The organism is Kitasatospora sp. NPDC018058, from assembly GCF_044327205.1.
GTDB lineage: Bacteria > Actinomycetota > Actinomycetes > Streptomycetales > Streptomycetaceae > Kitasatospora.
Map to the genome: position 1 here is coordinate 171235 of NZ_JBIRFA010000014.1, position 55185 is coordinate 226419.

Here is a 55185-nt window from a genome sequence, read left to right on the forward strand (position 1 = left end):
GGAACGAAGGCCGCGGGAACGAAGGCCGCGGGAACGAAGGCCGGGGCAACGAAGGCCGCGGGAACGAAGGCCGGGGCGAGGAAGGCCGGGGCGAGGACCACAAGTCCCCGCACGGCGGCGTGCACACCGGCGGCGGCGGTACGGCGCTGTCCGGCGGCAGCCTGGCCTCCGGCGCTGTCCTGCTGCTCGGCGGCCTCGGGGCCGGCGCCGTCGCGCTGCGCCGCGGCCGCCGCTCGTCCGGCGCGGCCGCCGTCTGAGCCCGCCACTGCCGCCTCTGGGCGCCTCTCCCCGACCGGGGTGAGGCGCACGGGGGCGGCGAGCCGTTGCGGAACCGGCTCCAACGGTTCCGGCGGTTCAGCGCTTTCCGCGGTGCCAGCGGTTCCAGCGGAGGACTTCTAGCGGAGGACAGGAATGACGGGCGCTCCCGGCTCTGGAATGCCCCGGCTGCTGCGCGCGGGGATGGGCGCGGCAACGGTCGGGCTGCTGCTGCTCTACAACTCGATGGGCTCCCGGCCGAGCGGCGACTCGGTCGTCGGCCAGGCCGCTCCCCCGGCGGCCGTCGCACCCGCCGCCCCGGCTGCCGTCGCACCCGCCGTCCCGGGGCCGTCGGCATCCGCCGGCGCCACCGCGACGGCCTCCCGGGGGGCCGCACCGGGCGTGCCGGTGCTCAAGCCGTCCAAGCCGACCCGGCTGCGGATCCCGCAGATCGCGGTGGACGCACCGTTCACCGAGTTGACCCTCAACCCGGCCGGCCAGCTCAACGCCCCACCGCCGGACGAGAAGAACCTGGTCGGCTGGTACCGGGACGGCGTCACCCCGGGCGAGCGCGGCAGCGCGGTCGTCGCCGGGCACGTCGACACCACCAAGGGCCCGGCGGTGTTCCTGCTGCTGAGCATGCTGCGGCCGGGCAACAAGGTCGAGGTGAGCCGGGCGGACGGCATGGTCGCGGTGTTCACGGTCGACTCGGTGGAGACCTTCGCCAAAAAGGCCTTCCCGGACCAGAAGGTGTACGGGAAGACCCCGGACGCCCAGCTGCGGCTGATCACCTGTGGAGGCGCCTACGACAAGAAGCGGAAGGACTACATGGACAACGTGGTGGTCTTCGCCCACCTGGAGTCCTCGCACAAGGCCTGACCGACAACGCCAACGGCCGCTGCCACCCCGGAAGTCGGGGAGCAGCGGCCGTTCGGCGTGTCGGGTCAGCCGCGGACGACGGCCTCGAAGGCGTGCAGGTACGGGTTGACCGGGTGGACGGCGGTGACGTCCAGGCCGGCCCCTGCCATCAGGCCGACCATGCTCTCCTCGGAATGCTTGGCGCCGCCGACGTTGAGCATCAGCATCAGGTCCATCGCGGTGGTGAAACGCATCGACGGGCTGTTGTCGACCAGGTTCTCCACCACCACGACCCGGGCACCGGGGCGGGCCGCGGCGACCACGTTGGCGAGGGTGCGGCGGGTGCTCTCGTCGTCCCACTCCAGGATGTTCTTGATGATGTAGAGGTCGGCGTGGACCGGGATCTCCATCCGGCAGTCGCCGGGCACCAGGCGGGCGCGGGTGGAGAAGGAGCCGCCGTCCTGCAGCCGGGGGTCGGCGCCGGCCACCACCTTGGGCAGATCGAGCAGGGTGCCGTGCAGCGCCGGGTGCTTCTCCAGCAGGCTGGCCAGTACGTGGCCCTGGCCGCCGCCGATGTCGGCGACCGAGTCGATGCCGGTGAGGTCCAGGTACTCGGCGAAGTCCTGGGCGGACTGCCGGCTGGAGGTGGTCATCGCCTTGTCGAAGACCTTGGCCGAGTCGCCCGCGTCGCTGTGCAGGTAGTCGAAGAACTCCTTGCCGAACAGCTCGGGGAAGACGTTGCGGCCGGAGCGGACCGCCTCGTCCAGCTTCGGCCAGGCCTCCCAGGTCCACGGCTCGGTGCACCAGAGGGAGATGTAGCGCAGGGAGTTGGGGGCGTCCTCGCGCAGCAGGCGGGACATCTCGGTGTGCTCGAAACGGTCGTCGGACGTCTCGGCGAAGATCCCGTAGCAGGCGAGCGCGCGCAGCAGGCGGCGCAGCTGGCGGGGTTCGGTGTCGAGCTCGACCGCGAGTTCGGTGACGCCGGCCGGGGTGGCGCCGAGGACGTCCGCGACGCCGAGCCGGGCGGCCGCGCGGACGGCGGCGGCGCAGGCGGCGCCGAAGACGAGCTCGCGCAGGCGCATCTCGGCGTGGGAGACGGTGTTGGCGGGTGCAGTGGTCATGGGCGGTCCCTGTGGGTGTGTGGGGCTCGGGTCTGCGGGGGCTTCGGGTCTGCGGGGCTCAGCAGCGGCCGGACGGCTGGGAGACCGAGCAGGTGTTGCGGCTGTAGGCGTTGTCGGTGCCGGTGTCGCGGTCGGCGAGGTCGGCCGGGCCGTTGCCCCTCAGGTGGTTGTCGGCGATGGTCGCCCGGGTGTTGGGGATGCCGACGACGCTCTTGAAGAGGACGATGCCCCCGGAGAAGTCCGAGGTGCCGACGTTGTCGTGGACCTCGTTGTCGGTCACCCGGGTGTCCTCGGTGCCGGTGAGCACGATGCCGGCGCCCTGGACGGCACCCAGGCGCGGGCTGGCCGGGCAGAACTTGTTGTTGGCGACCACCCGGTTGTGCCGGACGTCCAGGTCCCCGGCGCGCGGCACGCCCTCGTCGCCGACCACGAAGACGCCCGCGCAGTTGCCGCTGATCTTGTTGCCCTCGACGGTCAGCACGCGCAGTCGGCGGACGGTGACGCCGACCCGGTTCCCGGTGAGCCGGTTGCCCGCGACGACGGTACCCCCGGTGTCGGGCGCGCCGCCCTCGCGGTAGGCGTAGTTGGCGAGGAAGACACCGGACTGGCCGTTGTCGGTCGAGCGGTTGCCGATGATGGTGGCCTTGGTGGACATCTCCTGGCTGATGCCCTGCTGGGCGTTGTCGTGGACGTAGGTGGCGCGGACGGTCAGGCCGGTGGTGCCGGCGGCGTCGATGCCGTTCTTGCGGAAGCCGGTGACGGCGAGGGCCTCGATCGTGACGTCGGACAGCGGGGCCTGCTCGGTGCCGACCACACAGACGCCGTGCCCGGCGGTGGCGCAGGCGTTCTCCGTACCGTCCCCGGGGGTGATCACGCTGTGGACGCCGGCGCCGCGCAGGGTGAGGCCGGGGGTGGCGATGCGGACGCTGCCGCGGTAGGTGCCGCGGAGCAGCTGGACGGTGTCGCCGGGCTTCGCGGCATCGACGGCCCGCTGAATCGATTCGCCCGGGTGAACGAGGTGCAGGGTGCCGCCGGCGGCGTGGGCCGCGGGGGCGGCGGCCAGCGTGACGAGGGCGGTGGTCAGAGCGGTGGCGGCGGCGGTGGCCGCGGCGAGGTGGTGGACCCGACGCGTGGGCATGAGTGGTGACCTGTCTTTCGGCGCGCTCGATGTGGCGGTGATCGGGGTGATCGGGGAGGTGGTCCGACGTGGTACGTCTGATGTGGCGTGTTCGGGTGGTGACGGTCGGTGGGTACGGCCGAGTCGACGGTATGGGCGCCCGGGTGACCCCGCCACCAGGGCTGGGCTGCGGGGCTGACGGGGCGTCGGCCGCCGGAGGGACGCCCCGGCGTGGCGTGCATGGCCGCCGGGACGTCGGGCCGCGCGCTGCCGGGGCGGACGGGCCGCGCACCGGCCCCGTCCGGGCCCGTGACATCCTCGGGGCATGAGCACCGCGTCCGTACCGCCCGTCGCCACCGTCCGCAACCCGATCGGCGCCCACGTTCCGGTCGCCGCCCGCGGCCTGGCCGGGACGGGCCTGGCGTACGCGCGGAAGGTCGGCGCGGAGACGGTGCAGGTGTTCGTGGCCAACCCGCGCGGCTGGGCCACTCCCCCGGGCAATCCGGCGCAGGACGAGGAGTTCCGGACCGCCTGTGCCGAGCAGGGCGTCCCGGCCTGGGTGCACGCGCCGTACCTGATCAACTTCGGATCGGACAATCCGACCACCCGTGAGCGCTCGGCGGACTCGCTACGGCACTCGCTGCACCGCGGCCACGCGATCGGCGCGCTGGGCGTCGTCCTGCACACCGGCTCGGCGGTCGGCACGGCGCCCGGCGGCGGGTCGCGCCGGGCCGAGGCGATGGCGCAGGTCCGGGCGGACGTCCGGCCACTGCTGGACGAGCTGGACACGCTCGGCGAGGACGCCCCCTGGCTGCTGCTGGAGCCCACCGCCGGGCAGGGCAGCTCGCTCTGCTCGCGGCTGGAGCAGCTGGCGGAGTACGTGGAGGCGCTGGACGGGCACCCCAAGGTGGGCGTCTGCCTGGACACCTGCCACGCCTTCGCGGCCGGGCACGACCTGGCGGCAACCGGCGGGGTGACGGCCGCGCTCGACGCGCTGGCCTCGGCCGCCGGTCCGGGCCGGCTGCGGCTGATCCACGCCAACGACTCGGAGGACGTGGTCGGCGCCCGCAAGGACCGGCACGCCAACATCGGCGCGGGGATGATCGGCGCGGAGCCGTTCCGGGAACTGTTCGAGCACCCTCAGACGGCTGGGGTGCCGCTGCTGGTGGAGACTCCTGACCGCAAACACGGCGGGGACGGCACGGGCCACGCGATGGACATCGCGGTGCTGAAGGAACTGCGCGAACGGGCGGCGGTCCGGGGCTGAAGCCGCCGGTCGGCCGGCCGGGCAGCGGTGAGCCCGGGGGCCGACGAACGGCCTCCGGGCTCGGCGTGCAGCGGATTCAGCAGTCGCAGTCGCTCTCGCTGTGCTCGTGGAGGTTGAACCAGTGGGCGTGCGGGCCGACCAGGCCGACGCCCGCGGAGCCAGCCTCCAGGCTCGCCGTGGACGACTGCATCGGTGCGTGGCCCCACGCCATCGCCGAGGTCGGCGCCGCCACGACGGCACCGGCCACGGCAGCGATCACGGCGAGCTTGCGGATGTTCCCACGAAGCGACATCTGATGTCCTTTTGGTTCGTCTCTGGTCCTCAACCCGAGCCCCCGAACGGTCAGTTCGACCGCCCGGCGGACCAGGCCGCGCCCCACCGGGGAGGCGCCGCGCCAAGGCTGGCACACGAACAGGCCGCCACGGGCGCGCGCCGCAACCGGGCTGGGGCATCCGGGTGACACATCTCCCCCGCGCGGCCGAACCACCGCATACCCGGTCGAACGGTCTCGCGAAGGGCGCCGGACGAGTGCCGGTCGGACCGGCGTTCGACCGCAAGTCTTGCGGTGCAACGGCGGGCTGCAAGAACAAATCCCATCGATTTGGTGCGAGGTGTCGCCTCATCCGAGCATGAACGGTCGCTCCACCGAGCGCGTGCAGGACCACGAAAGGCGCACCACCCTCATGCAGACCAGCCCCGCCGCACCCCGGCAGGCGACCCGACCGAGCGACCCGGAGACCCCGGACCAGGTCGATGCGAGACCCTCGAAGAACGGCCGCTTCGGGCTGCCGACCGCCACCGCCCTGGTGATGGGCAACATCATCGGCGGCGGCATCTTCATGATCCCGGCCGCCGTGGCACCGTTCGGAACGGTCAGCCTGCTCGCCTTCGTCGTCCTCACCGTGGGCGCGATCGCGCTGGCGCTGGTCTTCGGGCAGCTGGCCCGCCGCAACCCGCGCACCGGCGGGCCGTACGTCTACGCCCGTGAGGCCTTCGGGGACTTCGCCGGCTTCCTGTCGGCCTGGTCGTACTGGATCACCACCTGGGTCAGCAACGCCGCGCTCGCCGTGGCCGCCGTCGGCTACCTGGACGTGCTGGTGCCGATCAGCCACTCCACCGTGCTGAGCATCGCCGCCGCACTGGCCTTCCAGTGGCTGCCCGCGCTGGCCAACCTGGCTGGTACGAAGTACGTCGGCGCGGTCCAACTCGTCTCCACCGTGCTGAAGTTCATCCCGCTGGCGCTGGTCGCGGTGGGCGGGCTCTTCTTCTTCGACCCCAAGAACCTCGGGCCCTTCGACGCGAGCGGGCAGGGCTGGATGGGCGGCATGACGGCCGCTGCGGCGATCCTGCTGTTCAGCTACCTGGGTGTGGAGTCGGCCGCGATGAGCGCCGGTCAGGTCCGCGACCCGGAGCGCAACGTCGGCCGGGCCAGCGTGCTCGGCACCACCGGCGCGGCCGTGGTCTACCTGCTGGGCACCCTCGCGGTGTTCGGCACCGTCGCGCACGAGCAGCTGGTGCACTCCAGCGCGCCGTTCTCGGACGCCATGAACGGCATGTTCGGCGGCTCCTGGGGCGGCACGGCGATCGCCGTCGCGGCGCTGATCTCGATGACCGGCGCGCTCAACGGCTGGACTCTGCTGGCCGCCCAGGCGCCGTACGCGGCCGCCCAGGACGGCCTGTTCCCGGCCGCCTTCGGCAAGGAGAGGCGCGGCGTGCCGACCTTCGGCGTGATCGTCAGCGTGGCCCTGGCCTCGGTGCTGACCGTCGCCAACTTCGCCAGCGGCGCCAAGGGCGCGTTCGACATGCTGGTGCTGGTCACCACCTTCACCGCGGTCGTCCCGTACCTGCTCTCCACCGCCGCCCAGCTCTACTGGCTGGTCCGCGGCGCCACCGACAAGGTCGACGGCGCCCACCTGGTGCGCGACGCCGTCCTCGGCCTCGGAGCCTTCGCCTTCTCGCTCTGGCTGCTCGCCGGCGCCGGCTACGCCGCCGTCTACCAGGGCGTCCTCTTCCTCTTCGCCGGCATCCTCGTCTACGTCTGGCTCGCCGGCCGCCGCCGGAGCGTCAGTTCGGCGGGCGAGGCTTCCTGACCCGAACGGCTCGGCCGGGGGGCGGGGCGGTGGGACGGCGCATACGGTGCGGTGCCAGGGGGTCGATCGAGCGAAAGGCTGCAACTGGCATGGCCGGGAAATTCGAGCTGTACAGGGACTTCTGAACCGGGATTCATGCCCCTATTGGGAAGAACGCTCAAACAGGCCTTCTGACCTGGGAAAACGTATCTCGCCATTACGCGCTGGCACTCACCCCTCCTCGTCGCCTTGTGCACCCGATGTGCACCGCGAGCCACAACGCCTGACTGCCGGTCCGGTCCACGTACGGATCCTTGGGGCGCGCCTACTCCCGTCACAGAGAGTGGCGCGCCGCCCCAAGGCACTCTCTCCTGACGGTGCTGCCGCACCACTCGATCGGATCGTCGACCGGGGTGCGCAGCGTGGCTTCGCAGCTCGTAGGCACAAGAACCCCTGCGGCCTCACCAGACGGTCGGAGCTGCAGTCGTTGGTCGGCTCCTCGGCCTATGACCACCGGTTGCCGATCCTCGGATGGAGACTGAACGGGCGCTTCACCGGCTCGCCAAACTGACTCCACAGACGCTCACCCGACCGCAGCAGCGTCCACCCATATCGCCTGTGCGGTATCAGCTCCCCCACACCGAATTGTCCCATGATCCGGACCAGGAACGCGGCTTGGTCAAGCATGCGCCACTCGGTTCGGTGGGCCGAGCTGCGAAAGCCGTCCGCCTTCGCGCCGGCCTCACTCTGCTCGCGCCGCTGCCGAGCTTTCCAGAGAGCTGTACGTGCCTCGGCGTCCAACTCGGCGTCTGTTCGGGCTCGACCTACCGCCCGCCACGCTGCCACAACCCGCTCGCGGTGATGCGCAGGGCTCTCCTCTTCCACCGCCCGGGCTTCAGCTCGCGCTACGGCGTCCTTGGCACCTTGGAGCTTGCGGAGCACCGGCGATGGGCACAGGAATATCCCAAGCCGACCGTAACCGTCGAACTCGCAGTATGCGTAATCAGCGGCCTGGCGGATCTGCGCTTGCGGCGCTGCTGAGGCTGGAAGAGAAGCTGGCGACCAAGGGCTTGGCGCTGCCGGAGGACTTCGTCAGCTTCTGCACGTCCTCGAATCTGCAGGGCGCTTTGGACGAGGTGCCGGTGACCGGTTGCCGGAGCAGCCTCTCCGATCCGCTGCCCAGCCCCGTAGAGCTTCGAGTACGAGGCGCTCTCGGACCTCTACACGGAGCCGGAGAGCGACTTGGACGATGTCGCGGCCCAGAGGTCTGCGATCCTCTGGTGCGCGCCCTCCTTCGAGTACTTCGCCTACCGGTTCTGGCTCGAGAACCGCCTCTGGCGTGCCACCCATGGGGACGGCGAGGTGCCCCTCGACTCCGCGATGCGGGACTACCTGAATTACTACAAGGCCCAGTCGTCCGTCAGAGCCTGACGACACGACGAACGAGGAACCGAACCGCTGACAGGAGTTCACTTGACCGAGGTCTGGAGTCCCCAGCGGGTAGACGGCCCTTGTGCCGGCTCGGCCGTGGTACTCCCGCTTGTGGGGCAGTAGGTCTCGCCTACGCCAGTGCTTGAGCTGGCTGGCGCTAACGGGGTGTCCGTCGGCTGCGGCAAGGTGCATCAGTTCGCGGTCGGCGCCGCTCGGTGCGGTTCGGGGCATGTGGGAACGCTACAAAGCAGGCTCGCGCGTCTTTGCCGCCTCGCGTGAGGAGGTGGAACTTCCTCTGCTGTCGAGAATCGCCGCCGGCTGGCTGGCGAGTAATCGCGACCTGGCTTCTCGGCTGGGCTTTCCGCTGCTTGTTGGCGGCGATGTCAGGAGTACGACGGCCAGCATGTGACCCGATGCCCACAGCATGGCGTGGAATTCGCCGGCGGAACTGTCCGGATGGCTGTCGCCAGAGAGCGCAATCTGGCTATTCTGACTCGCACAGGGCCAGCGAGGCACCCACCTGCCAGGTCCCCGGAGACACCGCCTGCGGGGGTTCGCCTGCGGGGCTGGTCCCCATCTGGTCCCCTCAATCCAGGACTCCCTCGCTCCCTTTTGAACGCCTCGCCGCTGATTCTTGCCCGGTAATACCAGCTCAATACTCAGCGTGGGGAAAGTGACCGCCATCACCAGAAGGGCCAGGAGCTTTCGGCAAGCGCAGGGGCACCTGCTGAAGTGCAGGTGCCCCTCCCTGAGGATGCACGGCTGGATCCGAACCAGGCCGCGCGCCCCTGAACCAAGTCAAAGAGACGGACCGGCTGTGGCAACCGTCAGCGATAGATCCTCTCCGCTCGATCCCGGTCCCCCATCGCGTTGGCGATGAAAAGACCGAGGTCGAAGTCCTCGGCGTCGATGAACGGGGTCATGTCCTTCTCCAAGTCGGACCACTCCGACGGTGCCGGATAGCGCAGTTCAGCGAACTGACCGATCGCCAGGACGCATTCAGACTCGCATACCCAGTGTCGAACGGCAGTCGCGGCGTCAACCCGACACTCACGCTCTCCCACCCGTACATGGAGCCCGTCCGTGTCCCGGTAGAAAACCACGCCGGTTCCAGCCAGTTCACCGTAGTGCCCGTGGGTCGCTTGTCCGGGCCCGATGGCACGCTCGAGGCTCAGCTCCCCAGTCGCCGGCTCGAAGTCGGCGCCCAGCCCGAACGTGTCGAAGCTGGCGAGAAGCAGCACCACTACCTCTTTCCCAGACCGAGGTCCTGGCCGCCGGTCCGTGTCGCGCTGTCGATGATGTCCTGCCATGAGTTGCCGCGAGCCCGCAGCCAGTCGATACTCGGCCCCAGCTTGTCGCCGTATTTTGTCAGGTTGCGGGCGTAGGTCGCCTCGCGCTGTTCCTCCGGGGTCGCGTCCTTGTACTTCACCCCGAGGTCGCGGCGCGCCTGGTGCAGCGTGCGGGCGATCTCCTCGTCCGACGCGCCAGCCGCCCGCATCTGCCCGGCCTTGCCCGTTGTACAAGCCCAATAACCCACGGCCAGCAGGCAAGGCTCCCTGCTCCCGGCCGGCGGCCACCCCTTCGGGCGGTGAACTCGCGAAGGCCACTGCTGCGCGATCAAGCTGCTCTACCCACCGAACGTGCGCCGTGATCACCCTCGCGGCGTGTCGCCAGCGCGTGTCCCGGCCAGTCGATCTTGCCTGTGCTCCACGCCCCGCCCCGCGCGCTCTGCCGCCACAAATCCGGCGTCGAACAGCGGCAGTTCACCGTCAGAGAGCCGGACATCGGGACGGCGCGACCGGCGGGGTCAGAACGTGGTCGTCACGGTGGCGCCGGTGAGGGCGGTGGTGGCGTGGAGGGTGATGTAGTTCCAGCCCGCCGGGGGGTTGGTGATGGTGAGGGTGTGCGGGCCGTTGCCGGTGGCGGAGGCGGTGTTGGCGGTGCTGTCGGCCCAGGTGGTGGGACTGTAGTAGAGGTCGGCGGTTCCGGTGCCGGGGGTGGTCGTGATGGTGAGGTTCTTGGTTCCGGCGGGGATGTCGATGTAGAGGTAGCTGTTGTCCCGGGCGGCGGCGGTGAGGTTGGATCGGCTGCAGTTCTGAGCCAGGCGGCGGGTGTCGTCAGCGGTGCACTCGGCGGTTGAAGCACCGACCGCGACCGTCTGGTCGGCGGTTGCGGTGGCGCCGGCCTTGTCGGTGACGGTCAGCCGGACGTGGTAGCTGCCCGGCTTGGCGTAGGTCTTGGTCGGATTGGCGTCGGTGGAGGTGGTGCCGTCGCCGAAGTCCCACTTGTGGGCGGTGATCGCGGCGGAGTCTTCGGTGGTGTCGGTGAGCGCGACGTTCAGGCCGTTCGCCTTGGCGGTGAAGGTGGCGGTGAGCGGCTTGCCGGGGGCGTTGCACGCACCGGCGGCGCATTCCTTGAGCCACTTGGCCCAGTCGGCGTCGTAGCTGGTGCCGATGGAGTTGATCAGGCCGAGTGCGGCTTTGTAGTCACCGGATCGGTAGTGGCCGAGCAGGGTGTCGATGTCGGAGCGGTGGTTCTCCATCATGTAGCGCACCGCGAGGTAGCCCCAGGGGTAGATCCGGTCCGTGCCGCTGCTGTAGGTGTTGGCGAAGACGGTGCTGAGCGGGTAGCTGCCCTTGGCCGCATCGGCGACCGCCGCGGTGTCGGTCACGCCGCGGTAGCCGTAGGACTCGTACTCGGCGAAGCCCTCGATCCACCAGATGGTGCCAGGGGTGGCGGTTGTGGCGGCGAAGTCGCCGGCGGTGTCGAAGCGGCCGTCCAGGTAGTGGGTGTACTCGTGGTTGAGGTTCCAGATCTGGAAGTCGGGGCGCAGCCAGTCGGCTTCGTAGGCGACGAACCGGGCGTGGTTGTCGGGCTTGGAGGGGTCGCCTTCCTCGTAGATGCCACCGTTGTTGGTGTCGACGCCGAAGATGACGTTGGCGTAGGTCTGGTAGTCGCTGGTGGAGTGGAAGACGTCCACCTCCATGGCGCTGTTGTGGTCGTCGGGCAGCGGGCCGGGGTCCTTGGCGAGCTTGTGGAAGTAGGCGTTCTCGCCGGTGAGGCTGTCGCAGGTGCTGAGCAGCTGCTCCTTGGTGAGCGCCTGGGTCACGATGTGGATCGTGCCGCACTGGTAGTCGATGGTCAGCACGGCCTTCTTGAGCCGGTTGGGGAGGTCGCAGGTCCCGTAGTCGGAGCAGTTGTTCTGGTCGTTGTCGTTCGCCTGGGCGGCGATGCCGACCCAGAGGGGGGCGGTGGGGCCGGTCATCGAGGACTTGGCCAGCAGGTTCTTGATCATCGGGCGGACGGTGGGGGTCAGGGTGCGGTCCTGGAGGAACCGGGCCAGCTCGGTGCCGGCGTTGGACGCCAGGTAGCTCTGCGGTCCGCCCAGGAGGCCGAGGTTGTTGTTGGCGAAGGTCTCGAGGGTGGTGAGGATCGAAGGGTCGGCTTCGGTGGCGGTGGCGAAGTCGGGGTTCTGGTGGCCGCGGAAGAGGACGGTGTAGACGTTGTTGACCGCGGTCAGCATGTTGTACGAGTTGTTGTACGAGCTGTTGTAGCCCGTGAGCAGCTTCTTGAGGACGGGCAGGTAGCGGGCGTTCTGGCCGGCGCTGTCGATCAGGGTGACGGCTTCCGAGAGGACGGCGCCGTTGGCGTCGGTGGCGTCCAGGCTGTGGGCGTTGGCGTAGAAGGAGTCCAGGGCTGACCGGATCGCGGTCTGCAGAGCGCTGCCGTAGGTACCGACGTCGGATTTGTGGTTCCACTGCACGTAGTAGCCGGCCCGGAGGTAGAGCACGAGCTCCAGGACGTGGGTGCTGTTGTCCCCCGGATAGCTGCGGGAGGCGGCGGCCAAGGCGTCCGCCACCGTGGTCATCTGCGACTCCTGGAAGGCCAGGTGTGCGTCTGAACCGGTGACGTTGAACAGGCCGTTGATGCAGTCCGGGCCGGCGGACTGGATCGCCTGGATCAGGGCGCCGCCAGTGTTCGCGGTGAAGGCGCTGATGGAGCAGGCGGCGACACTCGCCTTCGGGCCGCCTGCCTCCCCGGTCGTCGCCTTCGACCTTGCCGCGGCGGACCTTGTCGGGCTGCCGTAGTTCTGGTGCTGTGCCTCGGTGTCGGAAGGCAGAGGTCGACGATCCTTGGGGCGCACCTGCTTCGCGTCGTCCTGGACGGCTTCGGTGGCCGACTGGGGTGCCAGACCTGCGCGGGGAGCGTCGGTCTTGGCTTCGGGGGACGGGCTGGTGAGCCCCGCGTGAGCGCTGCCCGGCCCGTTGGCGGCGATCCCGACCCCGGCGGTCAGCGCGAGGGCGGCGGCTATCAGGAGCTTGGGCAGCTTGTTGCGGGCGTGTGCGGCTTTCATGGGTTCTCCTGGTGTGGGGGCAGCACCGTGCGGCGCGGCCTAGTGGGGAGGCTGCGCAAATGAGGTGATGCTTCGTCACTTTTTCCGACGCGGCTGGCCCGTGTCGGTTGTGGGGCGCCGAGCCGATGGCTGGTCCTGGCCGATCGCAGGCTCGGCGATGAGTCGACTGACAGTCAGTTCGGGGACCGTTCGTGGCGGGACAGAGTGCCGACGATGACGCTCGCCGCTACCGAAGTGCCCACCGGTACAGGGCCGTTGTCGCGCCCGAGCACCACTCGTTTGCCGGTCATGTTCTCTCCTCGTCGACAGATGGGGGTGGTTTGCTGCCGACGTATGGGAGATCGGGCATGGAGCTGCGGATAACGGAAAGTGTGCGAGATCTTCAGGAAGGTGGACGCGAGTGCGCGGCACGAAGCGCTCGACCGCAGGTGGGAGGCAGTCTGGTGGAGTGTCAACTTCTGTGCCGTGAAGGCCGATCTGGCAGAATGCGGAGCGCAGCAGTGCCTGAATCCCCTGCCGTGCTCGGCGCGGGCCTGGCCGCCGGCGCGGACGTCACCGCTGTAGGGGTCGTAGCCAGCGTGCTCGGTGCCCGGTACGTGCCACCGTTCGAGGATCCGCTGGAGCACGGAATCGATGCGTCGACGACCCGAACGCCGACACCACACCCGACACCCAGCTCATCCTCAACACCTGCACAGAGCTGGACCATCGCACCTAACAGGTGACCGATCAGTCGAGGGGGTCCCGCCGGCCCTACCGGCCGGGCGGACCCCCGATCACTGGGCGTTCAGCCAATAGCTTCGAGACGACCTGCTGCTGCGGTTGCCGCCGAAGGAGGTCCGGCAACAACGGCCCTGACGCCGCACCAGGAGCGGCCGCACATCGAGCCGCGCGACGAAGGGCGCTGCGGCCGCCTTATCATCTCCCGATTCATCCGCCACTGGGGCAGCCGCAGGACCTGTCGGCGCGCACCGGTTCGTCCTTCTGGAGCGGTGGCCCGCGAGTGATGGCCCCTATTTGTCGTCAGTTGCCGCCGCGGCAGCGAAGGTTGCCGCTCCGGTCGGAATCATTTTCGCTCGCGGCAGCCCGGTCCTGGCGGCTGAAGATACGAGCCGGCGCCAGGCCGTTTCACGTGCGCGAGGGGCGTCGCCGGGCAAGACGGCGGGTCATGAGCATCGTCATCGGCCGGTAGACCATCGCCTCGGCGCTGGCGGTGGATCGCTCGAAGTCGCACACGCGGCGGCGACGCATCAGGTGGGCGAAGAACCGGGTAGCCGCCAACAGAAGGGACGAACCCCGACCCCGTCGTCAAGCGGACGGGGTCGGGTTCGCACCTGCGCCTACCTGAGCGCTTCACCGCCCGAGTCGCGGTAGGCGATCGTCTTCCTGATCAGGTTTCCGCCGTCGGTCTCGACCGTCGTCTGCTCCTGCTGCCCTGGGCCGAACAGCAGTCCGGCAATGTGCGCGTTCGCCACCCGGTCCATGTGCGCGAAGAACCAGTCGACCTTGTCGTCCTGGTAGTGGTTGAGGATATTGTTCTGCGCCATGTTGCCCACGGGGACCTGCCACAGGACCACCGGCTTGCCCACGGACTCGGCCATCGTCTTGTAGAACCCCAGCGCGGCGGCGGCCTTCTGGTCGGTCCAGAAGTTGTTGCGGCCGCCGTGGGCCGGCTGTGCGTACCAGCCGGCGTCGCGGTCCGACACGTCGGAGACCAGGAAGTCGGCGTTCTGTGCCCCGAGGCTCGCGTAGTCCTTGATGCATCCCTGGGTGTTGGTCTGCCAGTCCCAGCAGGTCAGGTGCATCCCCACGCCGGTGTTCGGCGCGTACTTGTGCGCCATCGCGATCAGGCAGTGCGAGAGGCCGGCGGCGCTGTTCTCCTGCGATCCGCAGTCCGTCGGATCTGCGGCCGTGACCTGCGCGGGAACCTGGTGCGGATTGCCGAGCGACCGGACATAGCCCCAGAAGTCGGGCTCGAGGTCGATCATTTCCTGCGAGTTGCCGATCTTCTGCAGGAAGAAGCGGTAGTCGTTCAGGTACCGGGTGAGCAGGTCGACCCTGTTGATGGCCTTGACCTCACCCGGACCGTCGCCCTCGCCCGCGAGATCACCGAGGTCGCGCAAGGAGTACCAGGTCCAGAGGAACTTCTGCGGGCGCGGGCCGCCCTTGTAAGCCGCCTTGGCCACCTGGGCGTCCCGCCAGGTCACGTAAGTGCCGGGCGCCGTGGTGCTGCCGTTCCAGCAGCCCCACCAGTTCGTCCACGCATCCTGGCATCGCGATGCCGAATAGTAGTCCGACGAGGGCGCGGGCTTGCTGTGCACATAGGCGTACTGCACGTCGAACGGTGCGGCGTTCGCCGAGGCGTCAGCCATCGAGCCGCCGATGAGCACGGTGCTGCTACCCATGAAACGTGTCGTCGAGCTGCCACCACCGGCTGTGGTCGACGACGGGCTCGTACCGCTCGGAGTCTGGCTCGTGGGATTGCCGCCGCCGGTCGCGGTGGGCGTACCCGCGCTGCCGCCGCTCCCGGCCGGGACGAGTTGCCACTGTTGATTGGCGCCGCCCCAGTCGTAGTACTGGACGACGTCGCCCCCCGCGGCCTTGGAGCCGTTGTGGACCTCGACGGCCATACGACTGAAGCGATTGATCAAACGCACGTAGCCGTCCGGCGACTTCGCCAGTTTGAACTGCTGGTTGGCGCCGTTCAGGTCGCTCCACTGCACGAGGGCGGAGCCGGCGGTCTTCGACCAGCCGTAGTCGTCCAGCACCTTGCCGGAGTTCCGGTTCTGCAACCGGTAATACCCGTCACCCGCGTCGATGAAGCGCCACTGCTGATTGGCCAAGCCGGAACGGTCCCACTGGTCCACCGCCGCACCGTCGTTCGTGGCGGCGGCGCGGCCGTCCAGCACCTCACCGCTGTTGCGGTTGACCAGGACGTACCATCCCTTCAGGTCGGTGGTGCCCGCTGAGGCCCCCTCGACCACAACGACGGAGCCGGCGACGACAGTCATGGCGACGGCCGCCCAGAAACCCCGACGCGCGTACCACCGACGCCCACGATGCTTCGGGCGACCACTGCGGCCGACAGCGCGGGACGCCACCGATGACGCGGATGGGCTGGGGACATGTCTGTGCTCTCGTTCAAGGGACATGTCTGCTCTCCTTCAGCCGTTACATCTGACCGGACCATCTGGCCGGACAACACCAAGTGGCCGGGGAAGGGGAAAAGGTTGCCGCGAAGATGCAGAAATCTTTCCGCCCTGGTGGCTTCCCGTTCGACGCGGAGCGCGGAACGGCGAAACGCCAGCGGTGGCGGACGCCTGATGGCTGGCACAGTCTCCGGCTACCTCACCGCAGGAAGTGCCTGCTGGAAGAGGGTCGGTCTGCTGGGAGCACGCTGGTTCGGAGAAGATCAGGCTCGCGCCTCGGGTGGTCTGGAGCCAGCGGGGAAAGCGATGGGCCCGGGAGGGCGGGTTGAGGCGGCGGATCCACTCCACCACCCGCACGGGATCCTCGTAGTCGGAGACCGGTGAGACCACGACCGTTTCCGCTGCCGCAGCGAAGACGCTCTCGGCGAGAAGCGTCTCCAGGCTCGCCAAGCATGCTTCGTACACGACCTCCGACCGCCCTCGAACTCCGAGCGGTCGAGGAGAGGGCCAGCAGGGCGCAGCCGCAGCATTGCGCGCTCAGGGCAAAGCCCGGCGGGTCGCGGACAGCCACCAGCCGCGCCCGGGTCTTCGGGGCTGCGAAGCCGAAAGCCGGCTGCCCGCGCGGGCCTTCTCGATGACGACGGGACGATGCCACGTCACCGAAAACCTCTTCACTCCACACTCCAAAAATTTTCTCTCCGATCCACGGCAACCTTCTGCACGTGGCGGCAACTGACGGGTAGCCGGGCCGAGACCAAGGCCCACTGCGCCAGAAGGACGTGCCGTTGCCAGCTCAGAAACGCTCTCATCGCCGCCGTCCGGCAACCCGCCGCGTGATCGCCATCGCCGGGGCCATCGCCGCGATGGGTGCCGCCATCCCGCTGGTCGCCATGGCCGCGCTACCGCAGCCTCGGCCGGACCGGGATCAAGGTCAGCCCCTACGCCCTCGGCGCGATGATGTTCGGCGCCCTCGGCAACCCCGACCACGAAGCCTGCGTCCGCATCATCCACCGGGCGCTCGACGCCGGCATCAATCTCGTCGACACCGCCGACCGGTACGCGCACGGTGAGTCGGAGGAGATCGTCGGCCGGGCGCTGAAGGGACGGCGGGCCGACGTCGTGCTCGCGACCAAGGCCCGGAGCCCGATGAGCGACGAGCCGAACCACCAGGGCGCGTCCCGGCGCTGGCTGGTGCGCGCACTGGAGGACTCGCTGCGCCGCCTCGACACCGACTACGTGGACATCTACCAGATCCACCGCCCGGACCCCGACACGGACATCGAGGAGACCCTCGCGGCCCTCACCGATCTGCAGCGGGCCGGCAAGATCCGCACCTTCGGCACGTCGGCCCTGCCGGCCTCCGACATCGTCCGGGCGCACTGGGTCGCCGAGCGGCGCGGGCTGGCCCGGCCGCGCACCGAGCAGCCGGTCTACTCGATCCTGAACCGGGGCATCGAGCGCGAGGTACTCCCGGTGGCGCAGGAGTTCGGCATGGGCACCCTGGTCTGGTCGCCCCTCGGCGGCGGCCTGCTGACGGGGCGGTACCGCAAGGGCCGGGAGGCCGCGACGCACCGGTCCAGGTACGGCTTCCGGCACCTCACGGACGACCGTCGGCTCGACGTGGTCGAGCAGCTCATCCCGCTGGCCGAGGAGGCCGGCCTGCCGCTCACGCACCTCGCGATGGGCTTCGTGCTCGCTCACCCGGGCGTGACGTCCGCCCTCCTCGGACCGCGGACCATGGAACACCTGGACGACCTGCTCGCGGGCGTCGACGTCACCCTCACCGACGACGTGCTGGACCGGATCGACGCGATCGTGCCGCCCGGCACCGACACCGGCACGCTCGACATGGCCTACCAGCCGCCGGCGCTCCAGCGCCCCGGACTGCGCCGCCAACCGAGCGGCGAGCGCGCGGCGGCATGACGTCGGCAGCGCCCACCGACCACCCGCACAGTGCCGCTGACCGTCCGGGTCGCTGCGGGCGGATCAAGGTCGACTGCCCATCTGCTACGGACGGGGTGAGATGGCGTCAGAGGCAGGCAGCAGAGCACTCCGTCGCGCTCGCCGTCGTCGGCAACAAGACCACCGGCCCCGAGGACGTCGTGGCCAACGCGCGAACCGGGCCCGGCGGCCGCGTCGTCCACGGGGACGGCGGCGTTGATCCGGGCATGGAGCTGGGAATCGCGGAGTCGGCCGTCACGATCAGGGCCTTGTCGGTGAACGGCAAGCGGATGTGGAAGGGGATCTACAGCCAGTCGCCCCGGCGCCCGCTGCCGGCCGACGACTGCACGGTGGACGGCAGGCCCTGGGGGCACGTGGTCGGCCTCGGGGCATCGGTACAGCGGTTGACGCCACGCTACTGATCTCAGAGGAGCTCAGCGGAAGTCGTCGGCGTGGTCGACGGCCCACTGGGCGTAGCTGTGCGCCGGCGTGCCGGTGATCTTTTCGGCGATGACGGAGGTCAGGGCCGGGACGCCGTCGGCAGCGGCCCGCTGACTCACGATCGCCTCGGCCACGACCGGATGCATTGTTCTGCCTATGTCCGCGCGAGCCTGCTCGTCGGAGACGTGTTCGACCCGGATGCGGCGGCCGAGGGCCTCGCCGATGTACTCGACCTGCCGTTGCAGGGTCAGGGACTCGGCTCCGTAGACGGTGTATGCCTGGTGCGAGTGACCCGGTTCGGTCAAGGCGGTCACCGCAAGCGCCGCGATGTCCTTCTCGTGCACCGGTGCCGAGTGTGCGAGCGGATAGGGAAGACGGACGACGTTGTCCGTGCGGATCGATTCAGCCCACCAAGTGCGGGTGTTGATCGCGAACGTGCCTGGCCTGACGAACGTCCAGTCCATGCCGGACCGTTGGATGGCCTGCTCGATCGTGCGGTTCAGGCGGGGGACCGGGTGGTCGGCGTCGTGGTTCACGACCGACACTGACGAGAGCAGAACCCCCTGCCGGATCCCCGCAGCTGTGGCCGCCGCAGCGACCTTCTCGACGTCGTAGGGCCTCTGGGGGTCGAGCATTCCGTACAGGAACATCTTGTCGGCGCCGTCGAGCGCCGCGGGCAGCGTCTCGGGGCGGTCCAGGTCGGCGGCGACGGCTTCCCAACCGGGCGTCGAGCCCGAGGCTGGGGTCCTGCTGACCGCTCTGACCTGTTCACCGGCGGCCAGCAGGCCATCGGCCACGTGACGAGCGACGTTACCGCGAGCGCCGAAGACAACTGCCACCATGATGGGGGCCTCCTATCGGGTGTGGACCTGTTGGTTGTGGACGTGAATGGCCGCACAGCGGTGATGCCGAGTGGGTGGGGTGTGAGGGTCTGCCGTTGTCGGCGCGAGCGCCGTGAGCGGGCCCTCCGGTCGCCGCTCAGGGCTGGAGGTTCTCCAGGTCCTCCAGGAGGCTGAGGTGCTTCGGCTCCCAGCCGAGGGTCTGCCGGGTGCGGGCGCTGGACGAGGGCTGGTCGTTCGCGAAGATCGGGCCGAGAGGGCCGTACGTCTGCGACGGCAGCGACTCGACCGGCAGGCCCAGCCGTCGGCCGATGACCGCGGCGATGTCACGCACCTGGTCTCCCTCGTCGGCCACGGCGTGCCAGGAGGTGCCGGCTTCCGCCTGTTCCAGCGCGATCCGGAAGAGGACTGCCGCGTCGAGCGCGTGCACGGCCGGCCAGCGCTGTGTGCCGTCGCCCGGGTAGCCGGACACTCCGGTCCGGCGTGCGATGTCGGTCAACAAGCCGGCGAACCCGCCCGTGCCCTGGTTGTGGACCGTGCGCGGCAGGCGTACGGCCGTGCTCCGGACCCCGCGCGAGGCCAGGCCCAGGACCGCCGTGACGGCGCGGCCACGACCACCGACCGGCCCGTCGGTCGGCAGCGGGTCGGCCTCGGTGGAGGCACGGCCCGGCACATGGGGCGTACCCGAGCAGGTGACCAAGGGCCGGTCGCTGCCGACGAGTTCCTCGCCGAGGGTCGCGAGGGCGGCACTCTCCTCGGCGACCGCCATGGCAACGGCGTCGGGGCTGCTGAAATCGTTGGCGAATGCCAGGTGGATCACCCCGTCGGCCTGAGCGGCGCCGGAGCGAAGGACGTCCGGATCGGCGAGAGCTCCCCGGAGAGGCTCGGCGCCGGCCGCCTCGGCGGCCAGCGCGGAGGCGTCGGAACGGGCGAGCGCGAGGACGCTGTGGCCATTGCCGAGCAGTTCGGCGACGACGGCGGAACCGATCAGACCGGTGCCACCCGTGACAAAGACGTGCATGGAGCTCTCCCTCAAGTGATGGGACTCTTATCCCATCACTCTAGCAGAGCGATGGGACAAGAGTCCCATCACGTAGGATGGGGCCATGGCACGATGGGAACCAGGCGCACGCGAACGCCTCGTGGTGGCTGCAGTCGACCTGTTCACCGAGCAGGGGTACGACGCCACGACGGTCGCGCAGATCGCCGAGCGCGCCGGGGTCACCAAAAGCACCTTCTTCCGGCACTTCCCTGACAAGCGAGAGCTGCTGGTGGCCGGACAGGAGACGCTGAGCCGGCTGCTGACCGAGGGGATCGCCGAGGCGCCCGATGACGCCAGCCCGCTCGAGGCGGTCGCTGCCGGTCTTGAGCGCGCGTCGAGCGCGATGGGTCCCATGAATCGCGAGCTCGCCCCGCGCCTGAAGGCTGCCGTCGCCGCCAGTGTCGAGCTTCAGGAGCGTGACGCCCTCAAGACCGTCAGCCTCGCGGCCGCGATGGCGACCGCCCTGGTCGCCCGCGGCCTGTCCGACCCGGCCGCGGCCCTAGCGAGCGAGCTGGGCGTCCTCGCCTTCAAGCGCGGGTTCGCCGAATGGTCCGAGGGCGACCGTGACGGCAAGGACGAGCTCACCGGGTACGTCCTGGCGGCCCTGGACGAGTTGCGTACGGTGAGTGCATCGCTGGGCTGAGCGGACAGATCGTCCCGCTCATCGGCTGGTTGCGCATCGACCCGTCGCCCGTCAGGCCCGCAGACGCACGCGGCTCCTTTTCAGCACAGCTGCTCGACCAGTCCGACGATGATGCGGCCAGGAACTGGGAGCGGACGTTGGCCGGGGTGGACCTCTTCCGCGTACGGCCGGCGGCGCGTCGTGGCACTGGCAGCCAGATGGGCGGCCCGTCCCGGCCGCCCTGCCCGGAGCCTGTCCACAGCTGCCAGGTAGGGCTACTGGAGCGGTGTCGCCGACCAGGCAAACCGCGCGGGCCCGGTCCGCACCGCGAACCGGGCCCGGCGGTGCTACGCGACGCGGGCGGCGCGCCTGGGCGTCCGGCGGCGGCCGGAGGAGCCCTGGTCGTCGCGGCCGGTGGCGGCTCGGGTGTCGCCGGTGGCGTAGGCGGGGCGGTCGCGGCGGCCGCGACTCGTGGACGGGCCGCGGCGCGGCCGCTCGACGACGGGGTCGGGGATCACGGTGGGGATGCCGGTGGGCACGCGGGCGCCGGTGATGCGGGTCAGGTCCTCGTCGCCGGCGCTGACCCTGGTGGTGACGGGGGTGATGCCGGCCGTTGTCATCAGGCGGGCCATCCCGCGGCGCTGGTTGGGCAGCACCAGCGTGACGACCGTGCCGGACTCGCCGGCCCGGGCCGTGCGGCCGCCCCGGTGGAGGTAGTCCTTGTGGTCGCCCGGCGGGTCCACGTTGACGACCAGGTCGAGCCCGTCGACGTGGATGCCCCGGGCGGCGACGTTGGTCGCGATCAACGCGGTCACCTGGCCGGTGCGGAACTGCTCCAGGGTGCGGGTGCGCTGCGGCTGGGACTTGTCGCCGTGCAGGGCCGCGGCCTTCACCCCGTTGGCGAGCAGGTCCGCCACCAGGCGGTCCGCGCCGTGCTTGGTGTCGATGAACATGATCACCCTGCCGTCGCGGGACGCGATGTGGGCGATCGTGGCGTTCTTGTCGAAGTTCTGCACGTGCAGCACGTGGTGCTCCATGGTGCTGACCGCTGCCGCGGACGGGTCCACCGAGTGGGTGACCGGGTCCTTGAGGAAGCGCCGCACCAGGCGGTCGACGTTGCGGTCCAGGGTGGCGGAGAACAGCATCGTCTGGCCGCCTTCGGCGACCTGGTCGAGGAGCTCGGTGACCTGCGGCAGGAAGCCCATGTCGGCCATCTGGTCGGCCTCGTCGAGCACCGTGATGCCGACCCGCTCCAGTCGGCAGTCGCCGCGCTGGATCAGGTCCTTGAGCCGGCCCGGGGTGGCCACCACGACCTCCGCCCCGCGGTTCAGCATCCATGCCTGGCGGCTCATCGACGTCCCGCCCACCACGGTCGCCATCCGCAGGTGCACGGCGCGGGCGTAGGGGGTGAGGGCCTCGGTGACCTGCTGCGCGAGCTCGCGGGTGGGGACCAGCACCACGGCCAGCGGGTAACGCGGCTCGGCCCGCTGCCCGGCGGTGCGTGCCAGCACGGCGAGGCCGAACGCGATGGTCTTGCCGGAGCCGGTCCGGCCCCGTCCGAGGAGGTCGCGGCCGGCCAGCGAGTTCGGCAGCGTTGCGGCCTGGATCGGGAACGGCGCGGTGACGCCCTGGCGGGTCAGCACCGACAGCAGCGCCTTGGGCATGTCCAGCTCGTCGAAGGACTCGACGGCCGGCAGTGCCGGGGTGGTGCTCACCGGCATCGCGAACTCGCCCCGCGTGGAGGGGCCCCGAGGGGCACTCCTGCCGGAGGGGTGTCGGCCTCCGGCGGGCCGGTCGCCGTAGAAGGAGCCGCCACCGGAGCGGGAGCCGGCCGCGGAGCGGAAGTCGGCGTTGTGGTACGAGGAGCGACTGGAGCGGGCCATGCGGAAGACCTTCCTCGGAGCGGCACGTCACGAGGAAGGCTCCGTGGCGCGGGGCGCCGAACGGAGACCGCGAGGGAACGGGCCAAAAGTGTGACGGGCGGAGCGTGGACGGTGGAACCGTGCGGCACGTCACCCACGGTCGGCGCTCGCCACGGAGGGCGGGAGCGAAGAACCTACAACCGTGAGCTGTCACGGCAGGGCGCCGATCCGGACGCGGCGCTGTGCGTCTCGCGTGGGAATGGCCACCGGTGGCGGAGCCAGGGGCCTGAACGGCCGGAGGGATGCGCCGTGGCGCGATGACCGAGGGGCCCGCACCGGGCACGTGTGCGCGGTGCGGGCCCCTCGCTGCCAGGCGGGTGCCATGGCAGAAGAACTACAGCGGGCGAATGTTCTCGGCCTGCGGGCCCTTCTGGCCCTGCGTGACGTCGAACTCGACCTTCTGGCCCTCGAGCAGCTCACGGAAGCCGTTGGCGTTGATGTTCGAGTAGTGGGCGAAGACGTCGGGGCCGCCACCCTCCTGCTCGATGAAGCCGAAGCCCTTCTCCGAGTTGAACCACTTCACAGTGCCATTAGCCATTAAAAATCTCCTTCAAGGGACTGTCCGTAGCACGCACAGCGCGGGCTTCGAGTCACCGCATGGAGCGCCCACCGGGGAAGAGCCGGGGAACAAAAAATGCGCCTGCAATACATCAGCAGGCGCACACAAAGTTCATGGGAACCACTACTGCAACTAACACGACTGTAGCAGGCCACGGCCCGCCGCGGCGGGAAGTTTCACCCCCGGTTCCACGGCAGCCTTCCCCAGAGGGTCGAGACCTGGTCGTCCCGCTGATCACGAAGGTCGCACGGCTGCCCGGCAGGACGAGGATCATCCTGCGGGGCGGCGTACGCGCTGCCCGCGCCGTACGGCAGCCCGGCACTGCCCTGCCGTGTGTCGCGGGCTTCATCCCCGGGCTGGTCGCGGTGTCGCCCCGGGGACGGGCCTCTGGAAGCACACGAAATCGACTCCGCTCGGGCGTCCTGCTCGGCGGCGGTGGTTCTCCTCGTCTGCCGGGTGCCGCCGGGTGTGCAGGGGATCGGGTGGTGCTACTCGGGGATCCAACCGCGGACTTCCGGGTAGGCGATGTCGGCGTCTTCGGCGGCGCGGCCGGTCTCCACCAGCCAGGCCCGCATGGCCTCGGTGACGTCGCCGTGGTGCTCGGCGACCCGCTGGGACCACTCGGCGGCGTCGAACCCGCCGGTGGCGGAGCCGTAGGTGCGCTCCTCGGTGCCGTCCGCGCGGGGGATGAACCCGCGGCGCAGGCCCGACGAGTCCTCGGCCGGAAGGGGGTGCGGCCACGGTGCTCGCAGTCGCCGCGCGGGGTCGGCCATATCCACAGCCAGCGCCTTCCGGACCGCGCCCGGCAGCACGCCAACGGAAGCCAGCAGGATCTTCTCGACAGTCGGCACAGTGCTCGCCCCTGCCCCAGCTGACCGGGTCCGGCTTCTACCGGACTGCGCGGTGTGCTGTCATCCCGTTCGAGTCAACTCCTTGCGGCCGTCGGCGGCCTGACGCTCGTACTCAGCCCGCGCCTGCTCCAGCAGTCCGCGCCACGACATCACGGTGGGGCGCCGACGCAACAGCGCACGGCGTTCCCGGTCCGTCATGCCGCCCCAGACGCCGTGTTCGATGCGATGGTCCAGCGCTTCCGCCAGGCACTCCGTCAACACCGGACACCCCGCGCATACCGCCTTGGCCCGGTTCTGCGCCGCCCCCTCGACGAACAGTGCGTCCGGATCCGCCGTACGGCATGATCCGTGCAGCATCCAGTCCGTGTTGCTCCCCACGCTGTCCCCTCCCCGAGGACCCGATCGGCACCGGCCGACTTTCGGCCGGGTCGTTGACCGGACGCGGACCGTCCGAGGCCGGAAGCCATCCATCACTCGATCGAGTGATTCTTCGGCCACTGAGCGTACTCCTCCCGCCGGGCACCGAGCTCACGCCACCGCCGCGCCAGCGGCAAGATCAGCTCGGGGATTCTCGGCGGCATGGAACCAGGGCTCCGTCCCTGGTTCACGACGGCCCGGGAACTTCAACAGGTCAACATCAGACTGTCCGACGGCACAGGAACGTATTTGGAGCGTCTGAGGATCTTGCGGGATTCGCTGGCCCCGACGGAGGACCGCGGCACCTATCTGTCTCCGTACGAGGATGACGTCCGACAGGACCACTTCGCGGTCAGCGGCCTTGATTGGCGCTTGACCTACGAGACGGCCTACAGTCACCAGATCCGAGCGGCTTTCCCGGCAGAGGATGGTGCGGTGGCACGGCTCCGCATCCTGGCTGCTGTCGAGCTGATGGGATGCCGGGTGCTGTCCGTCCGCACCAACGAAGGCGTGCCAATGTGGGAAGACTCGCTCTTCCCGGACTCGGTCATCTCCGGCGACAAGTGAGTGACCGCCCCGCCGACGTGGCAGAGTGGTGAACAGTCGGCTCGGCTGGACGGCTCCCGGCCAGGGTCACCGCGGTGACCCTGAGAACGATCAGTCCCGCTTGGCTTCGCGGCAGGCCGGCTGGCTGGACCGCCTGCGAGCTGACAAGGCGTTCGCTTCGGAAGGCCTGCGCCTCGTGCTGAGGTGATACTCCGCACCGCTGTGGCCGCCTGCCCCGCCGGCAGGCGGCCACCGGTACATCGAGAGGTTGGGCGAGCGGCGGCCGAGGGGCTCGGGCCGCTGTACGGGATGCGGGCACGGGCACCCCCGGTTCCGATGGGCCGGTCAGTTTGTCGGCGGGCGGAGCGCTACGACGTTGCCGGCGTCCGGGCTAGAGGGCGCTGGCCTGCCGGTTCGGTGGGTGAGGACGGCGGCGGCGAGAGTGAGCCGGGTGACCTGTTGGCGGAGTTCGAGGATCTCGGCGTGCTGGTCGGCGACGGTCTGCTTGAGCTTGACGACAGTCAGCCGCAGGCGCTTCTCGGACTCCGGGATCTGGGCGGTTCGCGCCGGCGTCGGGTTCGCACAGGGCGGTGTCGCGTTTGAAGGCGCAGATCAGCAGGGCGTCGGGGTTGTCGAACAAGACGATGCCCTCGCGGGCGAGGTAGGCGTGGGCTTTGGCGGCGAAGGTGCGGGGGACGATGCGGCCTTCGAAGCGGGGGACGTGGGCGGCTGCGGTGAGGGCCCGTCGGGTGGCGGGGCCGGAGATGCGTTCGCCGGCGGAGAGTTGGTCGCGCAGGCGGGCGGCGGTGCGGCGGCGGCGAGTGCGGTTTCGACGTCGAGGACGGTGTGGATGCCGCCGCGGCTGCGGGTGCCGTAGCGGGCGGAGGTGCGGGCGTCCAGGACCGTGCGCATGTGGCCGTACTGGATGGCGAGGGCGACCAGGCCGCCGGGCTGACGGGCGATGTGCCAGGCGAGGGTTCGGCGGAAGCGGCCGGCCTGAACGGGGCCGAGCGGGTCGTCGGGGATGTGCTGGCCGGGCAGTTGACGCGCTGCGGCCTCGCGGTTGGCCCAGGCCGCGAAGTCCTTGATCCGCGTGTTGAGGCCGCCGCTTTGCAGCGCCCCGGTGTCCTGACCGAACTGGTGGGCGGCGGCGAAGAGGAGTTCGCCTTCGGGCACCATCCGCTCCAGGACGCGGATGGCGTTGACGACCGGGGTGATGGCCACCCACGGAACCGAGCGGGCCTCGCCGGCCGAGACGTGGTGGCCGTGGGTGTCGGTGACGTTCTTGAAGTGACGGGCGCGGATCATGTGGCGGCCCACCGTGCCGTTCAGAGCGCTTTCGGGCTCGGGGCAGCCACCCGGAGCGCAGGTTCAGAACCTCCTGGGGCCGCATGCCGGTCAGGTAGAGAGGCAGACGACCGCGGCGGCGGTGCCGAGGTGGCGCATCAGTTCCGGCACCTCCTCGAAGTCCATGGCCGCACGCCACGGCCGGCCGTCGAGCGTCGCCCGGACGGGCAGGGACATCGGGCAGGGGCCAGGACGCCGTGCAACGAGGTCGACCAGGTGGTGCCGGTCGGAGAACTGGATGACCTGCCACCGGCTGGCGCCGGTGACCGCTCCGATGTAGGTCCTGGCCACGAGGGGCCGCCCTTTGGTCACTGCGGCCGCTGGCAGCGGATCGCCGCCGTGCATCAGCGGCAGCAGGAACGCCTCCAGCGCCGCCCAGGAGGCGGGGGTGCCTCTATTCGCGAGGGCGAGGTCGGCCAGACGGCGACGTTCGGCGGCAGTTCCCGCACCACCGCGCGGTGCAGGGCCGACAGCGACAGCACCGGCTCTGTATCGGGGTCGTCTGCCGCGCGGGCCGGCAGTTCGCGGTGGACAGCCGAGACGTTGCCTCCCCAGAACGCCAGCAGACGCCGGATCTCCGGGGTGACGGTCAGCCGTGCGCGGGGGCGCGGCGAGAGCCAGCCTTCCTTACGTGCTGTGGCGATCCAGTACCACACCGCCCGCATAGTCACCCCGAGAGACGAAGCAACCAGCCGCACATGAGCTGTGGTCAGCTCGCCCTGGCTGTCCAGGTCCATCAACCGGGCCACGGCAGCTTCCCGTTCACCCCGGGCCACTGCGGTAGGCCGATTCGGCACCGATCCGGGCAGATCCAGAGCCGCCACCCCCCACCTGTCGACGGCACGAGACCCGCGAACCCTCGGAGCCAGGGGTCTCCTTTCAGCGGCAGGCTGTCCTCCGTCTCCCGGTCTCATCCCAACACGCTGGGAGACAGCACCCGATCGAAGGGAAGCCTCGCAGGCGATGTTTCATCGGAGCCGAAAACACCGGCGGCCGGCCCTGGACCGGGCAACCACAAGGGCGGCTGCCCCACCCGAAGATGACCTCCCGCTGATCAGTCGGCCGGGGCGTCGGGGCAGTGCCCCGGCCCGGGGTACTGCCCCGACGTCGGCGGAAGGTGCCCAGGCCCTGTTCCCAGGGCATCTCGCGTGCGTGCCTGACTGGCCGCATGATTAAATGAATGAACGAGCATTTATTAATGATGGAGCGTGCGATGGCGGGACGTCCCCGTGGGGTAGACGATGCGGTGATCCTGCGTGCGGCTGCCGAGGTGATGGGCCGCGTGGGCCCTGCGGGGCTGACTCTTGCCGCGGTGGCGCGGGAGGTCGGCCTGGTGCCCGGGACCCTCATTCAGCGGTTCGGCTCCAAGGGCGGTCTGCTCGTGGCGCTCGCCCAGCAGTCCGCGAAGGCCGCGGACGCGCTGCCCGGGTGTGTGCGCGAGGAGCACGAAACGGCCCTCGACGCGTTGGCGGCACTGATCGTGCGGTGGCTGGCTTCCATGGACACGCCGGAACACTTCGCCAACCATCTGGCCTTCTTGTGCATGGACCTCACCGACCCGCAGCTCTACGAGCCCGCCCTGGCTGCCCACCAGGCCCAGCGCCGGGCGATCGAGACACTGCTGACGGAAGCCATCGCCGCGGGTCAGCTCCGCACCGGAACGGACGTCGCAGCGCTGGCCGGCTCCGTGCAGGCGATCACCGCTGGCGCGGGCCTGGTCTGGGCTCTGGAGCGCCGGGGCACCCTCGCCCAGCGACTGCGGCACGAACTCGACGCAGTGCTGTCCCCGCACCTGCTCCCCGGACACGACGACGACCTGGAGGAATCATGACGATCGGGAAGCGGCCGCTGGCCGGAAAAGTGGCCCTGGTCGCAGGCGGCACCCGCGGCGGCGGACGAGGCATCGCCGTCGAACTCGGCGCTGCCGGCGCCACGGTGTACGTCACCGGCCGCAGCAGCACTGGCGGGCGCTCCGATCTGGACCGCCCGGAGACCATCGAGGAGACCGCCGCGCAGGTCACCGCCGCCGGCGGCCTCGGCATCCCGGTCCGCACCGACCACAGCCGTCCCGACGAGGTCCGGTCCCTCGTCGACAAGATCGCGGCCGAGCAGGACGGACGGCTCGACATCCTGGTCAATTCCGTATGGGGCGCAGACCCGCTGACGGACTGGGAGCATCCGTTGTGGGAGCAGGACCTGGAGACCGGTCTTCGCCTGCTGCGTCAGGCGGTGGAGACCCACGTGATCACCAGCCACTTCGCGCTTCCGCTGATGGTCGCCCGCAAGAGCGGCCTGGTCGTGGAGGTCACCGACGGCAACACCGCCCGCTACCGCGGCTCGTTCTTCTACGACCTGGCGAAGTCGACGGTGATCCGTCTCGCCGTCGCGCAGGCCGCCGAGCTGAAGCCGCACGGCGTCGCGGCCGTGGCGATCACGCCCGGCTTCCTGCGCTCGGAGGCGGTGCTGGAGCATTTCGGCGTCACTGCGGCCAACTGGCGCGACGGCGCGGCCAAGGACCCCAACTTCGCCCACTCCGAGACCCCCGCCTACCTGGGACGGGCGGTCGTCGCACTGGCCGCCGACCCCGGCGTCATGGCCAAGACCGGACGGGCACTGGCCACCTGGGGCCTGTACCGCGAGTACGGCTTCACCGACACCGACGGCACCCGGCCGGACTTCGCCGCCCACTGGGCCAACAGCCTGGAAAACGAGCACGGGCCTCTCGGCGACCCGTTGTGACATCACGAGCGGACGATTCTCGCGGAAGAATCTTGATTCAGGCTGAGACCATCGCCCGCCGACCAACGCGAATGGGCCTTGCCTGCACGAGTCACACAGGCAAGACCCATCCGCGTGCTGGTCCATCCCACCACCGTTGGAGGAGTGAACGCCTGCGCCGAACCCACTGAAAACAACACGCCGATCATCAGGTGGTCGTGGGATTGATGGCCGGTGCCTGGCCGGGGGTGTGCTCGGGGTGGCTGGGGTGTCCGGGCGCGCCGGTGGGGCCGCAGCTTGGTGACCAGGCCGGCGCCGCCGGGGCGGGCTGCTCCTGGTCCTCGTCGGCGGCAGCGGTTTCGCCCCGCGAGGCGGAACCATCGCCGTCCTGGTCCTGGTCGTCGTCAGTCGAACCGGCGTCGTCGCCCCACAGGTCGATCCGCTCGACCAGCCGCCGGCTGACGCGCTCGGACTCGGTGAGGTCGGGCCAGCGGGCCTTGTCCCGGATGTCCTGCGCGGTGGCGAAGACGCGGGAGCTGTAGCCGGGCAGCCGTAGCGTCTGCTCCTTGAACGCGGCGACCGGGTCGCCGTTCTCGGTCTCCTCCAGGAAGGCGGTCAGCTTGCGGCGCAGCGCGTCGGCCAGGCTGAGCAGGTAGCGGCCGTCCTCGCCCCACGGGTCATCGGACGGGACGGCGGCCGCAGGTACAGCAGCAGCAGCGGGTGCGGCAAGGTCTGGTGCAGCGACCGGCTCGGGTGCACCAGCGGCGGGAGGTGCAGCAGCTTCGGCCGCTGCTGCTTCGCGGGCCTTGGCCTTGGCTCGGACAAGGGAGCAGCATGTGCAGCGCTGCACCGCGCTGCACGGGTAGCAGCGTGCAGCGCTGCACGGGTAGCAGCCGGTTGCAGCGCCATCCTCGTGCAGCGCTGCGACCGGCTGGCCGTTCTGCAGGGCGGCCGGCCCCGAGTGCGGATGCGACTGCGACATGGATCGCACAGGCCAGCCCTGACCTGCGGCGGGGAGTTCCTCCGGGGCGGAACTCACCAGGCGCCGGGGCGAAACTCACCAGGCGCCGGCGATCGTGGGGCCGCCGGTCGCAGTGCGCGGCCAGCTGCCGGACCCGCGTGCGAAAGCGACGCGGGATCGCAGTCGCGCCCCTTGACCTGCGACGGGGAGTTTGGCGGGGCGAAACTCCCCGGGCGCGGTGACGGCGAGCCTTCCCGGCCGGGCAGGATGGACACAGGCGGGGCGAGGAGAAGGCGATGCGTACCGGGGACGTCGTGGTCGGCGAGACCTACATCGCGAGCATCCCCCAGCGGCTCCCGGCGCTGGCGGCGGGAGCGGGCGCCGAGCAGTGGCGGGCGGACATGCAGCTGCACCTCGTGCGCGGGCGGCGCGTCACGGTGACGGTGACCGGCTTCGGCGAGGAGCCCGGCACGGTGGTGGTCAGCCGGGACGTCCCGGCCGGAAGGGTCGCGCTGCGCCTGACCGCCGAGCAGGCCGCCGGCCTCGATCTCGCCGAGGGCCAGGAGTACGAGATCACCGGCGTCGTCCGGGACGCGGACGGGAAGGCCATCGCGTTCCCCGGCACGGTCGTCCACACCATCCCGGCCCGCTGGCTGCGCCCACACGATGAGCGGCTGGAGCTGCACCCGGACACGGCCCCCTTCCATCGCGCGCTGGTGTGCCGAATCGCCGACGGGATGACGCCAGCGGAGATCGACCAGGCGGCGGACAAGGCGCTGGAGCAGCTCCACCACATCCGGGGCCTGGCGCTGGAGGACCCGAGCGTCGACCACTCGGTGCTCACCGCCGAGGCGGACCACCAGGAGTGGCTGCGGATCGCCGAGCAAGTGCGGGCAGCCGGACTGGCCGCCTACGACCCGCCGGCCGATCCGGACGCCGTGGAGCACCCACCGCTGATCCGCTTCCGGCGGACCTGACCCGGTGACCGCCCCGTGACCCGTCGCAGCGAAGTTTGACGGTTCTCAGCGAAGATTGACCACGCCGCTCCTAGGCTCCGGAGCCAGATCGGGGAGGAAGGTCGTCGAACGGAAGGCTGGGATAATCCGCCGGTGAACGACGTGAACGAGATCTCCCGCCAGACCCTGCTTCGCCGAGGCTTCGCCCTCGAGTACGCGACCCTGGGCTGGAACGTGATCGGCATCGTGGTGCTCGCGATTGCCGCGATCGGCGCCCGCTCGGTCGCGCTGGCCGGCTTCGGCCTGGACTCCCTGATCGAGATCGGCGCCTCCACCGTGGTGATCTGGGAGCTGTCCGGCACCGGCGAGGAGCGGCAGAAGCGGGCGCTGAAGCTGATCGGCATCGGCTTCGCGTTGCTCGGCCTCTACCTGCTCGCGCAGTCCACGATCGTCCTGGTCAGCGGCTTCCGTCCGCACCACTCGCCGCTCGGCATCGCCTGGACCGCTGTTACCGCCGCCGTGATGTTCGCCCTCGCCTTCGGCAAGGCCCGCACCGGCGCCGCCCTCGACAACCCCGTCCTCAAGACGGAGGGCCGGGTCACCCTGATCGACGGCCTGCTCGCCGCCGCCGTCCTGCTCGGCCTGGTCCTCAACAGCACCCTCGGCTGGTGGTGGGCCGACCCGGCGGCTGGCTACGTGCTGGTCTACTACGCCGCCCGCGAGGTCCGCGAGATCTTCTTCGGCGAGCACTGAGCACGCATCAGAGGACGGGCGGCCGTCAATCTTCTATGAGACAGACCGCTGCCAGTCAAACTCCGCTGAGACCGGTGAAACTTCGCTGCGACGGTGTCCCGTCTCAACGGAGTTTGACCGGTTGCTGACCTTCGATCAGGCCTCCGGCCAGAGGAGTTCCATTTCCTCGCCCGGCGGGATGAAGGTGTCGGCGCTGTGTCGTTCTCGACATAGCCGTACGTGTCGACTGTGGAGTAGGTGCGGGGGCTGTGACAGTGTGCACGGCCCCCGCACCGGGTGTGGGCGCCCCGTTCCCGCCCTCGTCGTCCGGATCTGCACATGGTGGTGAGCTGTGCAGTGTGCTCTGTCACCTGTACGCGATGCTGAGCTGCACTGTTGGTGGGGAGTCGAACCCCTGCGTTGCTCTTCACGCGCCAGGGCCGGATAAACCGCCGGCCGCGGTGTGTGCACGCCTCCATGACGACTACCTGCTTCCCACACCCAGCTTGTGGGGTCAGTCCTCGATCAGGTCGATCTCCCAGTTGGTGCGCTGGATCAAGGTGTCCACCTCGCGGATCTCCTTGGCCAGGACATCCGCCTGGGCGCGGAGCTCGGCGACCGGCAGCGCGGAGAGGATCCTGAGTTCGGACCGCAACTGCCGTACGGCTCCGCGCTGGTCGCGTCCGGAGGCGGCGTCGGCGGCTGCGGTGGTCACCGAGTGGCGCAGCCGAAGGACGTCCCGGCGGGCGAGGGCGTCGGTAAGAGTGCCGCCACCCTCGATGAGCACGGTGGAGTTGGTCCGGTTGATCTGACGGATCAGCCTCTCCAGCTCATCCAGCACCTCCCCGGCCTGGGCCAGGACCTCCGCCGCGTTCTCGGCCGGCTCCTCGCCCTCCTGGTAGCGGGCACTGCCGACGACGCGCGCCCGCAACTGCTCCACCTGCCGCACCGCCGCCGCGCGCTGCGCGAGCGCTTCAGCCAGTTTCACCGCGTCATCCACCTCCACCTGCCATTGACCGTCCGGCAAGTATGCATGTCAGTGGCTGACGGTGCGTTCGCGGGGTAGGGCCGGCCGGACTCACCCGGCGGGCGCCGAACGGGTTCATGAAACGACCTCACGGGCCCAATGAGAACCGGACAGTCCTACCCCTGGCGGTCGGACTTCGTCAGACAGAACCGCGCCGGTCAAACTTCGATGAGACTCGCCAAACTTCGGTGAGACGGGTCACCCGTGGTGAAGTCGGCCCGGGGCGCGGTTCCGGTCTTTCGACCGGCCCGTTTCCCCGGAGCCGCTTCCCGAACCGGGCATGCGACTTGGCACCGCACCCGGCTCTCCACAAGCCCCGAAGGGGTCTCGTGGTGGTTGTTCTCATCCCGTGATCGGCCAGGGAGTGGGGATGGCTGCTCCCCGGTAGCGGTAGCGCGTGGTGCCTACCGAGATGGGGTTGAACAGTTCCCTGTTCTCGCTGGCCCACCAAGATCCACGGCCGAAGTAGTGGCGGTAGATCTTCCTCAAGGCCGTCTTGGGGTGCTTCCGCCGCGCCCATCGCCAGACCGTGTGCCACAGGTAGTGGCGCAGGTAGGAGAAGGTCGCGAAGGACACCCCGGGCCTGAAGTAGGCGCACCAGCCCCGCAGCGCCGGGTTGAGCCGGAGCAACAGGGCGTCGAGCGGCTGGTTCGTACCGACCTCGCGGCACAGCGTCTTGACCTTGGCCATGATGGCCCGAAGGGCCTTCTTGGCGGGGTAGGTGTAGACGTAGTGCCGGTCGGCGCCTGGCTTTCGGTGGCGCTGGATGTGCCAGCCAAGGAAGTCCAGGCCCTGCTCGATGTGGGTGATCAGGGTCTTCTCCTGAGACAGGCGCAGGCCCATCGTGGCGAGGACCGCTGCGATCTCGTCGCGTAGCGTTTCGGCGTCCGCCCGGGTGCCGTGCACCAGCAGGCACCAGTCGTCCGCGTACCGGACCAGCCGGAAGTTGGGCAGACTGCGGCGTCGACGCCTCCGACGCTCGTAGACATCAGATCTGGGCCCTCCAGGAGTCTGGGCGATGAACTCGTCCAGGACCGAGAGAGCCACGTTGCTGAGCAACGGCGAGAGGATCGAACCCTGCGGAGTGCCGGTGTCGTTGTCCCGCAGCAGGCCGTCCTCACCGAGGATGCCCGCCTTGAGGAACGCCTTCATCAGAGCCAGGACGCGCTTGTCCCCGACTCGCGCCCGCACCCGGTCCATCAGGGCCGTGTGCGAGATCTCGTCGAAGCAGGCTTTGATGTCGCCTTCCACGATCCACTCGTACTTCTTGGACGTGAGATGGCGCACCTCGGCCACCGCGTCATGGGTCCGGCGGTTCGGGCGAAACCCGTAGGAACACGGGAGGAAATCCGCCTCGAAGATCGGCTCCAGCACCAGCTTCAAGGATGCCTGCACCACCCGGTCGGTGATCGTCGCGATCCCCAGGCGACGCAACTTGCCGCCCGCTTTGGGGATCATCCGCTCCCGCACCGGCAGGGGACGGAAACTACGGTCCTTGATCTGCGACCGCAGCATGCCGAGGAACTCCTCGACACCCGTTCCCAGCGCGATGGACGACGCCGTGCGTCCGTCCACCCCGGCCGTACGTGCACCCTTGTTTCTCCACACCCGATTCCAGGCCACCAGAAGGAAGCCCGGATCGGCAACGAGATTGAACAGGTCGTCGAACCTGCGATGAGGATCATCACGAGCCCAACGGTGCAGCTTGGTCTGGACATCCAGTACCCGCAGCTCAGCCCCGAACAGGGCTGACTCCAGATCGTCGGTGTTCACCGGCGATAACCTCCTGACCTTCCAGTACTTCAGCCACTGACTTGCTGACCCCCTTGGCCCTGTGACCGGCTTTCCCGGCCTCCTTGACGGGTCGCTACTCCCGCGACTACTACGGGGCCTCCGCCCCACCCACGGCCATCAGTCGGCAACGGACCTGCCCACCACCGCACTGGCTGTACGGCGGCTCGGGCGACCGCGGATGGTTCCCACGTTCACCACTCGATCGATTGGTCAGGGAGGTGCCCAGCTCTACTCCGGCAGCATCGCCACGCCTACGCCGCAGGCTTTCACCGTGGCCTCCCCACCGGAAGAGAAACCCGGCTTCGGAGTTGACCCAACCGCCCGAAGACGGCCGCGTCACGCACTGCACACCGGCCCGTATCCACCAGGTTTGAGCCGGCCACCTGCTTACGGAGCTTCAACCACTGGTTCGCTCTCACTACACCTTCTGACCTCGCTAGACGGACCCGCACCGTCCGGTAGTCCCGGCACGTCCCGCCGTTGTCGGGGCTGCTTGCCGCCCTCCCCGGCGTTCCCCGGATCAGGCTGCCCCCTGCTTCACCAAACCGCTGCGACGGTCCGGCGGAGAAGGTCTTTCACCTCCACTCGATCGTGTGGTACTTCGTGGCGCACTCCTCTGACAAGTGATCTTGACCGATTGGCAGGTGACTTTGACCGCCCGGCACTGGGGCGGAACACACCGTCTGTCAGGGCCTGATCGTCAGGACAGCGGACCGGCCAGCAGTTGGGCGGCCAGGTCGTGCAGTTCGGCACCAGCTTCTTCGTCAGCCCGCCGCTGTGCTCCTGTTGGTCCTCCGCGCGGTACAGCCATCCGCGGACCGGCCACAGCGGCGAGCCGGGGTCGTCGGCGGGGCACAGCTCAAAGCCGATCCGCTCGGCCGCCACCAACGGATCAAGGCGGCCATCCAGCAGGTCCCGCAGGCAGTAGCAGGCCAGCGCCCGGTCACGGCCCCCAACGGTGGTGGGCAGCCGCAGCACCGGCCAGAGTTCCTGCTCCACCTCGGCCAGCAGCCGGCGCGCCTCCAACACCTCCCCGCCTCCCGGCGTCATCTCGGCCCGCCCCGAGGCCCCGCCGAGTGGTCCGCTGGATCATGACCGACCCAGCCCGCCTCCGCGCCGACGACGCCCAGGAACTCAAGGAGATCCGGGCCTCCTGCCCGCACCTCGACGCCGCGGCCGGACACGTCCGTGACTTCGCCGCCATGTGTGCGACATCCCGCGAGTTCTCGTGAGCCCCGCTGAGTGACCGAGGCCGTGGCCAGGGGCTTCTTCCCCCTTCGAGTGCTCCGTCGGACTGTGACGTAACTTCGGGATTCCTGAAACGTTCTCAGCTCGTGCGACCGATCTGCGGTCCGGTCGAAGGCGAGGAGGCTCGGGTTGTCGGCGCTGGCAGTGGTGCGGGACCTGCGCGAGTACCGGGATCCGGTCTCTGCGGAGGAGCTGGAGCGGTTCGAGACCGACGTGCTGGCCGGCTTCGTGCTGGCACGGGCGTCGGCGGGGCTGGCGGACGGCACGATCCGCGGCGACGTCGGGCACCTGGAGCAGGTGCGAACCTGGTTCGGCCGTCATTGTGGGACATGGAGCCGGCTGACGCGGACGCGTACTTCGGGCGGGTGCTGCGGGGCTCGCCCAGCGGCACCCGTCTGGCCCGCGCGCAGGCGCTGAGCACGTACTTCCTGTTCCTGGAGCTGCGGCACAAGGTCGAGATCCACCGGATGACCGGGCGGGTCGTCGAGTGCCCGATCGACGAGATGAACCGCCCGCGCGGCGCCAAGGACGCCCAGCTGCGGATCCCGCCGACCGCTCCGGAGGTCGGCCGGCTGTTCACCGGCTGGGGCGGCGAGCTGGCGACCTGCGGCAAGTTCGGCCCGACCGCGAGGAACTACACCGCCGCGAAGCTGATGTCCCAGGTCGGGCTGCGGGTGAGCGAGGCATGCGGGCTCGACCTGGACGACATCAAGTGGCACCTGGGCCGGTTCGGCAAGCTCCATGTCCGCCTCGGCAAGGGCGCCCGCGGCTCCGGCCCGCGCGAGCGGATGGTGCCGCTGATCAACGGAGCGGACAGGACGCTTCGGTGGTTCATCGAGGATGTCTGGGGCCAGTTCGACGACGACCACACCCGCCCCGGCGCCTCGCTGTTCCCCTCCGAGCGCAAGAACACCGACGGATCCTCGCGCCGGGTCGGCGACGACGCCCTGCGGAACGGTCTGGCTGCCGCCGTCGCGGCTCATCTTCCCGGCTGGGCAGAGAAGTTGACGCCGCACGTCCTGCGGCACTTCTGCGCGTCCGAGCTCTACTCGGGCGGCCTGGACTTGGTCGCAATTCAGGATGTTTTGGGACATTCCTGGATTGCCACGACGATGCGGTACGTCCATGTCCAGCAGACCAGGGTGGAAGACGCCTGGGCCGCCGGGCAGCAACGGGCCGCGAAGCGGCTGGAAGGACTGATGGGATGAAGTGGAACCTGCGGCTGACCGCCGCGAACAAGGGCATCTGGAAGGCGTCCGAACTGCAGCGGAGCCTTGCCGAGCACGGCCTGGTGATCTCGGCCGGGAAGATGTCCGGCCTGTGGTCCGGCCAGCCGGTCTCCCTGAAGCTGGAGGATCTGGACGTCATCTGCGTCGTGCTCGGCTGCAAGATCGGCGACCTGCTGATCCCCGAGCCTGAGAAGGTCTCCCGCCCAGGCCAGGTCAACGAGACGGAGCGGATCGCTGTCGGCGCGGTGGCCTCCCCGCCTACGGTGGTCCCCAAGCGCAGGGATGGCCGGTCGCTGCCGCCGGAGTGACCAGGTGGCCCGCTTCCCGAAGGGGTACGTCAAGCCGACCGACTCCTGCGACAGCTGTCTGGCCTGGGGAAGCTTCAGCGGTCGCCGCTGTCCGACGTGCTACATGTTCGGGCGGAGCCACGACGAAGCCCCCTGCACCGGTTGCCATCGCGTCCAGCCGGCGAAGTGGGGCTACTGCCGACTGTGCTGGTGCCAGGCCCGCCTCAGCACCAAGACCACAGCCAGTCGGCCCATGAACGAGACGGACGTGAGGTCACGGCTCGGCGCTGTCCGGCACCACCAGATCTTCTTTGTCGGCATGCACTACCGCAGGCGGTCGGAGCCTCTTCCTCCACGGCCCCGAGGCCGGCGGGAAGCCCCGCCCAAGCCGCCGCCCCCGCCGGCCTGGCGCCCGGATCCCGGTTGGAGGCAGCTACCGCTCTTCGACCAGATCCCGCGCGACTACAGCCGCCTCGACCCGGCCGACGCTGATCTGGCCAGCCCCTGGCTGGCCTGGGCGAGATACCTGGCCCATCAGCTGGCCGAGGCCCGCGGCTGGGGACGCGACATCCGCTTCGCCGTCAACCGCGGCCTGGTCTTGGTGCTCACCGGCTACGTCGAAGGCGACGTCATCCGCCACGCGGAGATCTTCGCTCCACTGCGGGCCCTCGACCTGAGCGTCGGCCACATCGTCACCGTTGTGGAGGAGATGGACATCTTCGAGGACGACAGCGAGCCCTCCTCCGAACGCTGGCTGGCCGAGCGGCTGGAAGGTCTCGCACCCGACATCCGGTCAGAGGCCGAACGTTGGACCCGCGTCCTACACGAGGGCGGCCCGCGCAGCCTGCCGCGACGAGAGGGAACGGTCTGGCTCTACCTCAACGGGGTCCGCCCGGCCCTGCTGGAGTGGTCCAGTCGCTACGACCACTTGCGGGAGGTGACCCGCGACAACGTCCTCAGCCACCTCAAGGCACTGCACGGGCGCCACCGCCACAGCCAACTCGTCGCCCTGCGTTCGCTGTTCAGCTGGGCCAAGCGGCACGGGCTCATCTTCCGCAACCCCACCAGCCGGATCACGGTCGGTCAGTATGAGTACGCCGTGCTGCAGCCACTCGTCCCCGAACAGGTCGACCGTGCCGTCGCGGCGGCCACGACCCCAGCGACACGACTCATCCTCGCCTTCGCCGCGGTCCATGCCGCCCGCGTTGCCCAGATCGGCACGCTCATGCTCGACGACGTCGACATCGGCAACCGGCGCGTGACCATCGCCGGCCGCGTTCGCCCCCTCGACGACCTGACCCTGAAGCTGCTGCTGGACTGGCTGGAGCACCGACGCACCCGCTGGCCGAACACGGCGAACCTCCGCTACTGATCAACAACCAGACCGCGAACAGGACCACCCGGGCCAGCAACCACTGGATCAGCGCCGCGATGCGCGGACAGGCCGCAACGCTGGAGCGACTCCGCGTCGACCGACAGCTCGAAGAGGCCATGGTCCATGGCCCCGACCCGCTTCACCTCGCCGAGGTCTTCGGGCTCGACGAGAAGACCGCCACGCGTTACGCGGACTCGGCCCGGCGCCTCCTGGAAACCAGTGCCGAATCGTGGAAGGTCGTGACAGCATCGACGGATGATCAACGCTGAGGACCTGGTCGGCAGGCACGTCCTGAAGGTGACGACGTCCTGGCACCACTACCAGGAGACCGAGCCCTCCCTTCTGCACCTGTGGATGCACATGGACGGCCTCGGCCCCGTCCGGTTCCACACACCGGGCGACGGGTTGTCCCTGGAGATCGACCAGCCTCACGACCCCTACGACATGAACGAGTACGGCCACACCACGGTCGAGGACGACCTACCCGGCTTCCCCATGACCCAGTTCGTCGGCCAGCGGATCCGCTCCGTCCGGGAGATCCGCTACCAGCACCGCAACTACGACTTCGCCGTCGGCATCACCGTCCAGTTCCCCGGTGGCACCATCCGCATCCTCAACCTCGCGGACGAGATCGTCCTGGCCCATGACCAGCACCTGGGTCCGGTTGAGGAGCATCTCCACGAGGCGGCGACGCCCATGAGCGAGGACGCCTCGCCGTGAGTTGGCACGGAACTCGGGGGTCGACCCCGCAGAGCACAGCATCCGACCCGCGGGTTCCCGCTGAAGTGCCTTCAGTTTCCCTGAACCCACGGGGCTTCTGGGGGTTGAGGAACATCCATGCCGGATCGTGCGCTAAGAAGCGATTCCCAAACCGAAGGTAGGGTCACGTTTTCTCAGGTGAGGTGTGTGGCCGTCGCTCGGTAGGCATGCTCGTGCCGTCGTGTGGGTGCGGGGTGTGCTTGGAGGTGGCGGATGCCGTCGGTGCTGGGAGTGTTGGAGAGGCGCGAGCGGGTGGCGCTGGCCCGGGCGGAGGAGTTGCGGGCAGAGCTGGAGCGGGTTCAGGCCGCCGTGGTCGAGGCGGAGGAGGCCGTGCGGCGCGCGGTCATCGCGCGCGAGGAGACCGTCGCGGCCCTGGCCGAAGCGGCCGGGGAAGCCGGCGCGTCCAGTGCGGCGGTGGATGCGCCGGCTGTGGGGGTCGCCGGGCCTCGGGTCGAAGTCCCGCTGTGGCGCGAGGGGTCGGGGATCGAGGTGCTTCCACCCGACTGCGCGCGGATCGTGGCCCTGGTCCGGGAGGACGCCGCCGGTGGCGGGCAGGGGGTGCGGGCGCGGAAGATGCGCGAGCATCTGGGCTGGCCGGCGAGTGACGCGAAGGAGCAGGCCGCGCGGTTTCGGGCGAAGCGGCTGGTCGAGCGGGGCTGGTTGAGCGAGGGACGGCCGGGGCTGTTCAGGCCGCGGGCCGCTTGACGCGGCGGGGCGCCGGCTGGCCGGAGCGGGCCAGGCGGCGGGTGGCCGGGATGCTCGCGGCCCACCACGCCATTGCCTCGGCGCTGTCGATGCGGGTCTCGTAGTCGCGGGCGAGGCGCCTGGCTCGGATCAGGTGGGAGAAACTGCGCTCCACGACCCAGCGGCGCGGCAGCACCACGAACCCGGTGGCGTCGTCGCTGCGCTTGACGACGGTCAACGCGAGGGCCAGGGCGGCGTGGGCGAAGGGGACCAGCCAGCCGGTGTAGCCGCCGTCGGCCCAGACCAGGGCGATGCGGCGGTGTTCGGCGCGCAGTCGCTCCAGCAGGTCGCGGCCGGCGTCGTTGTCCTTGACCGAGGCGGCGGTGACCATCACGACCAGCAGCAGGCCCAGGGTGTCCACCGCGATGTGCCGCTTGCGGCCGTTGATCTTCTTCCCGGCGTCGTAGCCGCGGGTGGCCGCGCCGACGGTCGCGTCGGCCTTGACCGACTGCGAGTCGATGACCGCTGCGGTCGGTTCCTCCTTCTTCCCGGCCAGTTCGCGCAGCGTCTTGCGCAGTCGGCCGTAGAGCTCCTTGATGTAGTCGTTGTCGCGCCAGCGGCGGAAGAACCGGTAGACGGCCCGCCATTTGGGGAAGTCGGCGGGCAGGCTGGCCCAGCGCACGCCTTCTGCGACCAGGTAGCGCACCGCGTCGAGCAGTTGGCGGTGGCAGTAGCCCTCCGGGCGGCCCCCTCGTCCGTTCAGCCAGGCCGGGATCGGCAGCAGCGGCCGCACGATCGCCCACTCCGCGTCGGTGAGGTCGGAGCCGTAGCGGCGGGTCCGGTCCGGCTGGTCGGCGGCGTTGCCGAGCCGATGAGCGAGGCAGTCGCACGGCGACACGCCGAAGCTGGACGAAGGCGGGGCAATCACGCCACAGTGGGACACCAGGGCCTCCTGATGGTTCGTTGACTCGACATCACCGAACTGTGCAGGAGGCTCTTCTCCTATGCGCCGGCCGCGCAGTGATCACCCGAACGAGCCCAATGCGTGCGGAAGTTCGAGCGGCAGCCGTGCCCCTCGGTTTGGGAATCGCTTCTAAGTGTTCTGTCCCGTGAGGTTGGGGATGCGGCTTGCGGGTGGCTTGCCTGCGAGTGCGGTGTGTCCGCGGTGGTGATTGTAGGTGTGGAGCCAGTCGGGGCCGGTAGGGGCGGGTGCGCTTGTGCGCGATGCCTTCGGCTGCGAGGGCATCGCGCCAGACCCGTGAGCGGTAGCAGGAGCCGTTGTGGGTCAGCACGCGCTGGACGGTGATCCTGGCCTGGGCGAAGAACGTCTGGGCACGGGTCCAGAACGCGGTGGCGGTCTCCTTGCGCTCGTCGGCAAGGATCTCGCTGTAGGCCGGGCGGGAGTGGTCGTCGACGGCGTTGTGCAGGTAGCTGTAGCCCGCGCCCGAGCGGTTCTTCCGGCCGGCCGGACGGCCCAGCACCCGGTGGCCGCCGCCGTCGGGGGTGTTGCCGAGCTTCTTGATGTCGACATGGACCAACTCGCCCGGTGCGGCGCGTTCGTAGCGCCGCACTGGGCGTCCGGTGGCGCGGTCGAGGTGCGAGAGGCGGGCGAGCTTGTAGCGGGTGAGGACCCGGTGCACGGTGGCCGGGTTGAGGCGAAGCAGGTGGGCGATGCGGGCCGGGCCCCAGCGGCGGAGCACACGGACCTTGACGATCCGCCGCTCGGTGCGCATGGGCAGGCGCCGCGGACTGCGGTGGGGCCGGCTGGAGAGATCGCTCATGCCGGCCTCGCCGAGCGCGCGGTAGCGGTCCGCCCAGCGCTTGGCGGTGGTCGGCGAGACCTGGAAGCGCTCGGCGGCCCTGCGCAGAGGCCAGCCGTCCTCGACCACGCAGCGGGCCAGGCGTAGGCGTCCGGTCTCGGTCAGCGGTGCGTTACGGTGTGGCATGAGGGCCTTTCTGGTCGCCGGGTAGATGTCGCAATCCACGCCGAGCCAGAAGGCCCTCACTCATTTCAAGATCACCACGCCGTGAACCGTGTCACCAACCTCCATGGTCAATACACCTAGTAGGCGCCGGTCAGCGCCCCGGGAGCGCGGCGCCGACCCGGCCGCCGCGCTCGCGCGGGGGCCGGAGGTGTGCCCCGTGCCCGACAGGGGCGATCAACCGACCGTTGGCGGCCTCTGCTCAGGTGCGGTCGGAGCCCAGCGGCTTTCCGCCACGATCGCGGTGACCACCCCGACCACGGCAACCGCCGCGAGCACTCCGAGCTCAGCCATGGCCTCATCCCTGGAATACGGGCTCCACAGCGCGTGGATGGCCACAATCAGCGAGACCAGGCCGATCGGGGCACCGGCAAGTGCCGCGGCCGCAGGGGCGTATCGGCCGCGCCGCAGGACTGGCACAGCCACCAGGAGCAGCACCAGCTCGCAGACCGGGAAGGCGGGAGGGAGCGCACCGTCGAGCATGCTCAGGGATCGGAAGAGGCCATACATGACCGTGTGGCCCCACATCACACCGCCGACCAGCACCCCCGCGACTGCGGCCAGACCGCGTCGCCAGGTGGCCGGGCCCAGCAGGTCCGGCGGGGCGGCGAGCAGGATCAGAACCCACAGCGCCTGGGGGCCGACCTGGATGACCAGGCCGACCAGGCTCCTGATCCACACCGTGTGGTGGTGCGCCATGAAGTCGAGATTCTCGACAAGCCAGGTCACGACCGCGAGCAGCACGGCGACCGGTCCGAGCAGCCGCGCGACCGTCCACCGCCCGAACACGGCGGCGCCCGCCACGGCCAGGAACAACGCCTCGCTGCCCCGGCCGATCCAGTACGCGTAATAGAACGGCGGGGCGGACGGAACCCACAGAGCCGCGTCCCCGTGGCGCAGCCAGTCGCGCGCCAGCGTGTAGAGGTCCATCAGGGAGATGCCCGCCGCCGCGGCGGCCGCGAACGGCGCGGCCATCGCCGCCAGCCGTGCGAAGGTGCCGCCGGACCTCAAGCCCAGACGAGCGCGCACGCCGTGCCCCGCCAGGTCGAACAGCTCACGCGCGACGGCCCAACGGCCCGCGCCGGCCGTGATGCCGGCGAACACTGCCGCGATCTCCTCGCCCCACTCACGCCGGTACTTGGCCGGGTACAGGCGCAGGGTCCCCCTCAGAACGCGGTCGCTCATGATGCGAAGGCCCCCTTCAGCCACGGACGGACGGCAGACAGCCGGCGATCGGCCTCGGCGGCGACGGCGCGGAGGCGTTCCGCCTCGGCCCTGAGCACCTCGCGGCCGGAGTCGCTGAGGGCGTAGGTGCGACGGGCCCGGCCGTCGACGATCTCCTCGCTCTCAACCCGGATCAGGCCCTGGCCGAGCAACCGTTCCAGCGCGCCGTAGAGAGTCCCGGTACGCATCTTCACCCGGCCGTCGGAGATCGCGGCGATCTCCTGGATGAGGGCATAGCCGTGCCTGGGGGCATCGGCCAGCGCGGTCAGCAGAAGCAACGTGGGCTCCTGCAGGGAGCGTTCTGTCATGCGCCTATATATATCTCCTACCGGCATATGCTGTCCTGCGAATCATCGGAGGACAGCAGAATGTGCGTCATGACCACTGCCCTGCCGGACGGTTGGAACAACCTGCCGCGCCGAGAGCTACCGGCGATCCCGATCCGTACGGCCGTGACCTGCGGGAACACTGGGTCGAGCCGCAGCGGCGGTACCGCACGACGGCGGATCCGCGACCAGATCGAGCAGCGCATCCGCGGCCTGCTCGCCGACCTCGCTATCGAGCCCGCCACATGACCACCACCCAGGTGGCCATCACGGCGACAGTGGCCGGCTGCTCGGCTGGGCCCCGGTCGTGCGCGGGCTGACCCGACATCACCTACCAGCCCCGACCGCCGACGCGTCCGGGCTCCGGCAGCCGGCCATCCGCCACCAGCTCAAACCGGGCGCTTCCATGGCGGGCAGGACTTCTCGTGCAGCGGCCGCACCTCCTCAGACCGGCCGCGTCCGGCACCTGATCGAGGACTGGGCGGGTTACGGCCGGAGCACCGTCAGGGCGAAGCGGCCGCCGCGGTCGGCCGCGTGGGTGACGGCCTGGCTGGCGTCGTCCAGGGCGAACTCGGTGATCTCGAAGGCGCCCAGGCCCAGGAGTCCGGCGTTGGCCATGTCGATGAGGCGGGTGACCGCCGGGCGCGGGCACAGCCACTGGCCGCGGATGGTGATGTTGTTGCGCATGATCCACGGGTAGGGCAGGGCGAGGTCGTCGCCGCCGAGCGTGCCGACCCCGCCCATCAGCACCACGCGGCCGTACTCGCGCACGGTCATGGCGGCCGTCCGTACCGGGGTCGCGCCCACGGACGGCGGGAGCATGTCGAGCACCAGGTCGATCGGCCCCTGTGCCGCCTGCTTCATGCGCTCGCGATCGCCGTCCTCGTCGCCCGACAGCCGCACCGTCCGCAGCCGCGGACCGAAGCGACGCTCGAGCTCCTCCAGCATCGCCTCGTTGCGTCCCGGGGCGATGACGCGGCCGGCGCCCATCGCGAGGGCGACGGCGACGGCCGCGCTACCGAAATTCCCGGTCGCACCGCTGACCAGGACCGTCTCGCCCGCCCGCAGATCGCCCGCGACCAGCCCGCCGTACGGCACCAGGCACAGGGTGAGCGCGCTCCAGCGCCCCGCCTGCGCCTGGCTGATCGGCCCGATCGGGAAGGCGTTCTCGGTGGGGATCAGCAGCTGCTCGGCGAAGGAGCCCTGGCCGAAGTGGCGGTGCAGCCGCAAGCCCCCATCACCTCGGGCAGCCAGGCCCTGCAAGGTGATGTCGGGAGTGTGCGCGTCATCGCGCGAGCGCACCGACGGGTCGCACAGCACCCAGTCCCCCACCGCGAGCCGGGTGGCGTCCGGCCCGACAGCGCGCACCCGGCCCACCGCCCCGGCGCCGGGTATCGCCGGCACAGGCAGCAGGTAGGGGCGCTCGCCACTGAAGACCTCGTCCATGTACGGCAGCACCGGCGCCGCCGCGACGTCGACGATCACCTCTCCGGTACCCAGAGCCGGGTCCGCCACCTCCTCCACCGACAGGGGCTGCCCGAAATCCTTCAGAACCGCAGCTTTCACGGTCATTCCCTTCCGTCGCACCGGCCGCATCAGTCCGGCCGCATCGCTCGATGCGGCCATCGTGCGCGGACCGTGGACCCGTAACCAGGCCTCGTATCATCCTGGGATTGGCTGGTACCACCACCGCAGCAAAGGACGACGATCATGTCGAAGGCGAGCCGCAGCGGCCTCGGCGACTTCCTGCGGTCACGGCGGGAGCGGCTGACACCAGAGGCCGTCGGCCTCCCCCCGGGCCGCCGACGACGCACCCCCGGCCTCAGGCGCGAGGAGGTCGCCGAACTCGCCGGGATCGGCATCGACTGGTACATCCGGCTGGAACAGGGACGAACGGTGCGCCCCTCACCCGCCACGGTCGAGGCACTGGCCGGCGCCCTACGCCTGGACGACACCGAACGCGCGCATCTGCGTGCCATGGCACGCCAGCCAGAACCGCGCCCCTTCGACCGCGAGCACGTCCCGGACGCCACCCGGCGCCTCGTCGAGAATCTGAGCGAGCCCGCCTACGTGACAGGCCGCCGACGGGACCTGCTGGCCTGGAACACCGCCGCCACCGAACTGTTCACCGACTTCGGCCGCCTCCCCGACGAGGACCGCAACGTCCTCGTGTATCTCCTGCTCGCCCCCCAAGCCCGCCAACTGTTCGGACCAGGCTGGACGGAGCACGCCAAACACGCAGTGGCCCAGTTCCGCACCACCTACGACCAGTGGGCCCACGACCCCGGGTTCAACGACCTGGTGAAACGCCTCCTCGACAACTGCCCCCAGTTCGCCGAGTGGTGGAACCAGCACGACGTGATCGGCAGCGGCGCCGGCTGCAAAACCCTCCACCACCCGACAATGGGCCGGCAGTCGTACCACTACGCCACGTTCCAGGCCAACGAGGACCCCGCCCTGAAACTGGCGATCTACACCCTGACACGACAACGAGGCCACAGCCCGACCACCACCGAGCCCGAAAACCACCGGCAGCACCGCCCCTGACCACCACCAGTGGACAGAGGCCGATGCCTCGCGCCGGAGTCCCAGCGGCGGCCACCGTCGTTACGCCGACGGCCCCGCCCTCTCGCGTACACGCGTAGGCACAGGGCCCCGCCGTCGGCGAGGTCGATGCCCCACGTCGCCTCGTCACCCAAGCCCAGGACATCTGAGAGGAGCTGGAGGAGCTCTGGCTCGTCGTTGGCGACTCGTCGCGACAGCAGCCTGCGGCCGTCCTCGTCGATCACCACGCAATGGTGATGGGTCTTGCCTGTGTCAATACCGGCCCAGACAGCGGCCACTTGGTTCCTCCGTGCGTCGGGCTGTGCGGACGTACCACGGACGACCTCGCTGTCAATTCCCTCCGGAGCGATCGTGCGCAATTCCTAATTGGCAGCCGAGTTGTCGTCGACGGGTGAAACGGGTTCAGGCACGGATTCCGTGAAGGCGATCGTGCTTCCGTGCGCCCGTGACGCTCCGTCATGCCTGGGTGGATGCTGACCGCGTGTGAGGAGATCTTCTTTCTGCTTCCGCATCTCGCGGAAATGCGGGTTGCGTGCATGGAGGTGCGGGACGGCCGCGTGGTGATCGAAGCGTCGACGCCGGAGGACGTGCTCGTGCCGTGTCCCGGCTGCGGGGCGCCGTCCGGCCGGGTGCACAGCCGGTACGGTCGGCGCCTGGCGGACGCGCCGTGCGGCGGGCGGGGTGTAGTCATCGACCTGTCGGTCCGCCGGCTGTTCTGCGACAACCGCGAGTGCCGCCGGGTGACCTTCGCCGAACAGATAGACGGGCTGACCAGCCGCTACGGCCGCCGAACGCCTGTCCTGCAGCGGATGCTCGCCGCGTTGGGGGTCGTCCTGGCGGCGCGCGCCGTGGTCCGCCTGGCACTGCTGCTCGGCGTCCAGGTCAGCCGGATGACCGTCTTGCGCCTCGTCATGGCCTTACCGGACCCCGCCTGGGCGACCCCGCGCGTGCTCGGCATCGACGAGTTCGCCACCAGGAAAGGCCGCCGTTACGGCACCGTCCTGGTCGACTGCGAGACCCACCAGCCCCTTGACCTGCTGCCCGACCGCGACGCGGACAGCGTCGCCGCGTGGCTGCGCGAGCACCCCGGCGCCGAGATCATCTGCCGCGACCGCGCGCAGGTTTTCGCCGACGGCGCCCGCGCCGGCGCCCCGAACGCCCAGCACTGCGCAGACAAATGGCACCTCTGGCACAACCTCGCCGAGGCCGTCGAACGCCTCGTCTCCCGCCACCGCGCCCTGCTGCGCGACCTGGTCGACCCCGCCCCTGAACCCGAGCAGCCGGAGCCGGAGCCCGCACCAGTCGAGACGGTGAAGGCCGCCGACGAACCGCCCGAGCCCTACCCACAGGGGAAGTTCCTCGACCGGCTCCGTGACACCCACGCCGCCGTTCGCGCCCAGGTCGAGCAGGGCCTGAGCCTTCGCGAGATCGCCAGACGCCTCGGTCTCGGGCGCAACACCGTCCGCAAGTACGCCCGAGCGGCCAGTCCCGAGGCGATGCTGCACGGCCAGTGGCAGAACCGGACCAGCAAGCTCGATCGGTTCAAGCCCCACCTCGACCAGAGAATCGCCGAGGGCTGCACGAACATGTCGCTGCTCCACCGTGAGCTGCAGGAACGCGGGGCGCGCTGCAGTTACAGCACTTTGCGCGACTATGTCCGCCCGCTACGTCCCGGCCGTCGGGCTGCAGGGAGCGCGCCGGCGATCGCCCGGCCGCCCTCGCCCCGCGAGGCCACCGGCTGGATCATGGGCCATCCCGACCACCTGCGCGAGGATGACCAGCAGCAGCTCAAGACCTTGCCGGCCCGCTCACCCGAGCTCACGGCCGCCGCAGGTCACGTCCGCACCTTCGCGACCATCATGACGAACCGCGAAGGAGACCGGCTTCGGCCCTGGATCGCCGACGTGTGCGCAAACGAGCGGTGTGGCCTGGCCGGCTTCGCCGCCGGACTACTCCCTGACCTCGACGCCGTCGTCTACGGCATGAGCACCGACTGGTCGTCTGGGCCGGTCGAGGGCCGCGTCAACGACCTCAAAGCGCTCAAGCGCAGCATGTTTGGCAGAGCGAAGCCACCTCTGCTACGCAAGCGGTTCCTCCTGATCGCCGCAAGTCGTCGGCTGCGGATCGCCCCGACCGGCTGATCGACTTCACGGCATTCGCGCCTGAACCCGGTTCACGCAGGCCGTCCTGTTCGGCATCGTGGACTTGTCGAATAACGATATGCTCCTCTACTCTTGGGCATATCGAAAATCGATAGGTAGGGGTGCGATGAACACGCGACTCACGAGGACCCTGGCCTCGGTAACCTTTGTGCTGGCGGTGCTCTGCGGCCTCGCCTTCATCGGCACCGGGGTCACGCACATGCTCGACGACGGGACGGTCTGCGTGCAGACGGACTTCTGGCGCAATCCGCCACTGACACAGGACAGCCTGCCGATCGGCAAGGGCGTGCAGGCGTCCGGCAGTGTCACGCGCCTCTGCCAGGGCAGTCCCTCCGTGGGACAGCGCGCCGCCGACCTCGGAGGTGAACTGCCCTGGCTGCTGTTCGGCTCCCTCGCGCTGCTGCTCTTCTCCCGGCTGCTCAAGGCCGTTCTGCTGCAGGGGCCGTTCACCGACACGGTGTCGCAGCGGCTCTCCGTGCTCGGCTGGTTCGTCACCGTAGGCACGCCGCTGGCCGGCCTCGCCGTCGGCTGGTCGCAGTCCTGGCTCGTCGGGAGCATGGCACCGGTCGCTGGTTCTGGGCCGACGGTCTCCGGGCCGCTGGTGCTTGTCCTCGCCGGCCTCGCCGCGGTGATCATGGGAAAGATCATGCGCAAGGGCGTGCGAATGCGAGAGGATCTCGAAGGGACCATCTGATGCCCGAAGAGGAACTCCACGCGATCCGGATCCATCTCGACCGGCTCCTCGCCGAGCGCGGCATGACCCTCACCGAACTGTCCGCGCAGGTGGGCATCACCATCGTTAACCTGTCCGTGCTCAAGAATGGGCGGGCCAAGGCCATCCGCTTCTCGACCCTGTCGCGGATCTGCGATGTCCTCCGGTGTCAGCCCGGAGACCTAATCACCCACGACCCCGCCGAGACGGGGTAGCCAGTCATCCCCAGCAGGGTCCACCGCGCCGTCGGCCTGCTTCTGGCCTCGACGCTGTCGTCTACGGCCTGAACACCGACTGGTCATTCGAGCCGGTCGAAGGCCAGGTCAACGATCTCAAGCGCAGCCTGTTCGGGCGAGCGAAACCGCCCCTGCCGCGGAAACGACTCCCCCTCATCACGTCAAGCCGTCGGCTACAGACCGTGATGAGCAACTGATCGACTTCACGGAATTCGTGCCTGAACCGTGAAACGAGGACCACGGACGGCGGATCAAAAGCGGGTCACTGCGTGATCTCTTGATCATCCTGACTTCACTGGTACGGGAGTCAGGAGGGAAGAGGTGATCGGGGTGGAGGACTGGGCTGAGATCCGCCGACTGCACCGGGCCGAGGGCCGGACGGTGGGGTTGCCGTGGCGGGAATGCTAGGCCCGCGCGTCGGTGGTGAACAGGGCCGCGGCCTGCGATTTTTCGGCCGCGAACATGCCAGATGCCTGACCGACCGCCGCTGTTCTACGGCCTCGGGCACGGCCGGTGCACCGTGTCAGCGGTCGCACGCGCCGTCCGGTGCCGCGCCGGGTGTCCGCTGGGCTTCGAGGGCGAGAGCAGTGGCGGTCTCGGCGTGGCCGAGCGCGGCCAGGGCCGGCAGGAAGTCCCCCTCGGAGGAGAACTTCGCGGCTTGGCCGAGGAACATCTCAACCGTGTTCCAGTGATCGTCGGTCTCGATGTCGTACGCGGTACGCAGGTGCTCAGTGGCAGCGGCCAGCAGGGCGGACCAGCCGTCGTGGTCGGCGAGGTCCAGCCCGGTCAGCGGGGTGAGCCACAGATCGGCATGGGCGCGCAGCACCTGGCCGGGCTCGCGGTAGTCCCCGGCGAGCCCGCAGTCGGAGGTCAGCACCACCTTGGCGCCGGAACGCATGGCCAGGCCGGCGAACCATGCCTTGGGTGGCGGGGTGTGGTCGGCGCAGACCTGGACGGTCAGGGCGAGGCTGTCGCCGGGATCGCCGTCGGTGCCGGTGTCGGGCAGGTGTCCTTCGACGACGGTGGTGGCCCGGCCGGGGCACCGGTGGATGTTGCGCATGCTCGTCACGTCGCCGCGCTTCCACCGCCGCACGCGGGTGGGGCGCCGCTCCTGCAGGGCGGCGCCGATCTCGTAGGGCAGCTGATGGGCGAAGCGCACGATCGGCTTGAGGATGTCCGACCACGGCGGGTCGTGCTTGTCGTCGTCCAGATCGCTCAGCGGTACGCCGAGCGCCCTGTCCGGGGCCACACCGCGGCTCCCGGCCCCCGCGCGCACGCTGGTCAGGCCGCGGACCAGCTGTGTGTGCTCCTCCTGGTTCAGCGCCCGTACGGTGGCGTTACGGGCGGCGTAGCGCTGCTCGACATCGACCTGCAGCAGGTCGATCAGGCCGCCGAGCGTGGGTTCCGTGAACAGCGGCTTCAGCTCGGCGAGCGACAGCGGCGGCTGCCCGGCGACGACCCGGTCCAGGACCGTCATGCCGACCACCGCGTAGGCGGCGGCCTGCTGCCACAGCATCCGCGCCAGGCGGGAGGTGAAGGTGAACGCTTCGGCGGTGGCCTCCGACAGCACCTCGAAGTGCAGCGGCAGACCGCCGCCGGTCGCGTCCAGACGCCTCTCGGCGGCATCCGTCGTCGTGATCAGCCGCTCGCCCGTCGCCTCCGCCGACGCCAGCTCGTGCACCAGGCTCCCGACCGTCTCGTCGAACACGGCGATGACCTCGTACTCCACCCCGCTGAGGCCCGACAAGCTCTCCCTGCTCGGGAAATCCACCCCTGATCCCCTCCCACCACGACCTCGTCCGTCCGACGGCCCCACGCTAGCCCCCGGCGGTCACCGAGCGCAGGCGCTACTCGAACAACGAACAGCGGCCCCTACCGCCGCTGCGCCCTCTCCGGGGACGTCCGAGCGATGGACGGCTGGTAGAACCCCAGAGGGGGCGGCTCGACTGGTAAGCCCCCATGTTGGGGTGTTGCGTATTCGAGGCTGAAGGCAGCCTTTCATCACATTGAGTGAGAGTCTGATGTCTGTCGGGAACCTTGAGAAGTCGCCGGCCCGCCGCTTCGACGACTGCTCTCGGAGGTTGCCGTCCTGCCCAGCGCGCTGTCGTGAGCCGGCATCACAGCTCCTTGTAGGTGAACTCGGCCACCGGGCCGGTCGGGGACGAGTAGCCGTTCGACAGCACGGTGACGTCGATGGTGCGGGGCTTGCCGGCACCGGTGGTCGGGGCCGGCGCGGTGGCGACGATCTCGCTGGGCTCGCCGGTGCGCTTGACCTGGACTGACGGGGACGGGTTGTCGCCGAAGTAGACCTGGGCGTCGGAGCCGAAGTTGACGCCGACGATGGTGATGGAGTCGCCTTTCCGGCCACTGGTCGGGGCGATGCTGGTGATCATCACGGGGTCGGGGCCGTCGTAGGCGAACTGACCGAAGGGGACGGCGGGCGAGGTGCCCAGGTTGGTGGTGACCCGGACGGCGACCACGCCGACGCCGGGGGGTGCCTCGACAGTGATCACCTGGCCGTCACTGCTGACGAACGGGTCCTGGCACGGGACCGTTCCGAAGTCGACCGCCGTGCCCTCGCCGAAGCCGCTGCCGCCGATGCCGATCCCGCTGCCGGCCTTGCCAGCGTTGCTGGTGATGGCCCGCACCACCGGGCCCGGCAGCACGTCGGGGGCACCGAGCAGGCCCAGGTAAGTGGAGTTGGCGTGCTGGTAGGCGACCTGGCCCATAAAGTCCTGGAGCGTGCTCTTGACCATGACCGGGTCGTCGTCGGTCTTGTATTCCGGGTGCAGCGCGTTGGCCTGGCCCGGCTGGGCGTAGACGTGGGGGCCGGGCAGGGCGGCGATGGCCGTGATGACGGCCTTGACGTCGTCGTTCGCCGCCGGGCCGGGCGGATCGGAGTACCACTTCTTCGCGCTGTCGAGACTCGTCCAGGCCTGCGGCACCAGGTCCCAGGCGTTGTAGTAGCGCTCGTTGGCGACCCAGTTCAGGGAGTCGACGTAAGCCGCGAAGTCCAGGCCTCCGGCGGTGGGGGGCGGCGAAGGTGTAGAGGCTGAACTGTGGGGTAGGGCCCGGCCAGGTCTGCGCCTGGAGGTAGGGCGCGACCATGGTGGCGATGCAGCCGCCCAGACTGTGACCGATCACGTGGACGGTGGGGTTCGGCTTGGCCCAGGTGAGGGCGCCAGCGAGCGCCTCCACCAGGGTGATGTCCGACGCGCGCATGGTGATGACCTGGGTGAACGCCTCCATCGCGCCCTTGGAGACGGCCACCGGGGCGGATGGCGAGCCGACCGCGGTGAACGGCACCACCGTGCCCACGTCGAGGTCCTCCAGCAGGTCGGTGACACTGGCGACCGTGCCGCGGAGCACCACGGCGAACGCGTTGGAGGAAGAATTCAAGGCCAGGTACGCCATGTTCGCGTTGTCCGGGCTCAGCGCCAGCCACTGCAGCCTCCAGTTGTTCCCGGTCTCGAGTGAGGACTCGGCCAACTGCTGCTGGACGCCCAGGAAGGCCCGGTCCTGCTGCTCCGCCAGTGTCTCGCCCGATGGACGCGGGGTGGCGGCGGTCGCCGTGATCGCGGCCAGCGTCATGGCCACCTGGGGGATCGTCGGTGTGCTCTGCTCCGCCGGCATGCGTACTCCCTGGGAACGGATCGCCTCACCGGATGGGGAGATCGTGTTCCATCTGGGTCCCGCCGGGGACGTCCGATGATGTCTCCGGACCCGGGACGTCATCCCACTGGGCGCGCGGACCGGGCGGACCAATTGCGGGAGCTGACGTCGATCACACCCTTTTCGGGTTGGCTCTCCGATCCCGCGGCGGTGTCCATGACAAGAAGTGGAAATCGTCGTCCGGGCTGATCTGGTATAGGAGTTCGGCTCCTACTTTTGGGCCCTCATTTGAGGGCCCAGATTTGAGAACGTCGCCCGACTGCGGTTCCGATGGCGGGGGCGCATGTCACTTAGAGGTGCGATTTATTTCCCCGAACGGGGTTTTGGCTCGAAATCCCCTCACAACGCGGGCGTGGATTGGCAGCAGCCTTCCATTGGAACCCCGTTGCCACCAACGGCCTAACGCATCGCGGAACTCTAGATGATCTATTCCAAGGGGCCAGTGATCGTAGGCGATCAGTGAGCGTAGGACGGATTGTCCGGTGGCGTCGTTGTGCCAGATCGCGGCGGTCAGCGCGAGGATGCGTTGCATGACGCGGGCTATGACACCTCCGGGTGTGCGCCCTCGGTGCCGTTCGAGGTCAAGCTGCCCCTTGAAGGTCTCGTTGATCGATTCGATGACCTGTCGCAGCGGCTTGAACAGGGCTGCGCCAGGCCGTTCCCGTTCACCTTTACGGGCAGGCCGCAGCAACTGGACTAGACCCGCGGCCGACCTGCCGTGCACCGCGACTCCGTCGGCCCCGGGCGGTCGGCCGCGATGCCGCAGCCCGCCCGCCGGCCGCCGGCCGCACCCTGTCCGGGCGTACCGACGCCCCACTTACGGTGACGCGGCACCTCATCCGGTGGCCGCCGCGGGCCTGTGGAACAGCGCGAGAAGCACCGGATCCGCAGCCGTGCCCCGGGCAAGCCGGCCGCTGGATTCGCGCGGGGCCGTCACCTGGGTGACGACAGGCGCTCCCGGCGAGCTCCCGGACTCCCGTTAAGCACCTGAGCCCGGCTCGCCGACCAGAGCGCTCGTCCCCGCCGGGAACTGCTGACGTACCGGTCCGGCAGGCGGTCAGTGTGGCGGGAACGGGGCGTGCGGAGTCGTGCAGTGCGCCCCGCGCGGTGCAAGTTCCGTGGCCGGAGCGACTGTTGGGTGTGGTGGTGTTCCGAACGTTGGTCCATACGGGTTATTCGATCGGGGGGGTATGGCCTTGGCCGGCCGGTGTAGTTGTAATGGCGGTGACCGACTGTGGGGTGCCCATTCCCCTGTCGGGGCGTCGGGGTGGTGATCGCTTGACGGGTCACCGTCCCCATGCACGGGCACCCTGACAGGTGGAATTCGTCGGCCGCACCATCTGGCGCGGCCGTGTTCGGGCAGCCCCACTCCCGACTCACTCAAGGGGCTGCTCACATGGCAGTAACCATCGTTCCCACCCCCGTGGCGGCGTGTTCCGCCTTCACCGCCACGGCCACCGGCGCGCCCGCGGGGGCCGTCACCGCTGTCTTCTTCTATGACGGCGCCGCCCCGCAGTCGCTGCCGGTGGTCGCCGGCGCCGCCGGACCGGTGACGTTCACGGCTGTCGGCTCCGGCGCGCAGCTGGTCCTGGTGACCTACCTGAATGCCGTCAACACCGTGGTCGGGGTCGACAGCGGCACGGTCACCGTCAACGCGGCACCGGCCGGGACCATCTCCACGACGCTGTCGATCGCCGTCGGCGGCCTCGTGACCGCCGGGACCACCCTGACCTGCAGCGCCGGCCTGGTTTCCGTCAACGGCACCCTGACCTACACCCTGCCGGGCGGGGCCACGGTCACCGCCCCGGTGGTCAACGGCGTGGTCGGTCCGGCCAGTCTGGGACTGGCGCTGACGGCCGGTCAGGTGGTGGGGGTCAGCTTCACCCCCGCCGCCGGCACCTGTGCGGCCTGCACCTTCGCGCCGATCACGGTCACCGTGCCGGCGCCGCCGAGCTGTTCGGTGGTCATCATCCAGCCGGTGGTCGGCCCGATAGTCGCCGGCCAGCCCACCGTCGTGTCCGCGGTGGTGCTGTGCAACGGCGTGCCCGTTCCGGGTGCGACGGTCACCTTCAACGGCGACGGGGCCACCCCGGTGACCGCCACCACCAACGCACTCGGCATCGCCACCGGGTCGATCACCTTCCCCACCGCCGGACCGGTGTCGCTGACCGCCACCGTCACCGCGGCCGGCACCACCTGCACCTGCACCAACGTCGTCTCCACCCCGGTCACCATCACGGTGACCACGCCGCCGACCTGCCTGGTGCTCCTGCTGCCCCCGGTGACACCGGTGGTCGCCGGCCAGCCCACCGTCGTGTCCGCGGTGGTGCTGTGCAACGGCGTGCCCGTTCCGGGTGCGACGGTCACCTTCAACGGCGACGGGGCCAC

Annotated in this window: 53 protein-coding genes and 5 pseudogenes; 28 read left to right on the plus strand and 30 right to left on the minus strand. The window is 69.8% G+C overall.

The features are described 5' to 3' along the window. Positions 1–257 (plus strand): annotated as a pseudogene (locus tag ACH4E7_RS21355) (hypothetical protein); the annotation flags it as partial. A 154-nt stretch (positions 258–411) separates the two neighbouring features. Then, positions 412–1134 (plus strand): class F sortase, encoded by a 723-nt coding sequence (locus ACH4E7_RS21360; protein ID WP_396250585.1) that lies wholly within the window; start codon positions 412–414, stop codon positions 1132–1134. A 65-nt stretch (positions 1135–1199) separates the two neighbouring features. On the opposite strand, the gene ACH4E7_RS21365 is transcribed toward ACH4E7_RS21360, so the two are convergent. Continuing rightward, entirely contained in the window at positions 1200–2234 is a 1035-nt protein-coding gene (locus ACH4E7_RS21365) for a methyltransferase (protein ID WP_396250586.1), read from the minus strand. A 58-nt stretch (positions 2235–2292) separates the two neighbouring features. Beyond that, positions 2293–3372, minus strand: coding sequence for a nitrous oxide reductase family maturation protein NosD (locus ACH4E7_RS21370; protein ID WP_396250587.1), 1080 nt, complete (start codon positions 3370–3372; stop codon positions 2293–2295). A gap of 304 nt (positions 3373–3676) precedes the next feature. On the opposite strand from ACH4E7_RS21370, the gene ACH4E7_RS21375 reads away from it, so the two are divergent. Next, positions 3677–4618, plus strand: a complete 942-nt coding sequence (locus ACH4E7_RS21375; RefSeq protein ID WP_396250588.1) for a deoxyribonuclease IV — start codon at positions 3677–3679, stop codon at positions 4616–4618. Positions 4619–4694: 76 nt separating this feature from the next. Here ACH4E7_RS21375 and ACH4E7_RS21380 read toward each other — a convergent pair whose 3' ends face one another. After that, on the minus strand, positions 4695–4910 hold the full coding sequence (locus ACH4E7_RS21380) for a hypothetical protein (RefSeq protein ID WP_396250589.1): 216 nt from the start codon (positions 4908–4910) through the stop codon (positions 4695–4697). A 391-nt stretch (positions 4911–5301) separates the two neighbouring features. On the opposite strand from ACH4E7_RS21380, the gene ACH4E7_RS21385 reads away from it, so the two are divergent. The 3 genes from ACH4E7_RS21385 to ACH4E7_RS21395 all read left to right on the plus strand — a co-directional run bounded on the left by ACH4E7_RS21385 (position 5302) and on the right by ACH4E7_RS21395 (position 8527). Then, a complete protein-coding gene (locus ACH4E7_RS21385; protein WP_396250647.1) occupies positions 5302–6708 on the plus strand; it encodes an amino acid permease in 1407 nt (468 codons plus the stop codon). A gap of 1221 nt (positions 6709–7929) precedes the next feature. Further along, on the plus strand, positions 7930–8118 hold the full coding sequence (locus tag ACH4E7_RS21390) for a hypothetical protein (protein ID WP_396250590.1): 189 nt from the start codon (positions 7930–7932) through the stop codon (positions 8116–8118). Between the two features lie 229 nt (positions 8119–8347). Beyond that, entirely contained in the window at positions 8348–8527 is a 180-nt protein-coding gene (locus ACH4E7_RS21395) for a hypothetical protein (RefSeq protein WP_396250591.1), read from the plus strand. Between the two features lie 418 nt (positions 8528–8945). On the opposite strand, the gene ACH4E7_RS21400 is transcribed toward ACH4E7_RS21395, so the two are convergent. The 4 genes from ACH4E7_RS21400 to ACH4E7_RS21415 all read right to left on the minus strand — a co-directional run bounded on the left by ACH4E7_RS21400 (position 8946) and on the right by ACH4E7_RS21415 (position 15483). Continuing rightward, positions 8946–9359: a hypothetical protein gene (locus ACH4E7_RS21400; protein ID WP_396250592.1), complete on the minus strand. Its 414-nt coding sequence runs from the start codon at positions 9357–9359 to the stop codon at positions 8946–8948. 2 nt (positions 9360–9361) lie between these two features. Continuing rightward, positions 9362–9616, minus strand: a complete 255-nt coding sequence (locus tag ACH4E7_RS21405; protein WP_396250593.1) for a hypothetical protein — start codon at positions 9614–9616, stop codon at positions 9362–9364. 309 nt (positions 9617–9925) lie between these two features. Then, positions 9926–12472 (minus strand): collagenase, encoded by a 2547-nt coding sequence (locus ACH4E7_RS21410; protein WP_396250594.1) that lies wholly within the window; start codon positions 12470–12472, stop codon positions 9926–9928. Between the two features lie 1340 nt (positions 12473–13812). Beyond that, on the minus strand, positions 13813–15483 hold the full coding sequence (locus ACH4E7_RS21415) for an RICIN domain-containing protein (protein WP_396250595.1): 1671 nt from the start codon (positions 15481–15483) through the stop codon (positions 13813–13815). A 1092-nt stretch (positions 15484–16575) separates the two neighbouring features. On the opposite strand from ACH4E7_RS21415, the gene ACH4E7_RS21420 reads away from it, so the two are divergent. Together ACH4E7_RS21420 and ACH4E7_RS21425 are read left to right on the plus strand one after the other, a co-directional pair. Further along, the gene (locus ACH4E7_RS21420; RefSeq protein WP_396250648.1) at positions 16576–17544 is read left to right on the plus strand and encodes an aldo/keto reductase; all 969 of its coding nucleotides are present in this window, start codon (positions 16576–16578) and stop codon (positions 17542–17544) included. A gap of 95 nt (positions 17545–17639) precedes the next feature. Continuing rightward, the gene (locus ACH4E7_RS21425; protein ID WP_396250596.1) at positions 17640–17984 is read left to right on the plus strand and encodes a hypothetical protein; all 345 of its coding nucleotides are present in this window, start codon (positions 17640–17642) and stop codon (positions 17982–17984) included. Between the two features lie 12 nt (positions 17985–17996). On the opposite strand, the gene ACH4E7_RS21430 is transcribed toward ACH4E7_RS21425, so the two are convergent. Then, positions 17997–18845, minus strand: coding sequence for an NAD(P)H-binding protein (locus ACH4E7_RS21430; protein WP_396250597.1), 849 nt, complete (start codon positions 18843–18845; stop codon positions 17997–17999). A 136-nt stretch (positions 18846–18981) separates the two neighbouring features. After that, positions 18982–19863 (minus strand): SDR family oxidoreductase, encoded by an 882-nt coding sequence (locus tag ACH4E7_RS21435; RefSeq protein WP_396250598.1) that lies wholly within the window; start codon positions 19861–19863, stop codon positions 18982–18984. Positions 19864–19948: 85 nt separating this feature from the next. On the opposite strand from ACH4E7_RS21435, the gene ACH4E7_RS21440 reads away from it, so the two are divergent. Continuing rightward, on the plus strand, positions 19949–20527 hold the full coding sequence (locus ACH4E7_RS21440; RefSeq protein ID WP_396250599.1) for a TetR/AcrR family transcriptional regulator: 579 nt from the start codon (positions 19949–19951) through the stop codon (positions 20525–20527). A gap of 326 nt (positions 20528–20853) precedes the next feature. Here the strand turns inward: ACH4E7_RS21440 and ACH4E7_RS21445 are convergent, their stop codons facing one another. The 4 genes from ACH4E7_RS21445 to ACH4E7_RS21460 form a co-directional block, all read right to left on the minus strand. Beyond that, on the minus strand, positions 20854–22389 hold the full coding sequence (locus ACH4E7_RS21445) for a DEAD/DEAH box helicase (protein WP_396250600.1): 1536 nt from the start codon (positions 22387–22389) through the stop codon (positions 20854–20856). Between the two features lie 373 nt (positions 22390–22762). Beyond that, the gene (locus ACH4E7_RS21450; RefSeq protein ID WP_045694210.1) at positions 22763–22966 is read right to left on the minus strand and encodes a cold-shock protein; all 204 of its coding nucleotides are present in this window, start codon (positions 22964–22966) and stop codon (positions 22763–22765) included. Positions 22967–23475: 509 nt separating this feature from the next. Further along, the gene (locus tag ACH4E7_RS21455; RefSeq protein WP_396250601.1) at positions 23476–23838 is read right to left on the minus strand and encodes a hypothetical protein; all 363 of its coding nucleotides are present in this window, start codon (positions 23836–23838) and stop codon (positions 23476–23478) included. Positions 23839–23898: 60 nt separating this feature from the next. Beyond that, positions 23899–24309, minus strand: coding sequence for a WhiB family transcriptional regulator (locus ACH4E7_RS21460; RefSeq protein ID WP_396250649.1), 411 nt, complete (start codon positions 24307–24309; stop codon positions 23899–23901). A gap of 108 nt (positions 24310–24417) precedes the next feature. Between ACH4E7_RS21460 and ACH4E7_RS21465 the strand changes: the two genes are divergently transcribed. Then, positions 24418–24822 carry a hypothetical protein gene (locus ACH4E7_RS21465; RefSeq protein WP_396250603.1) on the plus strand — a complete coding sequence of 135 codons (405 nt, stop codon included), beginning with the start codon at positions 24418–24420 and terminating at the stop codon, positions 24820–24822. A 591-nt stretch (positions 24823–25413) separates the two neighbouring features. Here ACH4E7_RS21465 and ACH4E7_RS21470 read toward each other — a convergent pair. From ACH4E7_RS21470 to ACH4E7_RS21480, 3 genes are all read right to left on the minus strand, one after another. Then, positions 25414–26109: a hypothetical protein gene (locus ACH4E7_RS21470; RefSeq protein ID WP_396250604.1), complete on the minus strand. Its 696-nt coding sequence runs from the start codon at positions 26107–26109 to the stop codon at positions 25414–25416. Between the two features lie 90 nt (positions 26110–26199). Beyond that, the gene (locus ACH4E7_RS21475; protein ID WP_396250605.1) at positions 26200–26439 is read right to left on the minus strand and encodes a hypothetical protein; all 240 of its coding nucleotides are present in this window, start codon (positions 26437–26439) and stop codon (positions 26200–26202) included. 53 nt (positions 26440–26492) lie between these two features. Beyond that, the gene (locus ACH4E7_RS21480; RefSeq protein WP_396250606.1) at positions 26493–26897 is read right to left on the minus strand and encodes a hypothetical protein; all 405 of its coding nucleotides are present in this window, start codon (positions 26895–26897) and stop codon (positions 26493–26495) included. Between the two features lie 431 nt (positions 26898–27328). Here ACH4E7_RS21480 and ACH4E7_RS21485 point away from each other — a divergent pair, with 431 nt between their 5' ends. Together ACH4E7_RS21485 and ACH4E7_RS21490 are read left to right on the plus strand one after the other, a co-directional pair. Further along, positions 27329–27979: a TetR/AcrR family transcriptional regulator gene (locus ACH4E7_RS21485; protein ID WP_396250607.1), complete on the plus strand. Its 651-nt coding sequence runs from the start codon at positions 27329–27331 to the stop codon at positions 27977–27979. Next, on the plus strand, positions 27976–28887 hold the full coding sequence (locus ACH4E7_RS21490; protein ID WP_396250608.1) for an SDR family oxidoreductase: 912 nt from the start codon (positions 27976–27978) through the stop codon (positions 28885–28887). The genes ACH4E7_RS21485 and ACH4E7_RS21490 overlap by 4 nt, the downstream gene beginning before the upstream one ends. A 187-nt stretch (positions 28888–29074) precedes the next feature. Here ACH4E7_RS21490 and ACH4E7_RS21495 read toward each other — a convergent pair whose 3' ends face one another. Continuing rightward, positions 29075–29848, minus strand: coding sequence for a hypothetical protein (locus ACH4E7_RS21495; protein WP_396250609.1), 774 nt, complete (start codon positions 29846–29848; stop codon positions 29075–29077). A 275-nt stretch (positions 29849–30123) separates the two neighbouring features. Here ACH4E7_RS21495 and ACH4E7_RS21500 point away from each other — a divergent pair, with 275 nt between their 5' ends. Next, positions 30124–30804, plus strand: a complete 681-nt coding sequence (locus ACH4E7_RS21500) for a hypothetical protein (RefSeq protein ID WP_396250610.1) — start codon at positions 30124–30126, stop codon at positions 30802–30804. 132 nt (positions 30805–30936) lie between these two features. Continuing rightward, entirely contained in the window at positions 30937–31536 is a 600-nt protein-coding gene (locus ACH4E7_RS21505; protein ID WP_396250611.1) for a cation transporter, read from the plus strand. A gap of 493 nt (positions 31537–32029) precedes the next feature. Here ACH4E7_RS21505 and ACH4E7_RS21510 read toward each other — a convergent pair whose 3' ends face one another. The 3 genes from ACH4E7_RS21510 to ACH4E7_RS21520 all read right to left on the minus strand — a co-directional run bounded on the left by ACH4E7_RS21510 (position 32030) and on the right by ACH4E7_RS21520 (position 35365). Beyond that, on the minus strand, positions 32030–32503 hold the full coding sequence (locus ACH4E7_RS21510; RefSeq protein WP_326847305.1) for a DIP1984 family protein: 474 nt from the start codon (positions 32501–32503) through the stop codon (positions 32030–32032). Positions 32504–32884: 381 nt separating this feature from the next. Continuing rightward, positions 32885–34315, minus strand: coding sequence for a group II intron reverse transcriptase/maturase (gene ltrA, locus ACH4E7_RS21515; RefSeq protein ID WP_396250612.1), 1431 nt, complete (start codon positions 34313–34315; stop codon positions 32885–32887). A gap of 558 nt (positions 34316–34873) precedes the next feature. Then, positions 34874–35365 carry a hypothetical protein gene (locus ACH4E7_RS21520; protein ID WP_396250613.1) on the minus strand — a complete coding sequence of 164 codons (492 nt, stop codon included), beginning with the start codon at positions 35363–35365 and terminating at the stop codon, positions 34874–34876. A 62-nt stretch (positions 35366–35427) separates the two neighbouring features. Between ACH4E7_RS21520 and ACH4E7_RS21525 the strand changes: the two genes are divergently transcribed. The 7 genes from ACH4E7_RS21525 to ACH4E7_RS21555 all read left to right on the plus strand — a co-directional run bounded on the left by ACH4E7_RS21525 (position 35428) and on the right by ACH4E7_RS21555 (position 39939). After that, positions 35428–35568 (plus strand): hypothetical protein, encoded by a 141-nt coding sequence (locus ACH4E7_RS21525; protein WP_396250614.1) that lies wholly within the window; start codon positions 35428–35430, stop codon positions 35566–35568. Between the two features lie 345 nt (positions 35569–35913). Then, positions 35914–36792: a tyrosine-type recombinase/integrase gene (locus ACH4E7_RS21530; protein ID WP_396250615.1), complete on the plus strand. Its 879-nt coding sequence runs from the start codon at positions 35914–35916 to the stop codon at positions 36790–36792. Further along, entirely contained in the window at positions 36789–37121 is a 333-nt protein-coding gene (locus ACH4E7_RS21535) for a helix-turn-helix domain-containing protein (RefSeq protein WP_396250616.1), read from the plus strand. The genes ACH4E7_RS21530 and ACH4E7_RS21535 overlap by 4 nt, the downstream gene beginning before the upstream one ends. 232 nt (positions 37122–37353) lie before the next feature. Continuing rightward, positions 37354–38472 (plus strand): hypothetical protein, encoded by a 1119-nt coding sequence (locus ACH4E7_RS21540; protein ID WP_396250617.1) that lies wholly within the window; start codon positions 37354–37356, stop codon positions 38470–38472. A gap of 59 nt (positions 38473–38531) precedes the next feature. After that, positions 38532–38744, plus strand: a complete 213-nt coding sequence (locus ACH4E7_RS21545) for a hypothetical protein (RefSeq protein ID WP_396250618.1) — start codon at positions 38532–38534, stop codon at positions 38742–38744. Beyond that, positions 38731–39195 carry a hypothetical protein gene (locus tag ACH4E7_RS21550; protein ID WP_396250620.1) on the plus strand — a complete coding sequence of 155 codons (465 nt, stop codon included), beginning with the start codon at positions 38731–38733 and terminating at the stop codon, positions 39193–39195. The genes ACH4E7_RS21545 and ACH4E7_RS21550 overlap by 14 nt, the downstream gene beginning before the upstream one ends. A 252-nt stretch (positions 39196–39447) precedes the next feature. Next, positions 39448–39939, plus strand: coding sequence for a hypothetical protein (locus tag ACH4E7_RS21555; protein WP_396250621.1), 492 nt, complete (start codon positions 39448–39450; stop codon positions 39937–39939). Here ACH4E7_RS21555 and ACH4E7_RS21560 read toward each other — a convergent pair. The 4 genes and pseudogenes from ACH4E7_RS21560 to ACH4E7_RS21575 all read right to left on the minus strand — a co-directional run bounded on the left by ACH4E7_RS21560 (position 39920) and on the right by ACH4E7_RS21575 (position 43432). After that, complete coding sequence (locus ACH4E7_RS21560) at positions 39920–40861, minus strand: IS5 family transposase (RefSeq protein WP_396250622.1); 942 nt, start codon at positions 40859–40861, stop codon at positions 39920–39922. The two genes, ACH4E7_RS21555 and ACH4E7_RS21560, sit on opposite strands and share 20 nt — an antisense overlap. Before the next feature lie 150 nt (positions 40862–41011). After that, a pseudogene (locus tag ACH4E7_RS21565) lies at positions 41012–41864 on the minus strand (IS481 family transposase). A 213-nt stretch (positions 41865–42077) separates the two neighbouring features. Further along, positions 42078–43085, minus strand: a complete 1008-nt coding sequence (locus ACH4E7_RS21570; protein ID WP_396250623.1) for a hypothetical protein — start codon at positions 43083–43085, stop codon at positions 42078–42080. After that, complete coding sequence (locus tag ACH4E7_RS21575) at positions 43082–43432, minus strand: PadR family transcriptional regulator (RefSeq protein WP_396250624.1); 351 nt, start codon at positions 43430–43432, stop codon at positions 43082–43084. The genes ACH4E7_RS21570 and ACH4E7_RS21575 overlap by 4 nt, the downstream gene beginning before the upstream one ends. A gap of 69 nt (positions 43433–43501) precedes the next feature. Here ACH4E7_RS21575 and ACH4E7_RS21580 point away from each other — a divergent pair, with 69 nt between their 5' ends. Continuing rightward, entirely contained in the window at positions 43502–43699 is a 198-nt protein-coding gene (locus tag ACH4E7_RS21580; protein ID WP_396250625.1) for a hypothetical protein, read from the plus strand. A 237-nt stretch (positions 43700–43936) separates the two neighbouring features. Here the strand turns inward: ACH4E7_RS21580 and ACH4E7_RS21585 are convergent, their stop codons facing one another. Then, on the minus strand, positions 43937–45022 hold the full coding sequence (locus tag ACH4E7_RS21585; protein ID WP_396250626.1) for an alcohol dehydrogenase catalytic domain-containing protein: 1086 nt from the start codon (positions 45020–45022) through the stop codon (positions 43937–43939). 138 nt (positions 45023–45160) lie between these two features. Between ACH4E7_RS21585 and ACH4E7_RS21590 the strand changes: the two genes are divergently transcribed. Then, complete coding sequence (locus ACH4E7_RS21590; protein ID WP_396250627.1) at positions 45161–45997, plus strand: helix-turn-helix transcriptional regulator; 837 nt, start codon at positions 45161–45163, stop codon at positions 45995–45997. 104 nt (positions 45998–46101) lie between these two features. On the opposite strand, the pseudogene ACH4E7_RS21595 reads toward ACH4E7_RS21590, so the two are convergent. Further along, positions 46102–46293: pseudogene (locus tag ACH4E7_RS21595) on the minus strand (transposase); the annotation flags it as partial. A gap of 279 nt (positions 46294–46572) precedes the next feature. On the opposite strand from ACH4E7_RS21595, the gene ACH4E7_RS21600 reads away from it, so the two are divergent. The 3 genes from ACH4E7_RS21600 (at position 46573) to ACH4E7_RS21610 (ending at position 49104) form a co-directional block, all read left to right on the plus strand. Then, complete coding sequence (locus tag ACH4E7_RS21600) at positions 46573–48156, plus strand: ISL3 family transposase (RefSeq protein WP_396250628.1); 1584 nt, start codon at positions 46573–46575, stop codon at positions 48154–48156. Positions 48157–48283: 127 nt separating this feature from the next. Continuing rightward, positions 48284–48871 (plus strand): DUF2975 domain-containing protein, encoded by a 588-nt coding sequence (locus ACH4E7_RS21605; protein WP_396250629.1) that lies wholly within the window; start codon positions 48284–48286, stop codon positions 48869–48871. Beyond that, positions 48871–49104, plus strand: coding sequence for a helix-turn-helix domain-containing protein (locus ACH4E7_RS21610; protein ID WP_396250630.1), 234 nt, complete (start codon positions 48871–48873; stop codon positions 49102–49104). Before ACH4E7_RS21605 ends, ACH4E7_RS21610 begins: the two co-directional genes overlap by 1 nt. 544 nt (positions 49105–49648) lie before the next feature. On the opposite strand, the gene ACH4E7_RS21615 is transcribed toward ACH4E7_RS21610, so the two are convergent. From ACH4E7_RS21615 to ACH4E7_RS21625, 3 genes and pseudogenes are all read right to left on the minus strand, one after another. Continuing rightward, on the minus strand, positions 49649–50872 hold the full coding sequence (locus ACH4E7_RS21615) for a hypothetical protein (RefSeq protein ID WP_396250631.1): 1224 nt from the start codon (positions 50870–50872) through the stop codon (positions 49649–49651). A 370-nt stretch (positions 50873–51242) separates the two neighbouring features. Further along, positions 51243–52070: an IPT/TIG domain-containing protein gene (locus ACH4E7_RS21620; protein WP_396250632.1), complete on the minus strand. Its 828-nt coding sequence runs from the start codon at positions 52068–52070 to the stop codon at positions 51243–51245. 46 nt (positions 52071–52116) lie between these two features. Then, positions 52117–52443 (minus strand): annotated as a pseudogene (locus ACH4E7_RS21625) (thioesterase domain-containing protein); the annotation flags it as partial. Here ACH4E7_RS21625 and ACH4E7_RS21630 point away from each other — a divergent pair. Further along, positions 52331–52837 (plus strand): hypothetical protein, encoded by a 507-nt coding sequence (locus ACH4E7_RS21630; RefSeq protein ID WP_396250633.1) that lies wholly within the window; start codon positions 52331–52333, stop codon positions 52835–52837. The pseudogene ACH4E7_RS21625 and the gene ACH4E7_RS21630 overlap by 113 nt on opposite strands. Positions 52838–53239: 402 nt before the next feature. Here ACH4E7_RS21630 and ACH4E7_RS21635 read toward each other — a convergent pair. Beyond that, positions 53240–53491, minus strand: a pseudogene (locus ACH4E7_RS21635) (IS982 family transposase); the annotation flags it as partial. A gap of 702 nt (positions 53492–54193) precedes the next feature. On the opposite strand from ACH4E7_RS21635, the gene ACH4E7_RS21640 reads away from it, so the two are divergent. Beyond that, positions 54194–55185, plus strand: a 992-nt coding sequence (locus tag ACH4E7_RS21640) for a hypothetical protein (RefSeq protein ID WP_396250634.1), incomplete at its 3' end; no start/stop codon positions are given.

Bases quoted from the DNA above. Each gene is read 5' to 3' on its own strand.
- ACH4E7_RS21360 (WP_396250585.1), top strand. From the start codon at position 412: ATGACGGGCGCTCCCGGCTCTGGAATGCCCCGGCTGCTGCGCGCGGGG.
- ACH4E7_RS21365 (WP_396250586.1), bottom strand. From the start codon at position 2,234: ATGACCACTGCACCCGCCAACACCGTCTCCCACGCCGAGATGCGCCTG.
- ACH4E7_RS21370 (WP_396250587.1), bottom strand. From the start codon at position 3,372: ATGCCCACGCGTCGGGTCCACCACCTCGCCGCGGCCACCGCCGCCGCC.
- ACH4E7_RS21375 (WP_396250588.1), top strand. From the start codon at position 3,677: ATGAGCACCGCGTCCGTACCGCCCGTCGCCACCGTCCGCAACCCGATC.
- ACH4E7_RS21380 (WP_396250589.1), bottom strand. From the start codon at position 4,910: ATGTCGCTTCGTGGGAACATCCGCAAGCTCGCCGTGATCGCTGCCGTG.
- ACH4E7_RS21385 (WP_396250647.1), top strand. From the start codon at position 5,302: ATGCAGACCAGCCCCGCCGCACCCCGGCAGGCGACCCGACCGAGCGAC.
- ACH4E7_RS21395 (WP_396250591.1), top strand. From the start codon at position 8,348: ATGTGGGAACGCTACAAAGCAGGCTCGCGCGTCTTTGCCGCCTCGCGT.
- ACH4E7_RS21405 (WP_396250593.1), bottom strand. From the start codon at position 9,616: ATGCGGGCGGCTGGCGCGTCGGACGAGGAGATCGCCCGCACGCTGCAC.
- ACH4E7_RS21410 (WP_396250594.1), bottom strand. From the start codon at position 12,472: ATGAAAGCCGCACACGCCCGCAACAAGCTGCCCAAGCTCCTGATAGCC.
- ACH4E7_RS21415 (WP_396250595.1), bottom strand. From the start codon at position 15,483: ATGACTGTCGTCGCCGGCTCCGTCGTTGTGGTCGAGGGGGCCTCAGCG.
- ACH4E7_RS21420 (WP_396250648.1), top strand. From the start codon at position 16,576: ATGATGTTCGGCGCCCTCGGCAACCCCGACCACGAAGCCTGCGTCCGC.
- ACH4E7_RS21430 (WP_396250597.1), bottom strand. From the start codon at position 18,845: ATGGTGGCAGTTGTCTTCGGCGCTCGCGGTAACGTCGCTCGTCACGTG.
- ACH4E7_RS21435 (WP_396250598.1), bottom strand. From the start codon at position 19,863: ATGCACGTCTTTGTCACGGGTGGCACCGGTCTGATCGGTTCCGCCGTC.
- ACH4E7_RS21440 (WP_396250599.1), top strand. From the start codon at position 19,949: ATGGCACGATGGGAACCAGGCGCACGCGAACGCCTCGTGGTGGCTGCA.
- ACH4E7_RS21445 (WP_396250600.1), bottom strand. From the start codon at position 22,389: ATGGCCCGCTCCAGTCGCTCCTCGTACCACAACGCCGACTTCCGCTCC.
- ACH4E7_RS21450 (WP_045694210.1), bottom strand. From the start codon at position 22,966: ATGGCTAATGGCACTGTGAAGTGGTTCAACTCGGAGAAGGGCTTCGGC.
- ACH4E7_RS21460 (WP_396250649.1), bottom strand. From the start codon at position 24,309: ATGGATGGCTTCCGGCCTCGGACGGTCCGCGTCCGGTCAACGACCCGG.
- ACH4E7_RS21465 (WP_396250603.1), top strand. From the start codon at position 24,418: ATGGAACCAGGGCTCCGTCCCTGGTTCACGACGGCCCGGGAACTTCAA.
- ACH4E7_RS21470 (WP_396250604.1), bottom strand. From the start codon at position 26,109: ATGATCCGCGCCCGTCACTTCAAGAACGTCACCGACACCCACGGCCAC.
- ACH4E7_RS21485 (WP_396250607.1), top strand. From the start codon at position 27,329: ATGAACGAGCATTTATTAATGATGGAGCGTGCGATGGCGGGACGTCCC.
- ACH4E7_RS21490 (WP_396250608.1), top strand. From the start codon at position 27,976: ATGACGATCGGGAAGCGGCCGCTGGCCGGAAAAGTGGCCCTGGTCGCA.
- ACH4E7_RS21495 (WP_396250609.1), bottom strand. From the start codon at position 29,848: ATGTCGCAGTCGCATCCGCACTCGGGGCCGGCCGCCCTGCAGAACGGC.
- ACH4E7_RS21500 (WP_396250610.1), top strand. From the start codon at position 30,124: ATGCGTACCGGGGACGTCGTGGTCGGCGAGACCTACATCGCGAGCATC.
- ACH4E7_RS21525 (WP_396250614.1), top strand. From the start codon at position 35,428: ATGACCGACCCAGCCCGCCTCCGCGCCGACGACGCCCAGGAACTCAAG.
- ACH4E7_RS21530 (WP_396250615.1), top strand. From the start codon at position 35,914: ATGGAGCCGGCTGACGCGGACGCGTACTTCGGGCGGGTGCTGCGGGGC.
- ACH4E7_RS21535 (WP_396250616.1), top strand. From the start codon at position 36,789: ATGAAGTGGAACCTGCGGCTGACCGCCGCGAACAAGGGCATCTGGAAG.
- ACH4E7_RS21540 (WP_396250617.1), top strand. From the start codon at position 37,354: ATGAACGAGACGGACGTGAGGTCACGGCTCGGCGCTGTCCGGCACCAC.
- ACH4E7_RS21545 (WP_396250618.1), top strand. From the start codon at position 38,532: ATGCGCGGACAGGCCGCAACGCTGGAGCGACTCCGCGTCGACCGACAG.
- ACH4E7_RS21550 (WP_396250620.1), top strand. From the start codon at position 38,731: ATGATCAACGCTGAGGACCTGGTCGGCAGGCACGTCCTGAAGGTGACG.
- ACH4E7_RS21555 (WP_396250621.1), top strand. From the start codon at position 39,448: ATGCCGTCGGTGCTGGGAGTGTTGGAGAGGCGCGAGCGGGTGGCGCTG.
- ACH4E7_RS21570 (WP_396250623.1), bottom strand. From the start codon at position 43,085: ATGAGCGACCGCGTTCTGAGGGGGACCCTGCGCCTGTACCCGGCCAAG.
- ACH4E7_RS21575 (WP_396250624.1), bottom strand. From the start codon at position 43,432: ATGACAGAACGCTCCCTGCAGGAGCCCACGTTGCTTCTGCTGACCGCG.
- ACH4E7_RS21580 (WP_396250625.1), top strand. From the start codon at position 43,502: ATGACCACTGCCCTGCCGGACGGTTGGAACAACCTGCCGCGCCGAGAG.
- ACH4E7_RS21585 (WP_396250626.1), bottom strand. From the start codon at position 45,022: ATGACCGTGAAAGCTGCGGTTCTGAAGGATTTCGGGCAGCCCCTGTCG.
- ACH4E7_RS21590 (WP_396250627.1), top strand. From the start codon at position 45,161: ATGTCGAAGGCGAGCCGCAGCGGCCTCGGCGACTTCCTGCGGTCACGG.
- ACH4E7_RS21605 (WP_396250629.1), top strand. From the start codon at position 48,284: ATGAACACGCGACTCACGAGGACCCTGGCCTCGGTAACCTTTGTGCTG.
- ACH4E7_RS21610 (WP_396250630.1), top strand. From the start codon at position 48,871: ATGCCCGAAGAGGAACTCCACGCGATCCGGATCCATCTCGACCGGCTC.
- ACH4E7_RS21630 (WP_396250633.1), top strand. From the start codon at position 52,331: ATGTCCGACGCGCGCATGGTGATGACCTGGGTGAACGCCTCCATCGCG.